Origin of the sequence: Aeribacillus pallidus, from assembly GCF_050478865.1 — a bacterium.
Classification (GTDB): Bacteria; Bacillota; Bacilli; order Bacillales; family JACDOC01; genus JACDOC01.
Genome location: NZ_JBCNBW010000022.1, coordinates 1 through 51311 on the forward strand (window position 1 = coordinate 1; position 51311 = coordinate 51311).

Sequence of the window (51311 nt, forward strand, 5' to 3'; positions counted from 1 at the left end):
ACAAAAAAGAAAATTTTCCATGACTTAGTAGAATTGGGCTTTAAGGGGTCCTATCGGACCGTTTGTTACTTTATTTCAGAGTGGGAAAACTCACATGTGGAAGGAAAAGATAAGGGCTTCGAAAGGCTTGAGCACCCACCAAGTGACGCACAAGTAGACTTTGGTGTAATGGAAGCCGTACAGGATGGGGAATTAGTAGATATACATACTTTAGTAATGTCTTTTCCTTATAGTAATGCTGGATTTGCCGTTCCTTTACCTTCCCAAAATCAAGAGTGTTTTTTATATGGTCTAAAACAATTATTTCATCAAATAGGTGGAGTACCTAGACGAATTAGAATTGATAACTTAACCCCAGCTGTTAAAAAGACCAGATCCATTGACGAAGAAGCAGAACTTACAGAAGAATTCCTACGTTTTCAAAGTCACTATGGATTCGAGGTTCAAGTATGTAATCCACATAGTGGCCATGAAAAAGGAAATGTGGAAAACAAAGTGGGGTATATTCGTTACAACTTTTTTAATAAAGCTCCGGTTATGAATAGCTATGAGGATTTAACAGATCAACTCTTTCAAAAATTAAATAAAGATAGAGACAGGTTGCATTATGAGAAACAGGTACGAATAGAAGACTTGTGGTTAGACGAAAAGAACCATTTGCTTGTTTTACCAGAAAAGGATTATCCGGTGTGGAAAACGGAGCTCGTAAGAGTAAATAAGTATAACGAAGTAAAAATCGATAATATGTTAGTACATGTACCTAAAGCATCTAACTATAGCCAATTGTATGCAACGTTAACATGGGATCAGTTGAAAATTACCTCTCCAGACGGGGATATCTTACTTGATGATTCCCGTCCTTATATGAAAAAACGGAAAGCTCTCCCTTGGCTCTCTATTATTAAGACATGGATCCATAAGCCAAGAGTTATAGAATACTCTCGTTATAGAGACTATTTACCGGGGAGGATTAAAGATTTTTTATTAGTTGATAATTTATTGATTCGTAGAAAACGTTTAGAGGGATTAGCGACACTACTAGTAACTCATGACATGAAAAAAATTAATGAAGAGTTCTACGAACTAATATCCCAAGAAAAGCTTCCAGCGGAAAATAACCCATATGAAGTCGATTGGAGTCAATATGATTCGTTAGCTCCTGATAAGGAGGTTACATCATGACAACTGACTTAAAAGAGATGTGTAAATCTTTAAGACTAGCTTATGTAGCAAATGTATACGAACAAATTGATTTTATTAATCCTGAGCAGTATTTACAAGATTTATTCCGTGAGGAAATACGTCTTAGAGAGCAGGCAAAATCCATGCGTTTGATAAAAAAGGCAAAATTCTTAGATAAAAAAAGCTTACATGACTATGAATGGACAGAACAAATACGATTTCCTGCTCAGCTAACTAGAGAAGACTTGTGTAGTTTAGCATTCATAGAAAAAAAGCAGAACGTAGTTCTGGTTGGTTCACCTGGTACAGGAAAAACCCATTTAGCAACAGGGTTAGGAAGGAAAGCTTGTGAGGAGGGCTATGAAGTACGCTTTTATCGGGTAGCTCATCTTGTAGAGGAGTTAGAAAGTGCTTTAAGGATTAACCGTGTATCAGCATTCAGAAAACGACTGGAGAAAGTGGATTTGGTTATTTTAGATGAAATGGGTTATTTACCTTTTAGTAAAGAAGGAGCAGAGCTCCTCTTTCAACTCATTTCAGAGTTTTACGAACAGAAGAGTTTAATTATCACTTCTAATTTAGAATTTAGCCAATGGAATAGAATCTTTACAGATTCGAGGTTAACAGCAGCATTAGTTGACCGCTTAATCCATCACGCTCATATACTTTCATTTCACGGAGAAAGTTACAGGTTGGCTAACGCTCTTTCTAAGAGAAAGTAGCCTATAAGGGTGGCAACACTCTGCATTTTTGATTGCATTTTTCTGCACTTTTCTATTGCAAAATACACTCTATAAACTTCCCAATCCGAAATGTCTGAACCGCCCAATCTTCCACCTAACATAAAACATGTTATGGCAAAAAAACATTCGGTTTTAAAGCTTTGTTTAACAAATTTATATAACTTATTCTGCGGTGTGGGGGAATATGATGAAAACAACCCGAATCATAGACAATATCATATGACCCTTCTTCAATGTCTAACTCAAATATATTCCTGCAAATAATATTGACCGTAACATTCTTCTTTGCTGCTCGTTCTTTTTCCCATTCGATAGCCTCTTTTGACAAATCCACAGCATCAACCTTACAACCTCTTTCAGCCATATATATGGCGTTTCTGCCAGGACCACAACCAAGCTCAAGTACTCTTCCTGGTTGTAATTGTTTTTGTTCAAAATATTGAACTAAATTTTCATCTGGTGCATTTACAAAAAAAGGGACACTTTTTCCTCGGTTAGAATAAAAAGAATCCCAATCAATATGAGATTCTTCTAAAAATGAATCTAACATTTTTAGGATATCTTCATAGTTTAAAATAGTTTCCTTTAACATTCTCCCCCCCCCTTTTAACTAAAACCCTTACGTCTTCTTTTACCAATTAATTATGATTATTTCATGAATTTACAGCTTTTAAAAAACAATTCTGTCTTATTCAACATTCCTACCCGTTAGCTAACCATGAAACGATAATTCACCGTGGATGATAGAAGTTAATTCGTTCTTCTATGGGAGTTTAATTACTACTGTAAAGGAGCGTTTCTGTTTACAAACATTTTAATGGTTTCTGCAAATAATTCCGGTTCCTCATGGTGCGGCATATGAGATGAGTTACTAAAGTATACACTCGTCAATTGAATTTGGAAGTTGACCTAAAATTATAATGGTTTGCGCATTTGACGGTAAATATCTCTCATACCCATAGCTTCATATAACTGAATAGCATGATTATTAAATGACCATACAGCTAATCCTAATTCTTCCGCATTTTGTTCCCTGGCCCATTCCTCGCAAGCTTGAAACAACTTTTTGCCAAGTCCTCTTCCACGCCAGTTTTGATGGATACAGAAGTCTGAGATAAAAGCAGTTCGCTTTTCCCGTAAATGAGGTGCGACATTTTTATTTATTAAACGGATTAATGCAAAACCTATTACATTAGAGTCGTCCTCAATCACTAAAACACAGCATGAGCTGTTTTCTATAAAGCCTTGCCAATCAGATTCCTTATACAATTTATCTATCTTTTTAAAGTAATCAGGCGATTGTTCCAGATGAAATTCATGATTTTGCATGCTTAGTGTTTGTAATGCTTCAAGATCTTGTTGAATAGCTTGACGTATTTTCACTCGGTCTCCCCCCCTTTTTTCAATATGTAAAAGCGTTGGTTAACAATAAATCAGTTATTATCAGTTTTTTGGTCCTTTTATATGTCTTCTTTAACTAAGATAAGATACCCATTAAGTTGAGTAAGATGAGAACTATTATCCCTTTAACGTCTTTGAATATATGATAGGAGCTTTGACACATTTGTTATTTTCATAAACTAACTCAATTAAAGCAATCTTATTTATCTTCCCATGTATAGTTCCATTTCTTTTTGAGCAATAACTGAATGCCTCGGTTAATTTCTCATGAGATAGCCTATTTGCAATAGTGCAATGAGGTATCCATTTGCCAGGCAAATACAACGAATTGGGATTATCATTGAACTCTTTAAAGTATTCATGGTGATTAAAATGAAATTCAATCAGTTCTGTTGTTACAGTTGGTAAGAAAAATAAGGTTCCAGAACTTAAAAATGAGCCTATTGAACTAAATGTAATATCGACATTAGTTTTATCATCATAAAATTTATCCATTAGCCTTATAAATTCGCTTTTATTTAAATCATTGTAACTGGCTATTGTAATGTGTGGTCTTCTATCCTCCACTTCCTCTGCATAAAAGGAAATTGATTTATCACTCAACTCTTTCCATATATATTTAATAATTTGTTCTGTCTTTTCATCGAATAAAGCTATAACCCCATACATACTTTTTAATCACCATCCAAAAAACAATTTCCTTCTTCCACTATCCTGCCCCTAGCCAACCATGAAACGGGCTTCACCACAGATAATGAAATTTTATTCTTCCATGGGAGACAACCATTCGGCATCTATACGGCACCATCAGAAGGATGAAAATACTTATTTTCAGGATAGCTGAGTAAGCAATAAAAACTAAAATCATGTGTCTTTGATTATGTTCTTCCAGTAGTTCCAAGCTTTTAGATAGTCCTCTAAATCATTTGGATGATGTCTAATACATGTTGCTAATCTGAGATATAACCCAATAAGCACTTCTTCATATAATAGTTGTTCACTTTTGTTCCCTTTAATTATCAAATGACTTGCTGCTGAATTTATCGTTTTTTAGTTAAATCATCTGGTGAAGAACAAAACGCATAGATTAAATCATAAAGGGGTTCTCCAAAAACAGGAGTTGGATCAATCACCCCACATAACTGTCCCTCATTAAAAATAAAATTATGTACACCACAATCCCCATGTAATAAAAATGGTTCTCTGTTAAAACTATTTCTATTTGGACTTTTCACAAGTTCAAGTACAAAATTTAAATCATCTTTTTCTAAGTGTGAATCTAAAATCTTATTTGCTTCAATAACCCTATTCAAAAGAAAACCTTGCCACGAATCTGTTGGTTCATTTGCCCATCCCCAGCCAACGGAATGAGGCACGGTCTTATAATTATTTATAAGGCGTTGCACAAGCGCCTTAAGTATTTCCTTTTTATTTTTTCTAACATAGTTTGTAGAACCAGAAATGAATGAATAAACTATGTAATTATATGATTGCCCAACATACAGAAGTTTAGGTAATAGATTTACGTCCTTATAAAAATCAAGAAAATATGCCTCTGATTCAAGAACTTGCGGTTCATTCAACTTAACGACATATTTGGCGTTATCACTGTTACCAAGAAGGTATAAATTACTTATAGTTCCTCCATTTAACTGTTTATACTCAATGGTATTTGAATGAATGATTTTTTTATTGACTAATTCTTTAATTATCTCTTGAATGTCCATAATTTCTCCGCCTTCCATCAAATAATGCCTTATTAAACTATCCTGTCCCGTTTGTTGAATAAGAAAAACGGCTTCCTATACCACCGTTAATGAATTCTCGAATATGTTAGCCACCATGCCTCGCTTCGCGGCATCATAGATGATGGAAGTTTATTCGTTCTTCCATGGTAGTTGAACCAGAGGGTGGGAAGTTTTTAAAATGCCTAAAAGCCATCTCAATTGTGTTTTTTTGTATTCCGAACTATTGGTAACGGTGGTAGTTCGTTTTCAGCAAAGAACTCAACTGCACTTGTTTCTATGCCTTCCATTGGTTTGACCACCAATTATTTCGCATTGGATAAACATTTTATAAACATGAAAAGGGGAGGGAGGATGCGGGTGACACTTATTATCAAATACAGCTAACAATTTGATAGCTTTTACATCAAACCCTGCAACAACTTTTGTAACATATATCCATAACCTATCTTACAGAATTCAACAATCTATGCTATTATCCCTTTTCTAAAAGACTCTATTATCGTTAATTGTTGGTTTCCGACCAAATAGCCACCTTATGATGATAAGGCAGCTTTTTTGCACATATTTCGTTCAATCACTCTTCGTTACTTTACCCCCGAATATATATAATGGTTCTTGTCGAAAATAAATACTTCTTTTTCCTTAGTGAAACCAATCTTCTCTGCCACACGAATGATGGATTTCTTGGATCAATAATACTTATCAGCTTATTTAAATCCAATTTATAAAATGCATATTCCTTGCACGCTTTGGCTGCTTCTGTTGCGAACCCCTTGGACTAATATTTTTTATTTATGTGGTATCCAATCTCCACTTCTATACTGTCATTTATTTTTTGTTTAACAAGACCACAATCACCAATAAATTCATTCGTTTCCTTCAAACAAACTGCCCATAATCCATAACCATCATTCCGATATCTATCTTGATTCCGTTTAATCCAGTCTTGGGTTTGCTGTATGCTAAAAGGGGCTGGATAAAACTTCATGGTTTTTGGGTCAGAAAAAATATGATGTAGAGAAGTAATATCTTCATCTTCATACTGCCTTAATATCAACCTTTGTGTTTCAAGAACAACCATTTCCCTATCCCCTTCTCCTTTTGTTTAATCTCACGTTTTAACTAATATTATTTGATTTAAGATAATGAATTCCTTGTTCCTTCAAACCTTTCTGCCCCCTTAGCCAACTATGAAGCAAACTTCACTACAGATGATGAAAGGCAATTCGTTTCTTCTATAGGAGTTAAAGGAATAAGCATATTTTTTTGATTGTTCATAAAAGGAAATGAGATTTTTTACCCATCGTTTGTGACCAAAAAACTTAAACTCTTAAGCCTGTGATAAAGATTTCCTTTTAATTGTTACGCTCAATTTCTAATTCAAAAAGACAGTGAGCTTGTTCGTTGCTCGCTGTCTTTTGTCTATAAACTAAATATTGGGTTATTGTAACTTCTTGGACGTCATCAATTTTAAAAAAAGCGTGATGGATATATCAATACCTAAACGGTTACTCAATGTATCGGAATTTGTTATGTTAACATACCACGCTTTCATTAGAAAAAACAATACAAAAAAATTGTATATCTTAAATATTTTCCTCTGCTATCCAAAACCTTTAGTATTTAGTTTAATACTTGGTAATCCTTCTGAAGCTACTGAAATCCAATCCATTGCTGAACAAATAATATTCCAATAGTTTTTTCCATTGACATTTCTATATTTTTCACGAAAAAAAGGTTCTTCATTTACCTTATTACGGAACTCATCAATTAAATCACTGTTTATATTTATTTTATCCAAGATTATCAAACCTCATTTTCGCTAATTTTCTTTATTTTACCATTTATTTTGAAACTCCGAAACTTTCTTTTAAGTTTTTTCCGGACTTGCTTAACAGCAATCCTTTAATGTTAAATAAAGAAGTTTTAATTTAATGTGTCTGAAATCCATCTTTCGTTGTTTTTGGGTTGAAAGCAAAATTAAAAAACTAAATTACAGTTAATTAAACAAAAAAACGTTCTCCACAATACTGTGAAGAACGTTGATATTCGGTACTATTCACGTTTAAATTACTGTAAAACGTACTGTAACGATGCCGATGGTGGGAGTATAACTATATCCTACAAAGCATTGATGTTTCAACGTTTAAGTAACATTAGTTTTTGTTCCGTGCAAAATTGGTGCAAAATTATTTTTGGTTCGTAAATCGGTGCAAAAACAGGCGGAGCATGATCTCCGCCTTTTTTATTTGCCATATAAGTTTATTTTGATGCCACCAGCGTACTTTGGATTTGGTTCCTGCCGTCGCTCATCTCTCGGCTTGAGTGACTGTATAAATTGCATAAACGATGTTGCTTGAAAAACTCGGAAGGGGTAACGATGATTGATAGCATACCTTGTGTCAGACAATATAAGGATATACGGAAAAATCGTTTTCCCTGCTGGTTGCCAGGATTCATCCGCGATTAATCCGCTCTCGTACAATGCTAGATAACGCTTCAGCTTCTCTTCCATCATTTTTTCGCTATATATAGACCGTTGGCATTCGAGGAAGAATGGCGTTCTCTGGTAGATGAAAAACACATCCGGTTCCGCTAACCCTTTTCGATATTTTGGCTCGACAGTAAAGTGTTCAACAGGACCGAAAGACAGAATTTCTTTGTATACCTTCACGATTTCTAAATAGTGAGGGATTTTTTGCGAATTCTTCTTAATCCCGCTCTCCGCACAAAAATACACGTATGGAACAAACGCTGTAGAACGCTGAATATGACCTTCTCGAACCAGCCGCAATAGGACGTTATTGGCGCTTTCTTGAGGGCGTTTTAATCCTTTAAAATGAATGTCTGCAATGTCATCCCTACTCATCACTCTAAACCGCTGCAAATCAGCAATAATGGCTTTATCACGTTTGGTTAGTGCCATCATCTAACACCCCCAGAATGTTATCCTCACTCATATCTTCGTCATATTGGGGACTAGGCGCCTTAAAATCGCCTGTAAAATGATTTTTCCAATCGGCGGACTTATAAGCCGCTAGAATCTTTTCGGCTTGCTTTTCATCAAGATATGGCGCTTGTAGCTCCACAATATCGCTTCGTTTAAGGAGGAAACGGCCTGGAGTCTCCTTCGCGATTTTCTCGGCACCCGGCGTTCCGATTATTTTAGCGTTGGAAAAGTCGCTGACACGGAAGCCCATGCGAACGGTTAAGCAGCTCCGAATTTTCGTGTCCAATATGTCATGGCTCGGGCGTTGCAAACTTAATACGCAAACCATGCCCAGCGCACGGCCTAACGCTACTAACTGAATCAACATCGCTTTCATGTCCTTGTCGTCCATAATCATGACAAATTCATCGATGCAGATTAAAATGTACGGTACTTTTTCAGACTCCGGCAGCTTGTTAACATGAGTCACACGATATTTGTTTAACAGTTCCCCTCTCCGTTTCATTTCATCGGTTAAGTACGTGAGCATTTTCCATAAGTCTTCCGGGTAAATACAAACGTTCTTAACGTGTTCGATGTCGTAGAAAAGGTGAAATTCGCTCATTTTGAGGTCGCCGAGGTAAATTTCTAATTCGTGAGGTTTCTTGTATTGGATTAACGTGGATATAATGCTGCGGACTTGTGAGCTTTTTCCGGCGCCTGGTTCACCCGATATAAGCAGCCCTGGCTCATTGATCGCGTCATAAACGTGCCATTGACCGTGCCGGTCCATTCCTGCTACTATCGGCAAGTTCAGCCCGTCGATTACCGGCAAAATAGCGTCGTAATTATATTTCAGTTCCTTCGGGAACGTCTTGCGGTAAACGGTAAGGGTAAACGTTTTGTGATCGCCGTCCAACTCGATATTTGCGCCGAAATGTTGCATAAAGACGTATTCCTTTTTCGTTACTTCCTTCGGATCCATTCCGTTTCGGAGTGTAAACACATATTCCGTCTGATCTTTGTCAATTTTAACACTATGGATTTTCGGAAATATCCTATACGTCTTATCACCATTTTTGTACGAAATGAATAGGCTGGCATTGAAAAACGCTTTTTTTAGGGCTATTTTCGCCTGTTGACGATCAATAATTTCAAAGACCTTCTGCATTGCGCACCTCCTTATAACGCGACGAAAAACCAAAAAATCGCACTGTAAACGATGACAGGGAAAATGAATCCACTAACTGAAGAAATAACTTCTGATATTGCATTCAATCCGGCCTTTGCCGTCATATGTTGAAGCAAGGCAGAGCCAGCAATGGTAGCACTTCCGATTAAAAACAGAGCAAAACCGGTGTCGTGAATAGGAAAAAACGAGCCGGGTGTAATTACAGGAAAAAACGCTGACATAACGGATACATTATTAGTACGAGGTGTTTCCTTTTTCGTGCGATGGTTACCAGCCATAAACTCGCGGAAAGGAATCACCTCTATTTTGTTTTTACAAAACATGTTTTTCCTCCCTCTTTTTTATTTTTTAGTTTCTTTTCTTTCGTCGCTTCGCTCCTTTTTTAACACATTTGCTTTTCCTTGTTCTGATATTATTTCTCCTTGTACGAGTGCACTAGGGATAAAGTGTAGAAACAGTGATAAAAGGAAAAATGAAAACTCTAGAAATTCTTTAGGGAAATGTGTTGCTAGGATGTCTTCTAAAGAGATTCATCACTTTTGCTACTGTTTTGCTTTCGTGTTATTAGCCTATGTGGGGAAGGCTGTCTGTATATCTTGTCCTTAAAATTTTTTTGATTTTTTATAAAAAATTTTTTAAGAGGAATCAAAACAAATTTGAAGAAATGGTACATGTAGCAAATGGAGGAGTAATATATTATGAGAAATCGAATCTCTTACTTAATTAAAGCAAGGGGGTTGAAGCAAAATCATATAGCTAAAAAGTTAGGAGTAACCGAGCAAACATTTTCAAATTGGTGTCGGAATATTACACAACCCGATTTAATCCAATCTTATGAACTATCTAAACTGTTAGATGTGCCGATGGAAGAACTAGTCGAGGAGGAACAAGAAAATGGCGAAAATTGATAAACTGGTTAAAGAAGCATCTCAATATTTAGAGCCAAATGAACCTATTGTCGCGAGTGTGTTAGGTGCTTATGAAACAAAAATCATGGGAAAAGACACACTTAGAAACGGAGTTTTCCTTGCAACAGATCGCCGTATTTTGTTTTATGGTAAAAAGATGTTTGGTTACGATTTGGAAGTGTTTCCTTACGCAAATATTAGCTCGTTTGAGATTAGTAAAGGTGTGTTAGGACGTTCTATTTCATTTTTTGCTTCTGGAAATAAAGTGAAGATGAAGTGGATAAATCATGGGGAAGTAGATAAATTTATTGAGCATGTAAAAGAAAATGTAGGAAAAAAATCTGAAGCAAAATCATCACTAAGTGCAGTTGACGAAATTAAGAAATTAGCTGAATTAAAAGAGGCAGGAATTTTAACAGAAGAAGAATTTGAAGTGAAGAAAAAACAATTGTTAGGAATTTGAGCCCTTCTCGAATGAGAAGGGCTAATTATTTTTGTAAAAAAGGATATCTGATGATCATTCTCTTGAAGGATCCATTGTCTTTTAGAGGATATTGATGTTTCGGGGATAGATAGTAGCATTTTTGATGGATGATGCCGTTAGTAATGTCGAGGAACACTTTTTCATCCATCTGGAATGGTTCACGACAAACTGGACAACGCAATTTACCTACAACTTTCCACACAATTCCACCTCCAATATTTGTTAATACTCCATAAAAATTGATATTCCTTCCAATATTAAAGATGGTTCACTGTTGAAAAGGGATATTATAATTAATGCGAATGAAGGTGATTATCCATGAGATACCACATTATGTTTACGTATTTCTTGAGTGGGCAACGATATATACAGGTGATGGATTTCAAAGCAGGTAAGATCATTCGATTTACCATAGATGAATTATCTAAGGATGAATTACCAGTGAAGTTAAAGGATTATATTAAGAAGATCAGAGCAGAGATTGAGAATGGGAGATGGGATATAAATGGATCTTTTTGATTTTCTGGATACGAAAGTTGATTTAAACAAAATAAAAGTGGAGCTTCTTGAACTGGTGTCATATTTAAAAGATGAGGAATCAACTAAAAATCAAGCACTAGAGAAAGTTATCGAAATAATAAAGATAGTTGAAGAGTGCGATGTTCCTATAACTCACTTGATGTTAAACAAAAAAGGAGCCCCTCTCTAATGAGAAGGGCAATATTATTTATTTTTTAATTTATTAAGTAAATCGTTTACGCGCTTACGTGCTTTCGCTGTTTCTTCCTTTAAAAACTTTACTTTTATTAACTTTCCTTCATTATCAAAAGTTAATAGTAAAATGTCACCCTCAACAAAAGAATCTCCTAGTTCCTCCCGTGAAATGATTTTTTCTATTGTTTCATCATCTCTTTGCAGTAATACTGCATAATCACCTTCAAAACGATCAATAGTATATTTAATTGAATTCACTTACCTTCTCACCTTCACTGTTATAAAGTTCTGCTTTATCGCCATCATTATTCCAAATGTATGAATTTGTCCATTTTAAATATATTGGTGGCTGATCTTTTGCATTTTTTCCAGAAGTAACATAAACCGTTGCTCCAGCCTTTAAAACATAGTTATCTGGGAATTGAAACGTTTGATTCCCCTCAACACTAACAAGTTTCCATCCAGTTAATTTAATATCTTTAGTATCCTCATTCTTAATTGAAACTACTTCATTTTCTAGGTCAACATTTGTAATTTTTATTTTCCCTTTTTCAGGATTTGGTTTAGTAGAAGGTATGCCGTTCCATGGTGTTGAAGAAACATTATAGGTAACACCATTTGTTGTTACTACAATTTCACCTTGTTCCATTGTTGAATAGAGTAATGAACCTACTGCTTGTAATCTTTTTATAACTTCACTTGTAGGATGACCGTATGAATTATCGCCGTAAGATAATACAGAAACTTCTGGTTGAACAGCATTAACAAATTCAAGTGAAGTTCCTGTATTAGCACCATGATGAGATACTTTTAATATTTCAGATGCAACATTGAATTTTTTTAGCATCTTTTCTTCTGCTTCAAAACCAGCATCACCTGTAAATAAAAAATCGATTTGATTATAAGAGATTTTTAGAACAACTGAAGCTTCATTGTTATCAGTAGAACCATTATCTCCACTATTTAAAACTTGAATTTTTATCTCAGGATCTAAAGCGATAACTTCTCCGGTTTTTGCAACCTTAAAAGGAATATTCTTATTATTAATTAGCGTTAGATAATCGATATAGGTTTGTGTTGTATGTTCTTTTCCGCTGTCTAATACTTGTTTAACAGGGATTTGATTTAGTACATCCAACAATCCACCGATATGATCAGCATCTGGGTGAGTTGCAACTAAAAGGTCAATTGAAGAAATACCGGCTTGTTTTAAGTAAGATACAACTTTCTCTCCAGCGGTTCTTTTTCCTCCATCTATCAATATTACTTTACTACTTGGTGTTACTATTAAGCTGCTATCACCTTGACCAACATCAATGAAATGAACTTTCATTTCTTTATCAGATGGAACATCTACTTTAAATTTATCCTCAAGAGCTCTTGCGAGAAACGCTGAAAAATCTGCTCTGGTAAGTTCAACATTAGGTCTAAACGTTCCGTCTGGATATCCTGAAGTAATTCCATTAGCTAAAATACGTTTAATATAAACTGCAGAGGACATATTTGGAGTTACATCGGAAAAAGAGTTGTTTAATTCTTCCTTTAGATTAAAAGCTCTGGCTAAGAAAATGGCCATTTGTCCTCTTGTAACTGGATCATCAGGTCTAAAAGTATTGTCAGGGAAACCTAAAATTATTCCTCTTTTTACAGCAGAATCAATATAACCCGAAGCTTTTAAATCAGATTTTACATCTTCAAATTTCGTATCCCTTTGTTTTCCGTCTAAACCTAAGGCACGTCCAATCATGATTGCTGCTTGAGCACGTGTTACTGTCGTATTTGGACGAAATGTGCCATCTGGGAATCCTGATATGATATTTTTGTCAACAAGATAGTTAATTTCCTGGTAGAAACGGTGATTTGTTTTAAGGTCTTTAAAACTCTGTGCAAATATACTCTGAATAGACAAAGAAAAAAAGAGTACTAAAGAAAAAACAATACTAAGAAATTTCTTCATTCCTATCCCTCCTTTATTTTCCAATAAAATTATAAAATAGAGATGTTGATTTTTCTAGCAATATACAAATTTGTATAATATTATCTTGTTTAATAATTTTTATTGATGTCTTTTTTAAGTAGAATCTTGTATAAGGAAAGAAAAAATCCCCTACCTAATGGCAGGGGATCCTTTACTTAAATAATCCAAGTCTTTCTAATATAACAGCTAATTGCGCTCTTGTGACAGGTTCATCCGGTTTGAATTGACCGTCAGAATAACCGTTGATAATGCCTTTTTCTTTCGCTTTTTTGATGCTCACTTCTGCCCAATGCCCTGTGATGTCATCTTTTTTCGCTATTGAAACAGTATTCAATTCACGTTCAACAGCTTTTTTGAATTCTTCCCAGCGTCCTTCTGCTAAAATACGATGAGGACAATACTTTCCACTCCAATCTTGATGTTTCTTCAAACGATCAATTCCCCAACCTTGTTCTCTCATGAGTTGAGTGATTAATTTTATTGCATTTGCTTCAGCTTTTTTATATCTTTCTCCCCCTGACTTAGAATAGCAAATTTCAACGTGAATAGATTTTCGGTTACCTGGTCCGTTTCCGCCATCACCAGCTGCCCATGCATTCCGGTTCAGTGGAATTCCTTGAACAGCTTCTATATCATCGACTGCAAAATGAAATGATACTTGATTGTCATTTCTGATCATATATGCAATTTCATTTGCTGCTGATGCATCATTTGCGGTATTGTGAACTGTGATATATTCAGGATTCATTGTGTGAGGACATTTGATAGAGTATTTGCTAGCTGGAACTAAATTTTGTTTGATTTGGACCATTATTTATCTCCTCCTTTTTCAAGTGCATATTTGACCGTCGCCACCGAACCGACGCCATATAGAGCGTATTTTAAGCCGTTCACTAACACATCAAAAGAAAAAGCGTTGTTCTCAAAAACAGAGAAAACAACGCCGAGTACAACTGCAACAATCGGGATAAAGCGATTAGGAATGTTCGTCGCCTCGCGAATGGCATAAAGTAAAACGGCTAGTGCTACGTACGCCGTAAATTCAATAGATAAGATTGCTTCCATCATTTTAACCCTCCTTGAATAATAAAAGACAGCACCGCTCCAACGATGCCGCCAATAATAAGTCGTAAAATCCATGTTGTATTGTTTTTGATTGCCGAAATATCTTCGCGCATGTCTTTGATGTTGGATTCTGCAACAGCAAGCCGCGTTTTTACGTCCGTCATATCTGCTTCGAGTTTTTCAATACGATGTTCCAATCAAATCACACCTTTCTAAACAATTTTCCCTACAATAACCCCTTTGACCAACATCACTCTGTCATTCGGCTGTGGTGTATACGACGACAAATACGGATATGCTTTGCCACTGACGGACGTTTCCCCGTCAAAAATCAAACGAGGGCGACCACTTGTGTAATCCGGATCCACCCTCGCAAACTGAATCAGTTTTTCTTTTTTCTTGTTCATGAAATTCGAAATAAAAAACTCATGGTTGATCACTAGATGTTCACCACCTTGCGGACTTCGTGTTTCATTCGAGCGCCGGCTTTCAACGGCATGGTCCAACTGGTTTCAGAATACTTGCCGCTAATTCCAAGTGGTGAATATTCAATCTGCAGTACATCTGCATAATCATGGAGTGGATTCAATGCTGTTTCAAACGTCAATTTTCCGTACACTTGGCTCGCTTCAAATGCAATGCGCTGGACATACGCATCAAGAGATTGCTGATCGGCGATATCTGTCACTTCTCGATAGTCAACGATGGTCCGGCCACGATTCACCGTGCTTGTCGGACTGTCTGGATTGCTGTTCGTATACGTAGACATCAGCGATTGTTCCGCATTTGAACAGACCACGACCCACCTGTTTGCGACGTTGAAAAGATCAAGTTCTTCTTCCATGCCGGCATAAATGATGGACAATTCATCATCTTTGTATGTGTATTCTGCCGCACGGATGGAAGGACTACGATATGTCATGCTCGTAAAATAACCGTACACATCGACATGGAGTGGAGTATAGTTTATGGCTCGCAACAAAGTGTTTATGGCTTCCAACTTTTCTGTACCTGGCGCAAATTCCATATCGACAGGTAACACTTTGTCCGTTTGCTCGATATTATGCTTTGTTATGCCAGCGCTCGCCAAGATATCAATCACCGCTTGCCGATAGTTCGTTCCTGCTGTCACCGTATAGCGAGTGTCAAATTTATCGTCACGCAATATTAAAAGCCCATCGTATGCTTCGACCTCTCGATAAACAAAATTATTTTCATCCTTCCGTGTCGGGCTAGATAAAAGAAAAATTCCGAGTGGAAACTCAATCCATGATGATGGAATAGTTTCAACCTCAATCCCATTCTTTTTCCATTTTGCACCGTGTATTATGCCATCATTTCCATTTGGTGTGCTATCTTTGGCTATCGACCCTTTACCTTCATTAAACTTCCAATGTCCTACTTTAACGCCATTATTTAAAATTTCTACTTCATCAATTAATCCATCATAAACACTACCAATTTGTAAATTTGACATATCTTCTTGGATCGTACCGGGCACATTTAAACTTCCAACTTCGACTCCATCAACAAACGCTTTAAAAACATTACCATCATATGTCATTTTCAATTTATATTTTTTATTCAATTCTAATGGACATGCAATAGAATTCCATTCTGAATTCACATTGATACTAAAACGAAAACCTCCGCTTCTGTCATAACGAATGTTATAGCAAAAATTATTATTTCCTAAAACTGTGTCATTGCCTTTGTGAACAATTCTTCCCCAATTATTAGAAGTATTATAAACCGTAACCGTCGCATTTATTTCCAAATTTTTAGATATGTTTAATTCATCAGAATGCGGAACATCGACTTTATCATCCACTCCATCAAATTCCAAAGCATAATTGTCATGCTTCCTTTTTATCTCCGGCATCTTCAATTCAACAAACGGTTGGATACGGTCAGTGAGCCAATTAATGTCGCCTTTGTCCTTCAATCTAAATTTTGCTGTTCGTTTAATAGACGAAAGGGAAGCCATGCTGACTTCCCCATCAATCACTGAATCCAACTCTTTGATTTTGTTGTCATTTTTGTCCAAAAGGTCGTAACGAAAGCGTATTTGCCGATTTCCGTGTTTTCCATGTAAAGCGTCGATGATTTCTTGCCGTGAATATGGATAGTTGGTTAGCAAAAGCATGACTACACTTCCTCCGTATATGATACTTCCTCGAATGTTAGGCTGACGGTATTTCCATATAGCTCGTCATCGACTGGCAACTGGAACACATGACAAAACATTTTTCTACCTCTAGCATCGCGATAGCAAAGAGTGTTTTTTGAATAGATCATTCTTTCGAGTGCCTCTTTGTCGCCATTGTCTTTCAACAACGTCAATTTGACGATAACCGAACGTTTTTCATTATCATCATACTCCGCAACCGGCAAGCGCCGCCCTGCAAATTGCATCATTGCTGCAGTAGGTTGCCAGTTTTCGCTGCGGTCGCTCACAAGCTTGAATTGATGCAACGTATTCAACGGGTTGTCCGCTTCGTGAAGCCATACACCCGTTAATGTAATGGATTCACTAACTATCGAACTATTAGAATATGTGCCATTGTCGCCCCATGCACGGACAAAATACTCGTATACTTGCCCACTCGCTGGCGTATAGTCAACAAAAGAAGCATCAGCCGGTATATTCGTTGCGATTCGTGTCCAAGTTGATTCACCATGCTTCCGGCGATATACATCGTTGTAAGACACATTTGGTTGCGTTACGGTCGGCGTTGGGTTATCAATCATAATCGTGATAATCCCTTCTCCTTTGGCTGTTGTCACAACTGGCACCGCTGGCGGTGTATAAGAAACATGGATGTTCGACGTTATGAAATCCGACCATAAATTGTCCGCATTTTTAATCGCCACTTGAATTTTGTAATCTGTATTGTTTGCTAGACTGTATTGTATCGTCTGCGCTTTGTTTGTGCTGTTTGCTTGCACTTCCCATAACAAATTATTATTGATATCTAGCAATTTCACATGATAGGCAGTTTGACCAACAGAACTCCATTGAACCGTTGGATTTGCGACAGGAACTGTTGCACCGTTAGTAGGGTCAGTAATCGTTGGATTTGCCGGCTTATCTCCTGCAAAAAAGGTTTGTATATCGGAATACGGACTTGATAATCCCTCCTGATCATATGTCCTTACTCGCCATTCAATTGTTCCTCGTGGAAAAGTTCCTCCTGGTGCATCCCAGTATTGATTTGTAGTCACTTCTGTAACAGTATTCCAGGTTGAATTTCCTTGCAATCGCCATTCCAAATCGAATTGTGCTTGCGGGTCACCGTCAGAATCGTTATGTTCCCATGACAATCGAATAACAGAAGCACGGTCTTTTGGTGTTCCTCCACTTGGCGAAAGATTCGTTGGCACAGTCGGCGCTTGGTTGTGTTGTATCGTGAAAACACCGTCTGATTCATCCCACGGGCCGTATGATGCACCGTCATAGGCACGGATGCGGATTTTTGCCGTTGATGTTTCCGGCTCGTTAATAAAGTCGTATGTGTAACTTGTAGCACCCGCACTTGTCAAAGATACAATGTCATACCAATTTTGTCCGTTATCTGTTGATAGTTGAATTTGATATTGTAGATTCGATGTTGTTTCAATATATACACCTAAATCATAATTAGATAAATACCATGTCACCCCGTCACTGCTGCTCCAACTTTTCCATGACGGTTTGTTAATAGACGTATCCTCAATCCATGTAGATGCCGTTCCCCCGCCCACTTTACGGAAAACAACACAGTAAGTACCGGGTTGTAAAGTAACATCTAAGTTTGTGAATTCATGCAACGTTTTACCAAATTCAATCACCGTTTTTGATGCTAAATTCTGTATAAAAACATTGGGCGATCCATCTTCTTTCGCTGTATATAAATCAACATAAAGATCGAATTGTGGTTGCCCGCTATTTCTCTGTGCGTAAAATTTCGCCGTTTTTAAAACGGACTCTCCGTAAATTGTGAAAGTTTGTGCCCATCTGTCATTTATACTGATTGCTGAAGTAGCATCACTTGTATTGTCCATTATGTTTGCGGCATCTGTTGCTGCATTCCATGTAATCGTATGTTGTGCATTCCACGTTTCCCCGCCGTTTGGACTTGTGACGGTTGGGGCAGTAGGCGGTTCATTATAGGTTACTGCCAGCTTTGGTCTTAGGGATGAATCTGTGTAGTCTGACGAGTAAAAGGATGACCTTTTCGTCTGCGTATTAGAATCGGATTGTTTAACAGCCAATCCGTAATTCGTCAATAATCCACTTACCCATGCATCAACAATAGATGTAACATCCATAATCAACCATTTACCCGGGTCGGCTGTGTAAGATGTTGACGCATATGACGTTGTAAAAGATGGCTTTTCACTCCATGTAACAGTATTTTCATCCCATGACGATGTTAAAGCAACGGCGTGAAGAAGTGGAGAACTGCCATTTCCCCCCCAACAATAAAGACTTAATGTTGATGAAGTAACCTTGCCGGGAATTGATGACAAATCAAATTCAAGTAAACTCCAAAACTCTCCCCCCTCATATCCAGCTTGAAGATACGGGCTTGTTCCATAGTTGCTTGTAGAATTACTTTGTACGATCATAGTATCTTTTCCCGCTGCTCCCTCCGGTTGCATTACAACCGTCGGGTCAATCTCAATTGGATATGTTAACCCCGTAACATCTGCAACTAAATCAATATAGGTTTTATCTCCATCTCGCCGAATAGTTTGTGAAACGTCTCTACGCTCTCCATTCGCATCCTGCAACCATGCAGGTTGGAGCTTCAAATTCCCTGCGGTTAAATCATCTTCTAACGGCCCATCCACCTCAAATGAAAAAGAAAAAGGCGCACGGTCACTTTTCAGGATGATTGTCTCTTTCACACCGTTTGGCATGACTTCAAGACAAACATCCGTATCGTTCCAGGCGTCTTGGTAGTGTATACAGTTCTTTTTGCCTTCCTCCAAATACCCTTTGGCTGGGCTGGCTGCAACAGGAATGAACCGTAGTTTGTTTTCTCCCTTTCCGACTGTATAGCCCCGTTTGAAGTTTTTCGGGATTCGACAGTCAAAAGGAACTTTTAATCCTTGATAGTCCATCATGTCACGGTCAAGGATGTTTTTCTTTTTCATGTTCAAAGACGCTGTCTTCATGATTCGAAATTCTTCAGCGCCTTCTTTCGCAACAGGGAAATCTACTTGGTCTAAATCTGCTTCGTCATACAAATCCGTGTTAATGTTGTGCCAGTTTCCATCCTCATCTTGATAATGAACGTCGCCAGCATAGATTTCTGTTGTATAGGAACCGTCAAAGTTAATCCACGTTTTACTGTTACGTGTACGCTTATTAAGCATTTCTCCGACTTTAAAAGCTTGAGTTGGCATAAAGCACCTCCCTCCTTACGTTTGTCTTACTTTCATTCCGATACGGTTAAAGAAGTCATTCACTGTTCGAATTTGTTCAAGGTCGCTTACTGGGATTGTGACATTGACATGGACATTTCCATAGCGAGAGATATTTGTAGTTTGCACCGTTCCGCCGCCAGCCACGGTCATGCCTGGAACACTTGGAACCGTCGCCTGTGCCATTCGATTGGTTGCCGATACAACCGCGTTGATGTTTCGTTCAATCCCTTCTGCAAGCCCTAGTGGAATCCATTTTCCGATTTGATCGCGCATGACACGAGATGGAGAATTAATATCGAGTGCATCACTGATTGTGTTCTTGATTAAATCGGCAATAGACTTAACCTTTTCCCAAAGTGCTTCAGCCATTGAAGATATTCCACTAATCAGACCTTCGATGATGTTTTTTCCAATCTCGTACAAATCAATACCTTCTAAAAACGCTTTTGCTTCGTTCCAAATATCGGTTATGGTCTGTTTGGCTGCCGTCATTTTTTCAAACACAGCATTTTTCATGTTTTCAAAACCGTTGCTGATTGTTGTTTTGATATTTTCAACGGTTGTAGAGAAGAAGGATTTGATTCCGTTCCAAACGGAAGATATCACACTGTTGATGGCGATAAATACTGTCGATGTCGTCGATTTGATATTCTTCCACGCAGCACTGACATATCCTTTAGCCGCCTCGACTGCACCAGAAAATACCTTCTTGATGCCTTCCCATATGTTCCAGAGCGCATTTTTCATATTTTCAAAGATAGCTTTTGCGTCGTTTTTCAGTCCTTCAAAGTCACCAGTGACAAGATCCACAATGAGAAGAACAGCCCCAAGGAAGATGTTTTTGATGAACTCCCATACGCCACTAAAATACTGTTTGAGTCCCTCGAAAATAGTTTGTAGCCCGCTTTTCATTCCATCAAATAAACTCTTCGCTGTTTCCACAAACGGTGTAATGATTCCGATAACGGCATCTTTGATTGCGTTCCATATGTCCGTTGCCGTTTGTTTGATACTCTCCCATGTAGCAGAAGTAAAGTCTTTTATACTTGTCCATGTGTTAGAGAAAAATCGCTTGATACTTTCAAGCGTTGTGCTGAACCATTCTTTGATAGCGCCCCATATTTCGATAGCTTTTGCCTTAATGGTGTCCCAGTTTTTATATAAAACGACACCAATCGCGACCAATCCAGCGATTGCTGCAACCGCAATCCCGATTGGCGCTGCTATCGCTCCAATACTCACACCAAGCGTTCCTGCTACCATTGCTATAGATGTAAAAATCGGCGCTAAAGCCATGGCTGCACCTACTAAAATACCTATCGTTGAAGCAATTGCTGCAATAGTCGCAGCTAAAGTTGGATTTTTCGAAATCCATTCTGCTATGGAAGAAACTACAGATGCGATTACACCTAAAAGAGGTTCTGATGCAGTTTTCAAGTCGGCAAAAGCTTGTTGCAATTGAACGGCTGGGGAAGCATCCATTTTTGAGACTGAATCATTCAGTTGATCTTGATTCGCGCGAAAATCAACGGTTGCTGTTTTCGCGTTCAGAAGCGTGTCGATAATGTTTTGACCTTGGTCTTCATACATTGTGCCGAAAATTTGGACGCCTAATAGGTTCTTTTTCGTTTCATCGTCAACATTATTGAGGGCTGCGGCGATTTCTTGCATTGCTTTAGACCCTTGTTCTCCACCAGCCGCAACAGCTTTTCCCCATTCCTGCATTTGCTTCGCAGAAATGCCTGTGCCAGCAAGTAATTCTTTCACGGCTTTCGGCACTTCTTGGCCAAATTCCGCAACCCGAATACGCCCTTCTTTCAACCCATCTAAGAGGTTGTCAATGTTCCATGTTCCTGTTTCAATACCAGCTGCAAAAAGAGCTTGTATTTCTTGTGCTGTATATCCAGCGCGTTGCAATTGTTGACCATATTCTGCAATAATGTCTAACTGTTCAGGAGGAAAACCGATTTTTAAAAGCGCATTGGTTAACCCAAGCGCTTCTTCATTCGTTATATTTAGCTCTCTTGATATTTCATTTACTTCTTGAATGAGTTCCGTAAAATCAATTCCGCTATAGGAAGAAGCAATCGCAGCCGCACCTTTCACAATTGCTGCATTTGCTTCGTCGCTGGCATTTTTGTTCAGTGCCCATTGTCTGCGGACACCTTCCAACGCAGCTTCCGCGTCAACCCCATACGATTCAATTGTCCGAATGGCTTCTTTTACTGCTTCCTTTGACGATTCTGGAACCTCAAATGTTACATCAATCTTTGTTTTTAGAGTAGATACATCGAGTGATTTTTCAATCGCTCCAGCAATCCCACCACCAGCAACCAAAGCCCCAGCTACATTTTCAAGTTCAACGCCAAGCTCATTTACTGATTTTTCGGCTGCTTTTGCTTCTTTCGCCAACTGTTCAAGCTCTTTTTTGACGTTTTTAAGCGAATTGCCATCATCGACAGATGATAGAGCTTTCTTCATTTTGTCTATATCAATATTTGTTCCAAGTGCTGTTCTACCGATTTTTTCAAGAGCCGCATTCAGCTGTTGAGAAGATGCAGACCCGTTTTTTATCGCGTTTGTTAATCTCCCGCCTAATGTTCCTGCAAAATCATCAACACTTTTACCTGTTGCCTGAAAAAAAGTTTCTAACTGTTTTGTAGCTGTAGCAATTCTTTGCTGTTCTTGTTCCGTTTGAGCCAATCTATTCTTCAAACTGTTCAGTGATATTTCCGTGAACTCAATTTCACGTCGGAAAGCCCTATATTGCGCTTCACCAATATCACCACGTTGAAACTGTTCTTGCACTTGCTTTTCAACATTTCTAAGAGTGTTTAACTTCTCTGCTGTCGCTTGAATTTGATCAGCTAACAATTTTTGTTTTTGAGCAAGCGCTTCGGTATTGCCTGGATTAAACTTTAAAAGTTTATCGACTTGCTTTAATTCGTTTTGAATGTTCTTACTTTTTTCCTCAACGTTTGAAAGAGCCTTACCAAGTTTCGTGGTGTCCGCTCCTATGACCACGTTGATTCCACGAACAGACTCCGCCATGTTCTCACCTCCCTATCCGAAAAAGGCGTCTATATCTGCTTGTGTGGCCATTCTGCTGCGCGTTTTCGGCTTGTTAGTGACCATGTCGACGTAGATGTTCACGTACTTAAGTAAGTCGTTGACTGTCAATTCGTTCATTTCGTCAAAAGAAAGGCCGGCGCGTTTCCCCATAACAAGCAATTCCAAGTCTGGGCGCTCCGGCTTATCACGCTCTATATCAACGTTTTGGTTTGGTTCGGCTTCTTCCACGAAAAAAGCCTTTCTGCGCTTCCTCCATGACACAGGCCGTCAATTCTTCAAGGTCTAATTCGTCTAATTCAGCTACCCATGTGGCTAAGTCTGGGAACTTTTTCCCTACACCTTCGCATGCTTTTGCCATGGCCCAAGCCATTTGTAGAAAAAGAACCCCATCCATTTTAGAAGGGTCTTTTTCGATCCCGTCCATTTTCAGCAAATCACTCACAAGGTCGCTTTTAAAAGCTTGCTTATAATAAACAAGGGCCAAAGGCGTCGCCTTTAGCCCGATTTCCTTTTCACCAATTTTTATTATTCTCATTCATTACGCTCCTCCCCCGAATGTCGGTAGATAAATAGATTCAAAGAATGAGTTGTATGCAGTTGTATTCGTATCATTCAGCTCCATAACGCCGCGAACGATGTTTCTGCCGTTTAATTCGATTGGTAAAATGCGAATATTCAATGTTTCTGTCGCTGGCTCGACCGATTCAGCGCGGGTAGCATGTTCTTTAGACGGGCGACTAGCTTTGCAACGATAATAGACAAATCGGCGGTTTTTCTTGTCACCCAGTATTTGTCCAAGTAGTGCGAATTCTTTTGGTTCGCCATCAGTTGTTTCCACTAGCATCCCATTCGAATCAATTTCCCAACCGAGTAATTCCGCGATCACGCTGTCTGGAATATTGGCCATTTCAAGTCCTGCGGTATAACCATTGTTTGAAGTATAAGTAAAATATGGACCGTTGTCCGCATAGAACGTGCTTTCCTCACCCTGCGGTTCCGGAGAGAATTTAACCGCGCCTGGAATAAGGATTGGTGTGTCCCAAGTTGGTGTTGGTGATGTTGTGTTTAGATAGGCAATATGAACTTTTTCAAGACCAAACGTTACTTTGTTTTGGCTCATAAATTTCTAACCTCCTATGATTTGAATTTCATAGAGTATTTGATACACTTTTTCTTCATCGAGATATGTCTCGAATTTGCGATACGGCAATCCTAGTTCTTTGAGCTTGTCCTGTACTTTTTTCTCGGCAGCGAGATCTTTTTTGTCCGTGTATAGTTCAACTTGAAAGTTTTCGATAGGTACGTAGTTGATGTTGTCCGCCATCATGTCGTTGGAATAGGCGAATTGATATACAATAAACGGTGGTGTGACTGGGCTGGAAAACGAGCCGTAGGCAACAGGATAGCCGATAGATTTCAATGCTTGATAAAGTTCAGCCTGCGTCATTTTAACCACCGTTTTGGATGATCTTTTTCAATTCATCCGGCAAATTTGCCCCATTTTTTTCGTATGCAGGCCGTAAATGTGGATAAGCAGGTACGCGGCCACCATTAACCTTCGCGTGGCCGAACTCAAGAAGATGGACACGGCGGTAGTGTTTCTTGTTCCAAACAATGCGCTTGGTTGTGCCGTATCCGTCCTCTTTTGTAATGCCGAACCCTTGCGCGTATTCGCCTGTCCGTTTCGGAGCGAGCACTTTGGTTTCTTGTAATACTTTCCGTGCAGTCTTGTCTACTGTTTTTCTAACACTTACCGCCACGTCATCGGTATATTCCTTGATAGCCGATACCAACTCATCAGCTAGACGGTCGATCGGGATATTAGCCATTTAAACACGCTCCTTCGCTAAAATTGTGAGCGTTTTGTTCAATTCATCATCATTGATCGGAGGCTCAATAATATCAAAAATACGTTCCTGATATGAAATCCTCATATCTGAAGTAATTCCTTTTGTATAGCGAATTATAAATCGATAAGTAATAGTTGCTCGTTCTGCGCCAGCTGCTACATATTCAGAACCTTTAACCGTTTTAATCATTGCCCAGCACGTGCGTGCTGGCTGCCAATCCTCAACTGGTTGGCCGATTTCATCCTCTGTGACAACTCTCTTCAACAGCATAATGCGGTGTCTAAACTGACCGGTATTATAATTCGGATTGTATTTAAAGGGTTGCATTTGTTTCGCCTTCTTCTAACTGTATTTCTTCCAGAGCTTTAGCGATTCGGAGATCATTGATTTGCGTTAAAAAATTAGTCTGGAAATATTCCAACGCGTCATTGTAAACATACCGAGCGCGCTCAAAAACGAGCTCCTTGAATTCTTCATCTTGGTTAATGTCGTAATCGCCACATATACGAATTAAACTTTTATTTGATGCAGAAAGGATTCGAATTAGGTTCTCATCTTCCTCATCGCCTAATTTCATTCGTTCCTTAAATTCTTTCAAAATTTCAGGAGTAATCATTTACATCACTCCTTATCATCAGGAGCTTCTTCAACTTCCTCAATATAAATTTGACCGTATTTATTTTTCGTGGTCGAAAGTTCTTCCAATCTTGCTTTAGTCGCTTTGTAGCCTTCTTTTGGGTAAATGTCTCCAACGTTATAAATATGGCCGTCATGTTTCAGCTCTTTAAAACGCCGAATCACTTTAAATGCCATTGTCAATCACCTCCGTAAAAAAAGAAGAAACTCCTTAAAAATTAAGGAGTTTCAGGCTCTAAAATATCATCAATATTTAAATCAAATAGTTTGGCTGCATTGTTATCGTGAGCTTTACCAAATGCGAATTGTTTTGCTGTAAACAAATCGCAATCTTCAATGGCAAGAGTTTGGTCAAAACGTTTAATTTTGACACCGCCGCCAATGTAAGCATCATAGCGATCTTTTACAAAGGCTAATAATTTCCCTTGTGTCATGAATTCAGACTCTACCACGCGCAAATTATATGGCAACACTGTTACATACGCACCGTTTGCGTTTAAGAATGTATATAATGCTTTGATATTCCAAGCGTCAGATGGATTAACAACTAATACTACCTTGCCATCAACTTTAACCGATTTACCATTTTCTTTAACTGATAAGCGTTTCATTACAGCAGCCAATTCTTTTACTGTTGTCTGCGAATCAGCAAATGTTAATGTGCCGCTAGAATCTTTATCTGCATATCCATTAGTTGGATCAATTGGTTTGTTCAAATCCTTAATTAAGCCAATTGGCTCATCTTTTACTGGTCCTGCTCCAAGTAAAAACCCTCGCTCTAATCCCACTGCGAACGTCTCAACAATTTGAGCACGAACAAATCGTTCTATCCATTCAGGTCCATGCTCGTCGAGATCTTTAGGAATTACAACAAATGCTGTTAGTTTAGATTGTGTTACACTTTCTTCGCTAAAAGCTGCATCTAATTGTCCTTTAATTTCACCGAAAATTTTACCCCATACAGCTGCACCACTTGTCTCCGACTTAATGATGCGTGTGATTAAACCTGTAGTTTTTAATCCGAGTTCTTGCAATAACGGATGTTCGTTTGTTAAATCTTCAAAAATACGGTCAATTGTGGATTCAGGCAAAAGAATCTCTTCTTTGTATCCTACTTCAGTGCTTAAAGAGTTGAAAAATTTACGTTCTTCAGAAGTTAAAATGTTCGATTTACCACGAGCAGCAAGAATTTGTTGATCTAGGTTTTCTTGACGTACTTGAGCTGTAATCACTTCTTTTAAATCATTCACAAGAGCCTCTTGCATGTCAGCCCAAGCTGTTGCTTGTTCTTCTTCTGTCGCACCATTCTTAACCAAATCAATGTACACTTGTTTTTTCTCATTGTAAGTTTCCATATTTCCTTTTAATTTCATAGTCATATTGTAAAACCTCCTTTTAAATTAAAAAATGAACCCTTTTCGTTTCGTCTGCACTTTAGCAGGCGGCGTAGGTTCATTTGATAGATTGTTATTTTGTTTTAAGTTGTTAGTTACAGCGTTGATAATTTGTTGCAGCTGATCATCATCTAATTTAATTGCGCTTGCTGTAGCTGGTGTTGTTGGTTCAGATTCTGATATTTTATTAGCAAAACCAATTTCTACAGCTTCGCTTGCCGTAAACCAAGTCTCTTCTTCGACTTTTTGTGTTATGTCTTCTCTTGTTGTTTTGGCTTTTGTCATGTAGATATCAACAATAGAATTATCTAGCTTAGTCAGAAGTTCAACTTCTTTTAATAGATCACCTTTCTTTCCCCAGACAATCGTTGAAGCTTCATGAATCATCATCATCGAGCCTTTGCCCATGATTAATTCATCTGCTGACATAGCAATGATTGACGCAGCTGAGCACGCCCATCCATCCACATAAATTGTCACTTTTCCGGTATGCCTTTTTAAACGGTTATAAATGCTGATGCCATCAAAAGCATCTCCTCCAGGACTATTCAAATTGATAATAATGTCATTATTTCCTGCCTCTTTTAATGCATTGTCAACATCACTTGCAGAGACTGATTCTCCCCACCACGAATCACCAATCACTCCATAAATGGTGATTTCAGTCGTATTATTTTCTTTGTTGTGAACAAAATTGAATTTATGCGGGATTTTCTTTAATTGTTCGACATATTTTTGATTCTTAAACGTTTTGAAAAAGTCCGCTTTTTTCATCCATTATCACCTCCTTCAACAGAATCTGCAGATTGATAGTTTTTCGTAATCACAAACTCATCCAATGCTGGATTATCAGAGCGTTCTGCGCCAAACAATTCTCTCACCTCATTTCGCGTAAAGGCTCCGCTGGCAACAAGCTTATCTACTGCTTCTGCGTGTTCAATGACGTCTTTTTCCATTAAGCCTTTCACTTCAATCCTGGAACCTTCTAAATATTCGTTTTTCGTTAAAATCTTTGCATTCAATTCATCTTCAATCTTTTTGACCAATGGGCCGATGCAAAACTTGATGTATGCTTTAATTGACGTTTCGTATTCAGCCATTTCTCCATGGATTAACGCATTCGGAATACCCAGTATATTGGCCACATCATCAATCAGAGATTTTTTCAATTTTGTAAGCTCGTCGATCGACTGGCCGTTGTTATCACCACTAGCGACCTCATCATACTCAAAGCCTTTGAGTTTCGGAACAATGGCGACGGAATTTTTACTGAATGCTGCGAACAACTTATCAATAAACTTTTGCAATTTTGCTCGATTTTCTTCGTTTAGTGATTGGGTCGAATCGATGCTAACGATTCCTCTGATTTGATTTTTTCTCAAACTTACTTCAATCATTCGACTAAATAGGTCCGCAAAATCATTGAACATTCCATCCATAAACTCTGTTAATTTCTCATTGTTGTAAGTGATATAAATAACCTCATCCATTCGAAACGATCGTTGAAACTTATAATCTTTAACGGTCACATCACGAAAAATATCGGGATAAACCGCAAATTCATCTCTTGTGAAATCGTCAGCTATCAATAAATCATTTGTATCCGTAAGAATGACAAGCACTTCGTTTTCATAAATCAAATTGTAAATAAAGTCTTGCCAAAAATCAGCAGCACTTTGGTCCGTGTTCGGTCTAATGTTCAACAAATAATGCCAATCGTTGTATTCCCGTTTTCCATTTTTCATAAAACGGAAATCCGATTGGCTAATCGTTCGGCCAATGAAGTTGATACACGTTTCTAAGGCCATTTTCTTTAAGTAAGCTCGGTGAGACGTTTCATAAGTTAGATCAAGGTCAAACATCCATTCCAGTTCACTATTTCTTCTCAAAATGTCACTAAGCCAACCCATTATCCATTCTCACCTCCTTAGAAGTTTAATGCGTCTAAAATATCCAGCGATTCTTCAATGTTTGTATCATTTATTTCATCAATCCGGTATAACCCATAAACAAATGCTTGGAAACCGTCTGTCTTTCGACGGATGGGCTCTTTCTTTTGGTACTCTTTGTTTCCATCCTTCTTAATCACCACAAGCACATTGTTGGTGTACCAGCGCATAAGAGGATTATCGCCAAATATAAATAACCGATTAGCAAAACCTGTTTCCACTCGAGGCGCTAACAAGCTGTGAATAGCTCTAGGATTGCGAATAACCTCAACTTCGAATCCTACTTCTTCAAGTAACGTTCTCAATATTTCCATTCGGAAATTGTCTCCAACTATTTTCTTGATATTGTAATATTTTCGCATTTCAACAAACCAATTCACGATATGTTGAGGATTTATTGTTGGTTCATCTACAACCGTAAGAAGTCCTTGTTTTTCCCATTCCCTAATTGGAGCAAATTTGCGTTTTCCAGCCATTTCAGCATCATGTTTTTTAGAATAACTGTAATATTTATCAACAAATTCTTTTCTTGCGAAAGAGTAGGTAATGAATGGATATTTGCCTTCATGTTTAAATACCAGGCCACATGCCGCGAAATCTCGAATGCTCGCAAAGTCTAAACAACCAATACACTCTCGACCTAACAAGTTCGGCATTGGTTGATTCGTAGCTTCTATTTCCTCCCATTTAGCTACAGAGCGTTCCAAATCCGTAACCGGCAAATTCATACGTTTGGTCATAAATTCTTCACGGTTACTTGGATCGTCCTCTAAATCCTCGAATTCTTCCTTGATAGTTTCAAACAAACCTTGAGCGTATTCGCCTCTTGGCTCACTTAACATCGGGTTTGCTTTTTCCCAGTTTGATGGATCTTCGACTTCACTTTCATCATCCAGCTTACAAATGAAAGGAAACAAAGCATTTGGACGAGCTTCCCCGGTCAGTACCTTCATTGCTTTTTCTTTTAACTTGTCCAGGAATCCATCACGGACATAACCGTCAGTTCCAATATAAAATTCTCGAGGATTTGGCTTTTTTCCTAAACCAGAAATATGAACACGAACATCTTTATTGCTTTCATACTGATGAATCTCATCAAATACAACAGCACCATCGCGCAAACCGTCTTTAGTTTCACCATTTGAGGTACGGAACTTCAATACGCTTCCAGTCTTTATTGATACGGTTTGAGTTAGTGTCGTTTTAAAAGCCTTCTGGAGTATTTCGTGACGTTTTATCGTTTTGTGAACTTCATCTGGAGACGTTTTTGCCTGTTCTTCACTGTTTGCAACAACAGAAATGTTATACTCTTCAATTCCGTGCAACTCACTAATAAGAAAATGAGTAATAACGGAAATTAAACCGTTTTTACCGCCTCCACGCCCTAACATCCAAAGATGTTTTCGATAAAATACGCGATTATTTTTTTTATTAAATAAAAAGACGAAAGCGATTAAGAACTTTTGGAACGGTTGCAATGGGAAATACCATTTTTCACCGAACTTAATGCAGTTCTCTATCATTTCGTCATCAAAATACAAATCATCTCGGCTTAAAACATATTTCTTGAGATATTCAATTAACAGAATTCGCTCTTTGTTAAATTTGATTTTCCCTGTCTCATAGAGACGGATGTACTCGTCTACATATTTTTGGCCAATCATACTAAATCACTAGCGCTGTAACCACCTTGATTGTCGGTAGTGCTCTTTGGTTTGTTATCTAATCCTAAATCTTTTCCAAGAGCTATTATTTGGGCGTTTATTTTATTTCTCTCACTAATAAGAGGGTGAGCCTTTGTAAATTTCTGTGAACCGTTTATGGTTGTGACTGACTCTCCCTCTTTGCTGATCGTTTTGCTGATTTTTCGAAATGACTTTACCAGGTCGATATACCGTTCCACTTTTTCTACCTGTACCAAATCATTTGTGTCTATCCGTTCCATCAACTGTTCCTTTAGTTTGGTAATACTTACCGACATAGCCCCACCCCCTTACGTGAGTATTTTTTCAAAAATTCTCGACAGTACACTGCCCACCGCCGGTGCCCAGTAAAAAATTTTTTTCAAAAACTTTTGACCCGGGGGGTCCTATTTTTCACCATTTTTCGTCATCCCATTTAGGCTTTGCCGGTTCAAAGACTCTACCATGAATTCGGTTATGACAATTAACACATAATGTTTCAAGGTTATCCATGTCTAAAGCTAATTCTGGATGATCCTTAAGTTCTTTGATATGATGAACAACCAACTGAATCTTCTTTCTTTTCGCTTTCTCGCTATACTCATTTGTATCGATGGTGACGTAACCATTCCGTTTACATTCCTGGCATTCGTAGTTGTCCCGTTTTTTTACTTCTTCTCGAAGCAGTTTCCATTCGTCGCTATCGTAGAACTTACGCTTTTGTTGTCTTGTTTTGTAGTGGTTCATTGCGATCACTCTTCATCTTCAATACTTTTTGTTGTATTGATTTGTTTAATATCCAAACACTTTTCACAATAGAATGTGGCTTGAACAAATGAATATACTACCTTGCCCTCGCTATAGATGTTCTCCACATTTGAATCCAGTATTTGATACTTATGTTCACACACTGGTTTAAAATTGTACGCTTGTCGCTTAGGTGGTCTTGGTGTTTGCGGTACAGGTTTCAAACTGTGACATTCATTATTAAAATTAATCCTAGCGTTAGGCATTTCATAAACCATGCTATCCCTCCAAATAAAAAAGCACCCTGAAGGATGCTTAATTCTTAATTAACTCTGCAATTGTTTTAGCTATAATATTTTCTAACCTTTCAAATCCTGCATCTGTAAAACGTTTAAGAATGTTTTTGGCTTTTTCTTCTCCACTCGAAACATTTTCTAATTCTAACTCCAATTTATCTTCTAAATATCTTACGGTGTGTCCGGTTAGTAAAGCATTATCTAGTCTTACACCAAGAATACCATACGGCTTACGGCCACCTTTAATATAGGTTACATTATGTATGAATCCTTCATTTTCTAATTTCAAGATAGCAATATTAAATACATCTTGATCCATACCTTTTTCTATGAACTTTCTTTTTACTTCATTAAAGTTAGGTATATCTTTTTGATACTCAATAAATAAAGCAATAAGAATTTCTCGCTTAGTATCAACTATCATATTTTATCCCTCCTTCCGCCTACTCCATTCGGCAAAAGGGGATATTTTCCTACATCATTTATTCGTCAAATTTTGACAAATAGAAGGTTTTTCCTTCCATTTAAAAGAATTTTTTATAAAGAAAGGTGGTGAATGTAAATGCAATATAAACCTGGGCAAAGGCCCGAACATTCCGGTCAATTTCAAGAAAGAGGACCTAGAGGTGGAAAAGTAAGCAATACTGAGATTACGGGAATTGAAGGAAAACCTTTACCACCTACATCAAAACCCGGAAACGTTTGGGTTCAAGTTGATAAAACAAAACATAAAAAGTAAAGCTTTATAATATATAAATATGCCTTTATTATCTTTTAAAGGCTTTCTTTTTTGTTCATCACTTCCTCCTAATCGCCCCACGCACTCTTTTGTACGTTGGTCGGCTAATACCCATGATTTCATACCAGTTAACTTTTTCTTTCTTCCTTTTAGCCTTTTTCTCTTTGGCCATGTTCTTTAGCTTCTTAACATCTTTATCTGGCAAATGGTCAATTAGCTTCATCTTCAACACTCCAAACAGAGTAAAATAAAAACGCCACCCCATAGGGTGACGCTAGGTAAAAAAAGCATTCTGTTGGGAAGTTTCGCCCTTCTTCATATCCCACGATACAATCATAGCACGTCCAAAACAAAATAATCTGTCATCTTTCTGTCATTTTTCCTTCACTTCTCCGTCAGTTTCTTGTCACTTTCGATGCTTATCTTTTATACAGTCCATTAAGCATAGGCATAAATTAGGTTTTTATATATTTCTGATTTGTAAATACGCTGTTCCTTTACATTAACTTTGGATACACTAGATACAAACAACAATCGATAACCTTGTTCCTCGTAGTATTTATTTAGCATATGAATATGAAGATCAAGAAAGGTTTTAGTTCTGGTTATCGATACCCAAAAGATTCTCCACGCTATCTTTTTGTTTGAACTGAGAATTCTTTTTAATTTTTTCTTATCGATTTCGGACAACTTATTATCCTTATTTATTTCCGCTATATATTTTGTTTTGTGCTTAGAAATGTCTCTATATGCTAGTATCGGCATAAAGAAAGTAAGTACAGTAATATTTGCAACATCTACGAAGAAATTACTTCCTTTTACTTGAAAAAAGATTCGTAGGAGCAGTCCCAAAAAGATGGAGATTACAAATACCACAACCAAAATAATAAAATGGGTATTAGTCAGCATTCAGCCTTCACCTCCCAATAATTGGTTTCGTTTGGTAACCTTTATTTCCAATTGGGGTACTCCTTATACCATGGTTGAAGACCTCAAGTCCTAACAAAATCGCAACAAACAACCAGCTAGTAAACACATACGCCTCCAAACTAAATGATCCGAATTTGCTCATTAGCATATTATTTGGATTACCAACAAGGATTAAATTAGGTATTTTTCCGGATAATGTAAAAAGATTAGAAAATGCAAGACCCTCGATTATTGCAAAACCAAGTGAGATCAGAACGCCGATAATACCTAAACCTCTCTCTATACTTCTATTGTAATATGCAACATTAGCGTAATCGATGATCAACATCAGGAAAAAAACTAACCTAGATGCAAAAAACATTTTTATTTCATTATCAGTGTTGGGGATAAAATTTAATAAAACTAAGTTCACAGAAATTAACACTGCTCGGAATAAACCTAAAAAAAATCTCATAATACCAACCTTTGCACTAATAATATATTCAACCGTATTGATATTTTTGTTAATTTATTTTCGACATCTGGAATTGGTTTCCTGCAAGTTTATTTCGTCAAATATCGACAAGTCGGCATAAGGAATACCGCAGTAATAATATTAAGCCTGTTGATTCCAGAAAACGTATTACCAAAGGTTGATTATATCTATTACTTTTTTAGAATGGTAGTAAAATAGTTCGACAAATATCAACAAAAAGACACCTACACAGGTGCCTCTTCCTTGTAAACTTCAATCCGCAGCGCGAAGGCTAGCTTGTAGAATGCCTTTTCGCGAACGCGGTAGAACCTCGATTCACTGATTCCCATTTCATTGTATATTTCGTAATCGTAAGGCTCTTCCAATGTCATATATCGTCTGATTATCAATTCCCGTTCTGTTTTGTTGAGCCGATTCACCGCGCGGCGTATTCTCTCCATGTACTCGTCACGTTCTCGTTCGAAATCTGCTCTTTGGATGGCCGCGCTTTCTGTAGATGAGTAAAACGCATTCGTGTTGCTCGGCGGCACGAGAGAGTACGTCTGTGTCACGCGTGGTAAAAATTCATCTGGAACTGTCAACATATACATGCGATATTTTTCAAGTGCTGCCTCGACTGCTTCTTTGGTTTTTTCCCCATCTGTATCACGCAAAAAAGACAATTGCTTCACCACTTGGACCCCTCCCGTGTTATACTTAATGTAGAGAGCTACTAACGCCGGGAGGAATCCTGGCTTTTTTACTGCATATTTTCTTCGTACTACGCAATATCAACGTCATCTGTAGCACAAGAAGGGCATCCCTCATAATTTTCAACAAAGATAGCTTCCCCTAGTTCGTCATAACCATCGTATCGAGGTACAATTGCTAATTCTTCTCTTAACCCCTTCCAATCGCATTGATTACATTTAACTTTTTGATTAGGAAACATCTTATTCATCATTTTTCCTCCTTCGCATTATGTGTCAACTATGAAACTCCATGCTTATTTTCCTTCATAAAATCAAGAAAATGTTCACGAATTTTCCACGCTGTCTTTTCACCGACGCCTGATATTTCTTCCAACTTTCCAAGCCACTCCAACATCAATTGCGTGTCTAATTCGTTTTGCCGTTTGGCTCCTGCTTCAAATCCACGATTCCAAGCCTTCATTACTTCTGGATGAAAGGGAGAAGTTGTTTTCTCCCTCTCACGTTTGATTTTGCGTAGTGATTTGCCCATCACATCACCAGCTTCCAGCCTTTTTTGATACGGCTATCAAGCTCGTATTTTTTCAGTGGTTCATATCGATAGACAGCTTGTCCATCTTCACGGCGAAACAACAGATACCACTTTGCTTTGCGTTTGCGTTTCTTCATCCGATCACGCACCATAGACATCTTTTTGCAGTTTTTGTAACGTATAAAGCCGTAATGCTTTCAGTTCGCGTTGAAGATCGATGCAATTGTCTGAGTATCGGTCATTTCGCTCTGTTAATTCAGATATAGCCTCTTTCAATCTCTGAACCTGATTTTCTAGCAACAAATTCTCTTTATGAAGCCGTTCCTTGTCCGCCATCGCTGTTTCGAACAGTTCTTGCAAACAAGCAATTTCATTCTCCTTCTCAGTGACTAGTTTGTGAGCATCGATGACTTCACGTTTGAGGCGTTCGATTTCTTGTTTATTAGTATTAGGAACAGAATTTGATTTTAATTCTTCTAGTTGCTTTTTCAGCTCATCACGCTCGGCTTCAACCTCCAAGTACTTGATATAGGAAATAACTCTTGGTTGGCTCATCTTCTTTTCCTCCCTCTCCTTTAGAATTTCATCTACACTTTTCCCTGCTCGTAACTGTTCTAGTTCCTCTGGCGTCAGCTGATATGTTTTAACGCTGTTATCGAATACATATTGCCTTGTTCCAAATCTTGGTGGTCCAGATCGGTATGGAGAAATTTTTGTTAAGGTTGCCATCCTACTCACCTTCTTTTATGGTTCGGGAGCAGAAAACTGCTCCCTTTTGTTTACTTCACAGCTCTAAGCTTTCTTTCTTCACGCTCAACGTCTTCCAACGACATTTGGTAATCTACTTCACGGACTGCTGCAGCAAATTTTTCGATTCCTGTATCCCATAGACCATGACGTTTGATAATATCGGAAAATTCTTCAACGTCGTGTTCACGGATGGACCAGCTATCTGCTTGGTCTGCTGGTTCGTATTTTTCAACCCAATCGCCTGTTTTCGGGTCAATATCCTTGAAACTCTTGCGGGCGAAATGACACAATTCATGATCGACGAGAGCAACACGTTGGTCATGCTTCATAGCGTTCCATGCATCGGCGCTAATGAACACAAAAAGCATTTTTCCTGTGACGTATCGTTCAAACGCTGTGCATTTTTTGGCCTTTCCCGCCCAATCGCTCGAGCCCTCGCGGAAGTAGTAGCCAATGACATCCTTAGCATCTTTTAAATGCGGATGATACTTATCGATTAATTCCTCAGCAATTTCTCTTACTTCTGTTGCTTCTTTAAAAAATACTCCGGACATATTGTTAACCTCCTAGATTGATAGATTAAGAGATTTTATTCAAAGCTTCTTGTTGAAACTTTGTTAACTCAACTTGTCCATTTAAAGCCCGAGCAATTTGGGCTAGCACAAACGCATCGCGGACGTTATCGCTGTTGTGTTCAAATCCCCAGCGCTTGTAGATCGGCAAAACCAGTTCATCTTTCTTGGCATTTCCTTTGCCTGTGGCAAATTTCTTGACTGAAGACGGCGGAACCTCATAGTAACTCAATCCAGCTTTGATTAGCTCTGATCGAAGTATCCAGCCGATGCCGTACTGGACACTAACCGCAGCGCCTCTTGAACTGTAGGAAAAGCCTTCGATGCAAATGACATCGTGGTCTGTAATGTACTTCATTACTGTTTTAGCAATATCCATAAATCTATGTGGGTCTCTTTTCTCTTTTGATGTGATTTCTACGGCTGTATGTACCTTGTTGTCTTCGAGAATGACGAGCCCCGTTTTCGTTGATGGATCAATACCTACAAATCTCATATACTGACATCCTTTCAACTGGTGACTTCGATGGGTTGGTCCTTCACTGTATGCTCCGCGCCGCATTTGTCACATACTGCAATCAGTCCGTTTTGTGTTCTCTTCACTCGGAAAAGCGTACCGTAACAAATTGTCCCTCTTTCAGAGATTCGTTTAAGACAAATCAAGAAGTCTTTTCGCCGCATCAATATCCACTCTCCTGGCGCTGGTGATTCACCGTATTCTTCTGCATATAGGCTTTCTCAATCTGCTCCCAGGTGAAGCCGAGCATTTTGCCGAGTCCGAGAAAGTAAGCAAAAACCAAATCGTATATTTCACCATTAACATCCTCATGACGATGGAAATAAAGGGAGTTGATCCAATCGTATATGGCGATAAATTGCCCTAAAATATCACCGTCACCGAAATACAACGGCTTTGGTTCATAATCTTCATACACTTCATTCATGTTGATGTCGTTTCCGATAGATAAGAGAAAATGCAAACCGTCTGCGAATTCTTCAAGGAGTGGATTTCTGATACATTCTTCGCAATATGTGAGACCACTTACGCATTCTTCACATCCAATTTGTACATACGTTCTCGGCTCTTGGTCATTACTCCAAAACTTAAATCCTCGCCATTCGTTCGCTAACTCCCCTAACTCAACCTGTAACGCAAGGATTTTCTTTGCCAGCCGATCTTCTCCCTCTTGTCTTGGGTGTTCTCGTTCAATTCGTTCATCCAACTGGCGTTGCAGCTGAAAAAGTTTAGATAAATCCATGAATTTTCACCTCGTTCAGTTATTGATTAGTTAAACGCCCATATTTGCCCTGTACAGCGTTTTTCTCACTTTCGAACACTTTCCTATTACCCTCACAAGAAAAACGCCACAGAAGTCAAAATTTGAAGATTTCGAGTGTGTTAGAGTTTTATCTTTGCTATCGCAAGCACATGACGCAACGTGTAATAATCAAGATCATAGATTGATTGATTTTGATATTCTGTGATGCCAAGGTCTAGCAGCTGTCGAATGATGATTTGCTTTTTAAGTTCCTGGCTAAATTGAACTTTTTCGTAGAGGATACCCATTGCCTTACCTCCTTTCATAAAATCCAGCCAACGCTGGAAATTTGCTATGCTCTTTCCTCATATCTCGAAATGTGAGAAATTCATTTCCACGTGACATTGGAAAATCTAACGGGTATTCGTGACAATTTTTCGGATTTCGCTTGAACTTCTTTTGGAAAAACTCAATTGCTTCTTCCTGGCTTGCAGCAAACACAAAAGCGAAAAGCTTGTCGTCATATTTGAGTGAGAAAACCTTTATGTCGCTGAATCCGAGCTGATTTTGTACAATCATCTGTGCAACTTTTTCATGATTGGCTTGCAAAAAGTCGATCTTGTCGGCATCATCGTCGAGGGACACTTGCCCTTCTTGGAGTAAATGTAGTATGTAGTGGGCTAGTGTCTTTTCCTCGTATCGGATACTCTCCTCATACAGCTCTCTGACCGTAGTCATCGACAATCTCTCCTGTATGCTCGTTGTACTTGACCCGAACCGTTCCAACCGGACCGTTTCGGTTTTTGGCGATGATAAGTTCTAGCGTGTCATCATCAGTTTCCTTGTTGTAGTACTTTTCACGGTACAGGAAGATGATAAGGTCCGCGTCTTGTTCCACACTTCCCGATTCGCGTATATCTGACATCATCGGCCGCTTGTCCGATCGTTGTTCGACTGACCGATTCAACTGCGCTAGCGTAATGACCGGACAATTGAATTCTTTCGCCATCGCCTTCAAACTTTTTGATATTTCTGTCACTTGAAGATGTGCGCTGCCACCGTAAAAATTCGCCGGACGAATCAAAGTCAAGTAATCTATGAATATCACAGGCTTTTTGTCTGAGAAACTATGAATCATCTTTCTTGTTTTCGCTCGCATTTCCGCTATTGTCTGGCCAGCACCGTCAAAAATCTGAATGTTGGTGTCAGCTACTCTTCCAATGATGGTCGGCCACATCTTTTTCTGTTCATCCGTTAGTCCTTTGTAAAGATTTCTCATCTTCATTCGGTTAAATCGTCCTGTGGAAGCAATCAGACGGTCCGTGATGCTTCTGCTCGGCATTTCAAGTGAAAACACAATCGGTAAATATCCTTGCCAGCCTGCTTGTTTTGCTAAGTGAATCATGACGTCTGTCTTACCCATGCTCGGGCGCGCTGCAATCACCGTTACTTCGCTGTTTTGAAATCCGTTTGTCATTCTATCGAGTTGAGCAAGTCCTGTCGGGACACCTCGTTTCTTTTCTTCCGGTTTCCAAGGAGCTTCATACATATCGGTAAGGATATCTGTTATGGCTGCATGGTCATCTACTTTAGCTTCATTGATAGCGTCTAAAGATGTGATGACTTTCCCGATTTCCCAACCTTCCTGAATGGCCCGGGTCAATATGTTGTTTTTCTCCCGTTCTTTCCAGGCATCAAGGACAAGACTCTCATATTCTTCGATTTTTTCAGCATCGGCAAAAGAAGCAAGTTCATTGATATATGAGATACCGCCGAGTTGTTCAAGAATAGGGACCGTCGATAAAGTAACAACATCGACGGGCTTTCCCTTTCTCACGAGCTGTAGCATTGTTTTAAAGAGTTTCTGATGACGAGTGTCTTCGAGTTGTTCCGGTTTTAGTATCGTGTCCTTTAGCAAGTAGTTATTTTTTAGAAACGTACCAAGTAAAGCCTTTTCTGCAATCATGGCCAATCCTCTCCTGCGTTAATATCGAATACAAAATCATTTGGTATGTCACGACCATGTTTTTCTGTTACCACCACTTTTGTTTTTCCTGTTCTCTGTTTTGTTTTCTGATCGAACTTCTGGTTGTACTCCTTCACGGCATCTAAGGTGAATAAGCCTAAATTGTGAAGATCTTTTAGAATCTTAGAAACATAACTTGATGGATTTCTAGGTAACTGTAATCGTGCTCTTTTGATTACCTCACAAATGATCGCTTCTGGTTCAATAAATTGACTTTTATCAATCCAATAATTAAACTCATCCATTAACGTTGGTGGTGGCAGATAACCAAACGCATTTTCAAACTCAATAAACGGATTAGGTTTGCCTATATCATCATCATTTTTATTTAAATTTTTATTTATATTTTTTATTTCTTGGGGGGTAGAATTACCCGGGGCACCCGGGGTAACTTTACCCGGGGTACCTTGGGTAGTTTTACCCGGGGTAACTTTACCCGGGGTAGAATTACCCTCTGTTTCATCTAGAATCCATTCGTCATAATTTTTGTTAAAACTGATTAGTCTAGGCTTACCAGGAGAAACTTTTTGGAAAATAATCTTTCTTTGTTCGAGCTTCTGCAACTCCCTCCTGATTTGCCTTTCATCATAATTTGTTGCTTTTCCAAAAAAGCTAAGAGAAAATTCATGTTCCTTTCGATTAAATCCATAAGTGTAGCGCCAAATGACGAAGATAAGACGATATTGGATAGGGCTGAGCTTGGTCAGCGCCATTCGTTCTAAAATCTCGTTTGCAATTTTGGTATATCCATTCTCAAGCTGTACGTCTGCCAAGCTCAACACCTCCTATTTTTGGATGCAAATAGCAAAGCCATCTTTTACGCTTTTCACTGTATATTCTGGATATCTCTGCATATACTGTAGGACAAGCTTTTTCAAATCCTCTTTATCTTTTGCCTCCTCCCATATCCATTTAGGGAGGAGGACTTTATACGGAACTGGATCGTTACTCAGCATCAAATACAATCTCCTCTTGTTGAGGGTTTTCTGGTCGTTCCTCTTCAACAGGAACCTCAAATGCCTCACCCTCGATGTACTCGACGTGCTCTGGCTCAGAAGTGATATCTTTGCGAACCACTTCGTCCTGGGCTGCTTGCTGTTGAATCTCAATGGAAATCGGCAGGTACTTCCACATATGACGGATAACCGTTTTCTTTGCCATTTCCTCATAGTCCGTCACCCACGGACCAGCGTTAGCCGCCTTACTGCGTTTGCGACGTTTTTCAATCTCCTCTTTTGGCATGAACTCGAATTGATAGCCACCGTCTTTGAAATGAGCAACCGCATAGGCACCGATAAATTCACCGCGGTCTGTCATCGCTGGCTTATGAACGAGCTTTGGATGTAAGCCGTACTCATATTCGAATGTGTCGTTTGAGTAAACCGCATGAGCATAAATGCTTTCGATGTTTCCGCTGCGTCGAGCTAGGTCAATCATGCCTTTGTAACCGATAATGAACTGAACGTCTGTCTGGCCCGTTTTTCCGTTTTTAAATGGTACTAAGTAACAATGGCCGATTAATCCTGGTTCAAGACCAAGCTGTGCTGCTTGCATAACCGCACCAAGAAGCGAAGGAACAGAGCATTCAAGTAGTTTTGGATTTGTTCGAATAGTTGTAAGAGCAATTCGTGCCATACGATCGGCATCCATATGTTTAGGAAGAGCCTTTTCAATTTCCGGTCCCATCTTTTTGAGATATGCCGCTATCGTTTGGGCTGGAGAAGGAGGTGCCGCCTCCGTATTCTTCGCTTTGTTTGCTAGTTGGTTTTTAAGCGTTTGGTTTGTTGCCATCATTATCCTCCTCAAACATTTTTAGAATTTCTTCTGCACTTTCGTTAGGAAACGGACCATAAATACGATTGCCAATTACAAATCACAAAATGTGTTTTAGTTCTTAAAAAACCTAATCCATTGACAAATGCAAAAGCTGCCATACTCATTCACCTACTTAATCGCGAATCGCCGTGATATCGATTCCTTGGCGACCTCTTGATATATTTCTGGGTACTTTGCTTTGAGTAACTTCGTATCAACACGGCTACTACGAACGTTTTTCCATGTGACGATTCGTTCACCGGCAAACCCTTTTTCATAATCCCCAAGCATAGCTTTAAGTTGATTTTCAGCTTCCTTTCGGCGTTCTGCTGCTTCAGCTTCCTCTTGTTTGGCTTGCTCATATTTTGCTATCAACTCAGTAGCATCAGTAGGAAGCTCGATTTCATCATCGAATTTGGCTGTAGGATAGATAGCCTTCAACAAATCGCTCGAAGCATCCGAACCGTCGAACATTGGAGGATTTTTCTTTAACACGTGATTGTTCCAAAATTCTGACTCAATTTGGATGAGATACTGAATAATCTCCTCATCTCGTTCGATTTTTTTGTAGATGAACTTATTTCCGCCGATGAGAACTGCAATCCACCAATAATCAAAACCAGTGACGGCCATGTAGTGCTGGCATTGAATGAGATATTCAGCCGGAACCTCATTGTCTTTCCACTCTTCCTTGAGGTATTCACTTGCCGTTTTACACTCAAGCCCTGCTTTTTCACCGACAATCAATCTATCTACGTTTGCAAACATAAAAGAATGTTTTGGATGCTGTAGGATTGCATTTCTGCGACGAACTTTTAGACCTGTACGTTTTGCGAATTCTTGAGCTACGACATCCTCAAGCATCGTGCCCCAATATGCTGCTTCGCTGTTCACCTTTTCCTCTGGGGCTTGTCCAATCTTTTCGAGATACACCCCAACAGGAGATTTCCATTTGTTCAGACCTGCAATAGCCGCAGCATCCGAACCGCCAATTCCTTTCCGACGAGCCTGCAGCCATTCTTCATGGCTCATTTCATTTGTGTTTGCGAGAACAACAGCTTCCAAGTTACTCCCCTCCGTGATTGATTTAGCGAGGTGATTCCTGTACTATGTAGGTATAACAGTTCTTCAAAAGGAATCACTTTCCCGAAACGTCTCACTCCGCCAAGTGAGGCGTTTTTCATTCTCCTGCCGTTTTTGCGAAGCCTATTTCGGCGCAATAGTCAAAAGCGCACTCTCTGCTTTCATGGATCATCTCGCCAGCAATCTCGATGATGTCATCTCCTTCGTAGATTTCCTCACCGCATCCGGTACAATAGCCAACTACTCTGAGGAAGACTGACTCTCGATCGCGAATCGGATGACGGTCAGAGATTATCGGATTTTCAACAGATGTTGTCATACTTGTCCCTCCTTTCGCATAGATTGATAGTGTAGAAGATGTGCTAGCGCACATCGTCAAAGGTGAGAACGCTGATGACCGGGGGATGGAGTCAGCGCAACGTTCCCACCCTTGACGACAGGCACTAGGCCTATCGCGCTTGATGAACGATTCAAGCAATGATACAATGGGTCTGTGAGTGTTGATTTGGGTTTTAGTTGGCTACGGCTAGTGTTGGCGCACTGGCCGTTTCTTTTTGTAAAAAGCGTTTGTACAGCTCCTCTTTTACCTTTAATTCAGTTGCCAATAACAACGCTGGATTTTCACGCATTTCCTTGCACCATCTACGAACTTCTGAAACTTTCTTGATCCGGCAAATGGTCATTGTTCATTCCCCTTTCTCACAACGAGCATGATGTCTATTCCGCGTTCCTTCATCGATGCAACCAGCTCTGCCAATTTGTCATGCTCCTCTTTCTTCCGAACCAGCTTGTCCAAATCGCGTTTGTAGCGTCGAAACTCTGTCATCCATCGCTCCGCATCATCAAAACAAGAATTTACCCATGCGACTCTTGCTCGATCCAAGTAGATGCAGCCGCAGCCCCAAAGCTTTTCCGCCAGCTCCCGATCTTGTGGAAGGACGTTCATGATACTGCCACCTCCTTTTGAAGAAGTAGACGGAATGTCTCTCTACCTTTCGGTGTAATCAGCGTTTGAACATCGGCTTTTCCGTTTCTTGTAAACTCCTTCAATTTGAATAGATCCGGAACATACTGTGCATATGGCTTCAATTTACCTTTCTGATCCCGGTAGACGAATTTGTTATCAAGGAGCCATTGAATGAAATACCGTTCTTTCACTTCCAGTTCTTTGGCCGTGTCTCTAAAGTTTGTGAGTAGGTTCCGATCAACCAGAGCATCAAAATAATCGGCTTTCGGCTTCATGGCTGCAATTTGTTCGTTCTGTCTGCGAACCGTTTCTAGAACGCCGCGGAACATCATTTTTGTTTGATCGTCTGCAAATGGTAAGTAAGTTTGAATAAACAGATCATCGTTGGATACATAGCCGCCGGTTTTGCGAATTGTCGGAAGGACTTCATCGAAGACCCATGATTCGAATTTTTCGGCTACTGGTAACTGACTTTTAACGATAAGTCTGTAAAGATTACCCTCATCAATAAATCTCTTTTGTTGTGTTCCGCCACTTGTAGGGACTGGGCGATTTACCCACCCCTTTTCCTTTGTATGTTGTTTAATTGCTTTGTGTGGATCAGCGTAACCTAATTTTTTTGCAACTTCTGTTGCAGGGAAATAAACATTTCCGTTTTCAATGAACACCTGCAGCTCACCAAACAAATCATGTTTAAAAACCTGGATATTACTCATTGTTTCCCCTCTCTTTTTGTAGGAATTTCCTCCTTCTTGTCGAATTAGGACGATGGGAGGAGGTGAGAATGTATGCGACTAAACCATGATTGTGTTAGAGATTTGTTGCTAGAACTAGAAGACAAGCTGCTATTAAACGATTGTTTTTACCTATCACAATTAAGAGAACTTGATTCGTTTAAAAAATATGGTGAAGAAACTTGCATATACGCCCTTCTAAAACTTGCCGAAGCTGGATTTATTATTGAAAATCACTTGGAAGCTGATAATGGAATTTATGAACTAAGCGTTTCTTCGATCACGTGGCATGGTCATGAATTTCTAGATAACATACGCGATCCGAAAATATGGAAGAAAGTCAAAGATGCAGCAAGCAATCTAGCTAGCACTTCCGTTACAATTTTGGCTCAATTAGGTTGGCAAGCAGTAATGAACTACTTGAAATAGTTAACTACTCAATGATTGGTTTTGAACCACTATTTTTGACATTTTCGAGCCTCGCTTTGAGCTCTTCAAGCGAGGTTTCCGCTATATACTCTTCTGACAACAACCAGCCATAAATGTGGTATTTCATCGGTCGCTTAAATTCTTGAATCCCTACTTCTTGCATCCATTTCCGTTTTTCTTCTGAAATCGTCATTTGATTTCACCTCCCTGCTTGTCCACTTTTTCGCCAAAAGGAATGCCCTAAAGGACTGGATCATATTCACGATCAATACGTTCATGCAGTTCTTTTTTGAATCGCATCAATTCATCGTGCATTTCACGGTCGCGATTTTTTGTAACTTCAGCAACTTTACGTGTGTAGAATACAATGGCTTCCGGCAACGTTTTGAAGTCGTATGCACTAGGCATTGTCATTTCCGTTCACCTCCTTTAAATGGCTTTCCGAAATATTTCAGCAAAGTGTTTTTGCAAAAATTCCTCCATGCGTGAAGCGATGAAACACCATCTTTCCCCTCGTTTTTCCGGGTAGTAAACAAATCCACCGTTTTCGATGTCGAGGATTTTTTTGTAGCGAGGCTGGAGGAGAATATTTTCCTTTAGCCAGTCCTCGCTATAGCCAGTTCTTTCTTTAAGATCCTGCATGGACCACCAGACTTTGCTCATGCCATCCCGCCTTTCAGCTAATTTTCTTGTTATTTTCCGGATCATCTTTTTCAAACAAATATTCAATTGGTAAATCCGGAAAAAAAGTTTTTTTAATTATCAAGCATTCGTCATAGTAAAACCGATATTTTCCATTCATTTTGTCGCTAATTGTTGCTCTTCGAACATTTAGTGCTTTTGCAATGTCCCCCATAGTAAGATCATTTCTAGCCATTTCTGCTTTTAGATTCCGGTACATTTTGTACACCCCCTTTTGTTATGAACGCATTTTCGTTTATTCACTTTTAATATATACGCAGTTTCGTTTAGTGTCAACAAAATTTTTATGAAAAATATGCGAAATTGAGTAAATTATAAACTTTACATACGAAATTTTGTATGGTATATTAAACATGTACGAAATATCGTACATAAAAACAAATGAAAGTGAGGTGATTAGATGAAAAGGGAAGAAATTATTTCAAGGCTTATCGATGAAAAATTTGACAGTAAGAGGCAATTTGCAGAATACATTAATATTCCTCCGACAACTTTACAATCGATTTTGAAACGTGGAATTGGAAAAGCATCAATTGATAACGTTATAAGTATTTGTAGAGGGTTAGGGATAACAGTAGACGATCTCGAAAGAATGGCAAATCAAGAATCTGATCAAGAATCATATGACCAGAAAAAAAGCAAAGAACTCATAGAGACGTTCCGGGCATATGAAACAGATAAGGTAACACTTCCTTTATACGGTGATATTGCAGCTGGTGCTCTCGCAACAATAGAAGCTGTAACAAAAGAAAACATCGATACTATCACAATTTCAAGGAAATTTTTAGGGAAGTATTCAATGAATAAAAAATTGTTTGCGATGAAGGTAAATGGAGAAAGCATGAATAAGGTTATCCCTAACCGCTCTTACGTAATTTGCAAACCAATTGAAATTGAAGAAGTAAAAGAAGATGACATTGTTATTTTCAGTTATGACGGGGATTACAGCATGAAGCGTTTTAGGAGAGATGATGACGACCGAGTACTTATCTTTAGCCCCGAATCAACAGACAAAAAATTTAGAGACTTAGTTATACCGTATGACACATTAAATGATTTAAAGATATACGCTAAAGTCATATGGTACTCAGTTGTACTAGATTAAATTTTCGGCCGGGAATTTAATCAAGGCGGGTAACTCCCGCCTATCTTTTTAGAAAGGAGATGAATAAAGTGGCCAGTATTCAAAAAATGAAAAACGGTTGGCGTTACCGAGTTTCATACAAGGAAAACGGGAAATACAAAACGAAAACAAAAGGAGGCTTCCGCACCAAGAAAGAAGCAGATCTTGCGGCTGCGGAACTGGAAAAGCAATTGCACAAAGGATATGACATTAACGCTGGGGATCAGCTTTTTTCTGAATATATGAGAAACTGGTTTGAACTATACAAAAAGGGAAAGCACAGCAAAGAGCATGACAAGAACGTGGAATTATCCGTCAAACTTGTGGAACAGTATTTTCAAGGTGTGAAATTGAAAGAACTGACCCGCGATATGTATCAAAAATTTATCAATGAAATTGCTGAAAACCGGGCGACGGAGACCGTGAAAAAACGGCATACCTATATCAAAGAATGTATAAAGGCTGCAATTGAAGAAGGGATAATAACGAGGGATCCAACATACAAAATAATTGTCAAGGGAAAGAAAAAGGGAAAAGATGAGGAATTAAAATATCTCAACTATGAGGAAGCGAAAAAACTAATAGCTGAAATCAAAAAGGATATGCGACCAAAATATATTTCAAGGTATATCATTCTCTTCGCAATCGCTACCGGCGCCCGTTTTTCAGAGATCCTCGGACTCACATGGGATTGTGTCGATTTAAAGAACAGGATGATCACTATTAACAAGACTTGGGATTATAAATATACAAATGACTTTGCGGACACAAAAACGTATTCTTCAAAAAGGACGATAAAAATTGATGTGGATACTTGCAAAATGTTAAAAGAATTGAAAAAGGCGCAAAATGAAACCGCAATTAAAACAGGATTGAGAAATGAAAAAAATCTTGTTTTCGTTAACACAAAAATGGAATTGGTATCTAATAATGCAGTGAATAAGACATTAAAAATGCTTTGCAGAAAACTTGGTTTAAAAGAGGTTACCATGCATTCCTTAAGACATACTCATGCCTCAATGCTTTTATATAGAAAAGCAAATATCAAATATATTTCAAAACGACTTGGTCATAAGGATATTGGTATTACGCTACAGACATATTCGCATATATTAGACGAATTAGAACAAGCGGAAAATACACTTCTCGATGAAGTCATGGACGACTTGTATCATGCAAAATAGCCGTGCAAAATTCGTGCAAATTTTTTTCGAATTCTATCGGATTCTTTCGGATTCCAGAAAAATAAAAAACGACTGCAAACACAGTCGTATCAAGGCTTCCACGATTTTTGTTCGTGAACTATCGGACACTAATGATGCCGATGGTGGGAGTCGAACCCACACTCCACAAGGGAACACGATTTTGAGTCGTGCGCGTCTGCCAATTCCGCCACATCGGCACGTTTTTGTTGGTATTAACAACGAATTATTCAGTTAGACGATCACTCTTCAAGGTACGTTACTACAAGTCGTGCGTGTCTGTCGACAATGAATAATATAACACGGACGCAAACGTAAGTCAATCTGTTTTTTAAACTGCACCTAAATTTTGGGCAGCGATCCTTGTTTTTATTTCAAGGGAACTTATGCATATGTTTTATTATTTTTTTGACTTGAGATGAGAACAACCTATGTTGACGGCAGAAATGTTATATTTGTTCATTTTTCAACCATTCAAGGTGAAGGATTAAATCATTAAATAGTAACATTAGTTATACTTGAGGGAAATCGTGGCCTCAAGGAAAATCTAACAAACATTGGTTACTGAACGCAATAGGTAAAATCACTTAGGTAGCATCACTTTTTATGTTAAACAGAAAGAATTAAAAATCTGAAATCACACAGTTTCGGTTTAATGAACCATTATACCTTTGATATTTCTATTTTATTTATCAATTGCAAAAGGAGACGTACTGTAAGAGATAAAAGAAAGATGGTTACATACGAGTGCATCCAGGTCCATGAATGGTATGTAATTAAATCGGTATATTTTTCACAAATGACCTCAATTATCGTTAATCCAGCGGTATACAATGCACATTGTAGAACAATGCCTAGAAATCTTGAATGTACAGTTGTTTGATAGAAGTAAACACACATAATGGGATAAAGAATATATTCAAAAAGAAGACTTGCATCGAAATATTTACTTAAAAACCTTACAGGGTATTCAACCATTTTTTCTTCTACAACAAAAACCCCAATAAATGATGAAAAATAAGCTTTCATTAAGAAAATTAAAATCGTGTCTTTCAGAAGGAGTGGTTTTCTTAAACTGAAAATAATTAATCCAAATCCAATGATTAAAAAACACCACAATAATATTCTGTCCATTGAATCATGTATTCTCCCATCGTTAAATTTTTTCTTCCAACCGTATATATGAAGGCATTTCCGAGTAAACCTCTCCAAAATACATTTTTCATCTATCTCATTGAAAAAAATCTTACAAATAGCTTCTTTAGTTTCATAAATTGGGTTAGGGCCATATCTTTATTGGTTCCTAAATATGAACATTCCACAAAGCATAGGAATAATCATTACCAATCCTACGGTTAAAGTGGGGATGGCTAGTTTCGGTGCATATATTGCACTCAACTCTCCCAGGAAACCGGCAATGATAAATGGAATAGCGGTCTTTGACTTGTCAGCATTAGGTTTTGCATAATACCAAGCATCCCATACTACATAAACATAAAATCCAGGGTAAAATAACATGAATTGAAAATTTGTCACATCTATAGCCTGTTGGTGGAATCCATTAAAATCAAGATAAATGGCATGGTTTATATGTCCAAATATATTATCAAAGTGTTCAACTATTAAAAAGAAGACACCTTTCAAGAACTGACCATTATAAATTTGTCCGAATCCGGGCATAAGAATGGAAAATAAAGCAGCAATATTTCTCATTGTCAACAACGTTTTAAAATTCCTCAATTTCAACGAAATGAAATTCCCCATTATGAACGTTTAATTTGATAAATTGGCAGGATAAATGCCTGCTTTTTTCTTTTCTTTGAGACGATAAGAATCGCCTTTGATATTAAAGGTAATGGCGTGATGCAATAAACGATCTAGAATAGCTGTAGCTAAAACTTCATCCCCAAACACTTTTCCCCATTCAAGATAGGATTTATTCGATGTGAGTATCATAGAACCTTGTTCATAACGTTTTGACACAACCTGAAAAAAGACATTCGCTGCTAGTTCATCAAAAGGAAAGTATCCAACTTCATCAACGATTAGCACATCTGGACGACTCCAACGATTAACCAATCGCTGGAGGGTCCCCTTTTCTGTTGCCTTTCGGCATTCAGCTACTAAATCATCTGCCGTTAAGAACAGAGCTGTGTATCCTTTTGTAATTGCTTCTACCGCAAAGGAAATCGCTAAATGTGTTTTTCCAACACCTGGTGGACCTAAAAGAATTCGATTTTCCCCATTGCCAATGAATCTGCAGGTAAGCGTTTCTTTCACCCTTTTTTCACTGATACTCGGTTGAAACGAGAAGTCAAAATCATGAATGGTTTTCATATATGGCAACTTGGCTCTTTTCATACGTTTTTGAAGTTGTTGCGACTCTTGATATTCAATTTCTTGTAAAACAATTGTATTTAGAAACTCAGAATATGATACATTATCTCTAGAAGCGTCTTCTAATAAGTGATCGAGTTGGTGGGCTGTGTGATACCAACCAAGCTTTTTTAAACGTTCAATCATCAATTCATTCATCATACAGTCTCACCTTCTTCCAAGGCTGCATAGGCAGCGAGAGGACGTTGTTCTACTTTAGGAGAGGGGACAGGAGAATGATGTTCGTTGGCCGCCAAACCCTGAACGTCTAATATTCTCTGTCCTTTTTCTTTTTTATGTAACTCTCCATAATGTTCCATATGAACATGAACAGTTGCTTTTCCTGTTAAAATAGGGTGTTGGGCAATACATTCATACTCATCATAAATTTCAATATGATGGTCAAGCGTTTCTTTTACCTTTACGGTTTGCCCTGCATAACGATAAGGAACGGAATATTTCTTTCCTCTGTATGATACAAAACAATCTCGACTGACTTCTCGTGTTTCCCATCGACAAGTTGGAAATAATGGTTTGACTCCCCATGCCTGCAGAAACTTCTGTTCCTTCTCCAAACGGAGTACCGGTGGTTCATTTGTTGTTTGATTTGGCTTTTGATTAGCCACTTGATCCAGCCAGACACGAATTGCCTCGTTTAATGCAACGAGAGTAGGTTCATGCTTTCTCTGAAAGAAATTATTCTTTAAGTAACTGACCACTCTTTCTACTTTTCCTTTTGTTTGCGGACGCTTCGGTCGACAAGCTTTCGGAATGATTCCATAATAAGCAAGAAAATCTTCAAATGTTCGGTTAAATCGAATTTCAGTAGGACTGTGCTTTACCACGACGGTTTTCATGTTGTCATACAGAATCTGTTGAGGAATCCCATTAAAGTAAGAAAATGCGTTCATATGACATTTCATTAATGTTTCCATATTCATATTGGTAGTAAACTCGATATATTTCATTCGGGAATACCCCAGTACCATCACAAAAGCATAAATTTCTTGATTCTGACCATCGACTAGATATTTTCCTACGTGCGCCCAATCCATTTGGGCTTGTTTGCCCGGTGGCGTTTCATACCGTAAGGTAGCTTGTTTCTTCGGCTTCTCTCGATACGGACGAACAAAGTCTCTTAATATAGTCATTTTTCCTGCATACCCCATCGCCTGAATTTCTTCCATAAGAACCACACAATTGGTGGTCCCCTCTTTTATTCTTTGCAGTAAGTAGTCTTTATAGGGATCGAGTTTCTTTTCTTTCTTTTTCCCATCGGATTTACGCTCTGGTAACTTATCCGTATTTAGATACTTGCGAATGGTTTTACGATCAAATCCTGTTTCTTTAGCGATTGCAGTTTGAGTCCAACCTTTTTGATATAATTCTCGAATCATAAAAAAATCCCCTATCTTCAGCATCGTTTCTCCACTCCATCTATGATGTTGTTTTGAAACGATTATCTGTTATTATTGGGGAATTTTAAACCGTTGTTATTGGGGATTTTATCACCGTTGTTGACA

Annotated in this window: 69 protein-coding genes, 1 tRNA gene and 3 pseudogenes; 9 read left to right on the forward strand and 64 right to left on the reverse strand. The window is 38.5% G+C overall.

Features of this window, described 5'->3' with window-relative positions:
- Positions 1-1182, forward strand: a 1182-nt coding sequence (istA, locus tag ABES52_RS05770; protein WP_429649871.1) for an IS21 family transposase, incomplete at its 5' end; no start/stop codon positions are given.
- Positions 1179-1904 (forward strand): IS21-like element helper ATPase IstB, encoded by a 726-nt coding sequence (gene istB, locus ABES52_RS05775; RefSeq protein ID WP_374723098.1) that lies wholly within the window; start codon positions 1179-1181, stop codon positions 1902-1904. The genes istA (ABES52_RS05770) and istB (ABES52_RS05775), both read left to right, overlap by 4 nt.
- 65 nt (positions 1905-1969) lie before the next feature.
- Here istB (ABES52_RS05775) and ABES52_RS05780 read toward each other — a convergent pair.
- The 9 genes and pseudogenes from ABES52_RS05780 to ABES52_RS05820 form a co-directional block, all read right to left on the reverse strand.
- Positions 1970-2517, reverse strand: a pseudogene (locus ABES52_RS05780) (class I SAM-dependent methyltransferase); the annotation flags it as partial.
- Between the two features lie 323 nt (positions 2518-2840).
- On the reverse strand, positions 2841-3308 hold the full coding sequence (locus ABES52_RS05785) for a GNAT family N-acetyltransferase (RefSeq protein WP_429649873.1): 468 nt from the start codon (positions 3306-3308) through the stop codon (positions 2841-2843).
- Between the two features lie 135 nt (positions 3309-3443).
- Positions 3444-3995: a 2'-5' RNA ligase family protein gene (locus ABES52_RS05790; protein ID WP_429649875.1), complete on the reverse strand. Its 552-nt coding sequence runs from the start codon at positions 3993-3995 to the stop codon at positions 3444-3446.
- Between the two features lie 195 nt (positions 3996-4190).
- Positions 4191-5053: pseudogene (locus ABES52_RS05795) on the reverse strand (aminoglycoside phosphotransferase family protein).
- A gap of 605 nt (positions 5054-5658) precedes the next feature.
- A pseudogene (locus ABES52_RS05800) lies at positions 5659-6155 on the reverse strand (GNAT family N-acetyltransferase).
- A 522-nt stretch (positions 6156-6677) separates the two neighbouring features.
- Positions 6678-6875: a hypothetical protein gene (locus tag ABES52_RS05805; protein WP_429649877.1), complete on the reverse strand. Its 198-nt coding sequence runs from the start codon at positions 6873-6875 to the stop codon at positions 6678-6680.
- A 444-nt stretch (positions 6876-7319) separates the two neighbouring features.
- Positions 7320-8000, reverse strand: a complete 681-nt coding sequence (locus tag ABES52_RS05810; RefSeq protein WP_429649879.1) for a hypothetical protein — start codon at positions 7998-8000, stop codon at positions 7320-7322.
- Positions 7981-9174, reverse strand: coding sequence for an FtsK/SpoIIIE domain-containing protein (locus tag ABES52_RS05815; protein ID WP_429649881.1), 1194 nt, complete (start codon positions 9172-9174; stop codon positions 7981-7983). Before ABES52_RS05815 ends, ABES52_RS05810 begins: the two co-directional genes overlap by 20 nt.
- Before the next feature lie 11 nt (positions 9175-9185).
- Complete coding sequence (locus ABES52_RS05820) at positions 9186-9518, reverse strand: hypothetical protein (RefSeq protein ID WP_429649883.1); 333 nt, start codon at positions 9516-9518, stop codon at positions 9186-9188.
- A 375-nt stretch (positions 9519-9893) separates the two neighbouring features.
- Between ABES52_RS05820 and ABES52_RS05825 the strand changes: the two genes are divergently transcribed.
- The 3 genes from ABES52_RS05825 to ABES52_RS05835 all read left to right on the forward strand — a co-directional run bounded on the left by ABES52_RS05825 (position 9894) and on the right by ABES52_RS05835 (position 11296).
- The gene (locus tag ABES52_RS05825) at positions 9894-10103 is read left to right on the forward strand and encodes a helix-turn-helix transcriptional regulator (RefSeq protein WP_429649885.1); all 210 of its coding nucleotides are present in this window, start codon (positions 9894-9896) and stop codon (positions 10101-10103) included.
- A complete protein-coding gene (locus ABES52_RS05830; protein WP_429649887.1) occupies positions 10090-10566 on the forward strand; it encodes a PH domain-containing protein in 477 nt (158 codons plus the stop codon). The genes ABES52_RS05825 and ABES52_RS05830 overlap by 14 nt, the downstream gene beginning before the upstream one ends.
- A gap of 526 nt (positions 10567-11092) precedes the next feature.
- Positions 11093-11296 (forward strand): hypothetical protein, encoded by a 204-nt coding sequence (locus tag ABES52_RS05835; protein WP_429649889.1) that lies wholly within the window; start codon positions 11093-11095, stop codon positions 11294-11296.
- Between the two features lie 14 nt (positions 11297-11310).
- Here the strand turns inward: ABES52_RS05835 and ABES52_RS05840 are convergent, their stop codons facing one another.
- The 25 genes from ABES52_RS05840 to ABES52_RS05960 all read right to left on the reverse strand — a co-directional run bounded on the left by ABES52_RS05840 (position 11311) and on the right by ABES52_RS05960 (position 31809).
- The gene (locus ABES52_RS05840; protein ID WP_429649891.1) at positions 11311-11559 is read right to left on the reverse strand and encodes a DUF3006 domain-containing protein; all 249 of its coding nucleotides are present in this window, start codon (positions 11557-11559) and stop codon (positions 11311-11313) included.
- On the reverse strand, positions 11546-13258 hold the full coding sequence (locus ABES52_RS05845; RefSeq protein WP_429649893.1) for an S-layer homology domain-containing protein: 1713 nt from the start codon (positions 13256-13258) through the stop codon (positions 11546-11548). Before ABES52_RS05845 ends, ABES52_RS05840 begins: the two co-directional genes overlap by 14 nt.
- Positions 13259-13430: 172 nt before the next feature.
- Entirely contained in the window at positions 13431-14093 is a 663-nt protein-coding gene (locus ABES52_RS05850) for an N-acetylmuramoyl-L-alanine amidase (protein ID WP_429650001.1), read from the reverse strand.
- Positions 14090-14344, reverse strand: coding sequence for a hypothetical protein (locus ABES52_RS05855; RefSeq protein ID WP_429649895.1), 255 nt, complete (start codon positions 14342-14344; stop codon positions 14090-14092). Before ABES52_RS05855 ends, ABES52_RS05850 begins: the two co-directional genes overlap by 4 nt.
- Entirely contained in the window at positions 14344-14541 is a 198-nt protein-coding gene (locus ABES52_RS05860) for a hemolysin XhlA family protein (RefSeq protein ID WP_429649897.1), read from the reverse strand. Before ABES52_RS05860 ends, ABES52_RS05855 begins: the two co-directional genes overlap by 1 nt.
- A 15-nt stretch (positions 14542-14556) precedes the next feature.
- Positions 14557-14784, reverse strand: coding sequence for a hypothetical protein (locus tag ABES52_RS05865; protein ID WP_429649899.1), 228 nt, complete (start codon positions 14782-14784; stop codon positions 14557-14559).
- Positions 14784-16490 carry a LamG-like jellyroll fold domain-containing protein gene (locus ABES52_RS05870; protein ID WP_429649901.1) on the reverse strand — a complete coding sequence of 569 codons (1707 nt, stop codon included), beginning with the start codon at positions 16488-16490 and terminating at the stop codon, positions 14784-14786. The genes ABES52_RS05865 and ABES52_RS05870 overlap by 1 nt, the downstream gene beginning before the upstream one ends.
- A 2-nt stretch (positions 16491-16492) precedes the next feature.
- A complete protein-coding gene (locus ABES52_RS05875) occupies positions 16493-19738 on the reverse strand; it encodes a DNRLRE domain-containing protein (protein WP_429649903.1) in 3246 nt (1081 codons plus the stop codon).
- A 15-nt stretch (positions 19739-19753) separates the two neighbouring features.
- Positions 19754-22810 (reverse strand): replication protein, encoded by a 3057-nt coding sequence (locus ABES52_RS05880; RefSeq protein WP_429649905.1) that lies wholly within the window; start codon positions 22808-22810, stop codon positions 19754-19756.
- Positions 22811-22822: 12 nt separating this feature from the next.
- On the reverse strand, positions 22823-22981 hold the full coding sequence (locus ABES52_RS05885) for a hypothetical protein (protein ID WP_429649907.1): 159 nt from the start codon (positions 22979-22981) through the stop codon (positions 22823-22825).
- A 46-nt stretch (positions 22982-23027) separates the two neighbouring features.
- Complete coding sequence (locus ABES52_RS05890) at positions 23028-23366, reverse strand: hypothetical protein (RefSeq protein WP_429649909.1); 339 nt, start codon at positions 23364-23366, stop codon at positions 23028-23030.
- 3 nt (positions 23367-23369) lie between these two features.
- Positions 23370-23951, reverse strand: coding sequence for a major tail protein (locus tag ABES52_RS05895; RefSeq protein WP_429649910.1), 582 nt, complete (start codon positions 23949-23951; stop codon positions 23370-23372).
- Between the two features lie 6 nt (positions 23952-23957).
- Positions 23958-24278, reverse strand: coding sequence for a hypothetical protein (locus ABES52_RS05900; RefSeq protein WP_429649912.1), 321 nt, complete (start codon positions 24276-24278; stop codon positions 23958-23960).
- A gap of 1 nt (position 24279) precedes the next feature.
- Positions 24280-24660 carry an HK97 gp10 family phage protein gene (locus tag ABES52_RS05905; protein ID WP_429649913.1) on the reverse strand — a complete coding sequence of 127 codons (381 nt, stop codon included), beginning with the start codon at positions 24658-24660 and terminating at the stop codon, positions 24280-24282.
- On the reverse strand, positions 24661-25008 hold the full coding sequence (locus ABES52_RS05910; RefSeq protein WP_429649915.1) for a phage head closure protein: 348 nt from the start codon (positions 25006-25008) through the stop codon (positions 24661-24663).
- On the reverse strand, positions 24995-25297 hold the full coding sequence (locus ABES52_RS05915) for a BTB/POZ domain-containing protein (RefSeq protein ID WP_429649917.1): 303 nt from the start codon (positions 25295-25297) through the stop codon (positions 24995-24997). The genes ABES52_RS05910 and ABES52_RS05915 overlap by 14 nt, the downstream gene beginning before the upstream one ends.
- Positions 25298-25302: 5 nt before the next feature.
- Positions 25303-25494, reverse strand: a complete 192-nt coding sequence (locus ABES52_RS05920; RefSeq protein WP_429649919.1) for a termination factor Rho — start codon at positions 25492-25494, stop codon at positions 25303-25305.
- 41 nt (positions 25495-25535) lie between these two features.
- Positions 25536-26696, reverse strand: a complete 1161-nt coding sequence (locus ABES52_RS05925; RefSeq protein WP_429649921.1) for a phage major capsid protein — start codon at positions 26694-26696, stop codon at positions 25536-25538.
- A 21-nt stretch (positions 26697-26717) separates the two neighbouring features.
- Entirely contained in the window at positions 26718-27485 is a 768-nt protein-coding gene (locus ABES52_RS05930) for a head maturation protease, ClpP-related (protein WP_429649923.1), read from the reverse strand.
- Positions 27482-28621: a phage portal protein gene (locus ABES52_RS05935; protein ID WP_429649925.1), complete on the reverse strand. Its 1140-nt coding sequence runs from the start codon at positions 28619-28621 to the stop codon at positions 27482-27484. Before ABES52_RS05935 ends, ABES52_RS05930 begins: the two co-directional genes overlap by 4 nt.
- Before the next feature lie 17 nt (positions 28622-28638).
- Entirely contained in the window at positions 28639-30324 is a 1686-nt protein-coding gene (locus ABES52_RS05940) for a terminase TerL endonuclease subunit (RefSeq protein WP_429649927.1), read from the reverse strand.
- Entirely contained in the window at positions 30321-30641 is a 321-nt protein-coding gene (locus ABES52_RS05945) for a P27 family phage terminase small subunit (protein WP_429649929.1), read from the reverse strand. The genes ABES52_RS05940 and ABES52_RS05945 overlap by 4 nt, the downstream gene beginning before the upstream one ends.
- A gap of 115 nt (positions 30642-30756) precedes the next feature.
- A complete protein-coding gene (locus ABES52_RS05950) occupies positions 30757-31089 on the reverse strand; it encodes an HNH endonuclease (RefSeq protein WP_429649931.1) in 333 nt (110 codons plus the stop codon).
- A gap of 5 nt (positions 31090-31094) precedes the next feature.
- Entirely contained in the window at positions 31095-31367 is a 273-nt protein-coding gene (locus ABES52_RS05955) for a hypothetical protein (RefSeq protein WP_429649933.1), read from the reverse strand.
- A gap of 37 nt (positions 31368-31404) precedes the next feature.
- Positions 31405-31809 carry a YjcQ family protein gene (locus ABES52_RS05960; RefSeq protein WP_429649935.1) on the reverse strand — a complete coding sequence of 135 codons (405 nt, stop codon included), beginning with the start codon at positions 31807-31809 and terminating at the stop codon, positions 31405-31407.
- A gap of 138 nt (positions 31810-31947) precedes the next feature.
- Between ABES52_RS05960 and ABES52_RS05965 the strand changes: the two genes are divergently transcribed.
- Positions 31948-32124 carry a hypothetical protein gene (locus tag ABES52_RS05965; RefSeq protein WP_429649937.1) on the forward strand — a complete coding sequence of 59 codons (177 nt, stop codon included), beginning with the start codon at positions 31948-31950 and terminating at the stop codon, positions 32122-32124.
- Between the two features lie 58 nt (positions 32125-32182).
- On the opposite strand, the gene ABES52_RS05970 is transcribed toward ABES52_RS05965, so the two are convergent.
- The 21 genes from ABES52_RS05970 to ABES52_RS06070 form a co-directional block, all read right to left on the reverse strand.
- Entirely contained in the window at positions 32183-32347 is a 165-nt protein-coding gene (locus ABES52_RS05970; protein WP_429649939.1) for a hypothetical protein, read from the reverse strand.
- 215 nt (positions 32348-32562) lie between these two features.
- A complete protein-coding gene (locus ABES52_RS05975; protein WP_429649941.1) occupies positions 32563-33033 on the reverse strand; it encodes a hypothetical protein in 471 nt (156 codons plus the stop codon).
- Positions 33034-33040: 7 nt separating this feature from the next.
- Entirely contained in the window at positions 33041-33508 is a 468-nt protein-coding gene (locus tag ABES52_RS05980) for a hypothetical protein (protein WP_429649943.1), read from the reverse strand.
- Positions 33509-33753: 245 nt separating this feature from the next.
- Positions 33754-34203, reverse strand: coding sequence for an ArpU family phage packaging/lysis transcriptional regulator (locus ABES52_RS05985; RefSeq protein WP_429649945.1), 450 nt, complete (start codon positions 34201-34203; stop codon positions 33754-33756).
- 86 nt (positions 34204-34289) lie between these two features.
- Positions 34290-34469: a hypothetical protein gene (locus ABES52_RS05990; protein WP_429649947.1), complete on the reverse strand. Its 180-nt coding sequence runs from the start codon at positions 34467-34469 to the stop codon at positions 34290-34292.
- Positions 34470-34498: 29 nt separating this feature from the next.
- Positions 34499-34750, reverse strand: coding sequence for a hypothetical protein (locus tag ABES52_RS05995; protein ID WP_429649949.1), 252 nt, complete (start codon positions 34748-34750; stop codon positions 34499-34501).
- Positions 34750-34887: a hypothetical protein gene (locus ABES52_RS06000; RefSeq protein WP_429649951.1), complete on the reverse strand. Its 138-nt coding sequence runs from the start codon at positions 34885-34887 to the stop codon at positions 34750-34752. The genes ABES52_RS05995 and ABES52_RS06000 overlap by 1 nt, the downstream gene beginning before the upstream one ends.
- A 4-nt stretch (positions 34888-34891) precedes the next feature.
- A complete protein-coding gene (locus ABES52_RS06005; protein ID WP_429649953.1) occupies positions 34892-35479 on the reverse strand; it encodes a hypothetical protein in 588 nt (195 codons plus the stop codon).
- Between the two features lie 50 nt (positions 35480-35529).
- Complete coding sequence (locus tag ABES52_RS06010) at positions 35530-36054, reverse strand: putative metallopeptidase (RefSeq protein WP_429649955.1); 525 nt, start codon at positions 36052-36054, stop codon at positions 35530-35532.
- Positions 36055-36079: 25 nt separating this feature from the next.
- On the reverse strand, positions 36080-36568 hold the full coding sequence (locus ABES52_RS06015; RefSeq protein WP_429649957.1) for a crossover junction endodeoxyribonuclease RuvC: 489 nt from the start codon (positions 36566-36568) through the stop codon (positions 36080-36082).
- A 184-nt stretch (positions 36569-36752) separates the two neighbouring features.
- Complete coding sequence (locus ABES52_RS06020) at positions 36753-37331, reverse strand: dUTP diphosphatase (RefSeq protein ID WP_429649959.1); 579 nt, start codon at positions 37329-37331, stop codon at positions 36753-36755.
- A 140-nt stretch (positions 37332-37471) separates the two neighbouring features.
- The gene (locus ABES52_RS06025; RefSeq protein ID WP_429649961.1) at positions 37472-37639 is read right to left on the reverse strand and encodes a hypothetical protein; all 168 of its coding nucleotides are present in this window, start codon (positions 37637-37639) and stop codon (positions 37472-37474) included.
- A gap of 4 nt (positions 37640-37643) precedes the next feature.
- Complete coding sequence (locus ABES52_RS06030; protein ID WP_429649963.1) at positions 37644-38069, reverse strand: hypothetical protein; 426 nt, start codon at positions 38067-38069, stop codon at positions 37644-37646.
- Positions 38044-39297 carry a replicative DNA helicase gene (locus ABES52_RS06035; RefSeq protein ID WP_429649965.1) on the reverse strand — a complete coding sequence of 418 codons (1254 nt, stop codon included), beginning with the start codon at positions 39295-39297 and terminating at the stop codon, positions 38044-38046. The genes ABES52_RS06030 and ABES52_RS06035 overlap by 26 nt, the downstream gene beginning before the upstream one ends.
- Positions 39294-40130 (reverse strand): replication protein, encoded by an 837-nt coding sequence (locus ABES52_RS06040; protein ID WP_429649967.1) that lies wholly within the window; start codon positions 40128-40130, stop codon positions 39294-39296. The genes ABES52_RS06035 and ABES52_RS06040 overlap by 4 nt, the downstream gene beginning before the upstream one ends.
- 172 nt (positions 40131-40302) lie before the next feature.
- A complete protein-coding gene (gene recT / locus ABES52_RS06045) occupies positions 40303-41148 on the reverse strand; it encodes a recombination protein RecT (RefSeq protein ID WP_429649969.1) in 846 nt (281 codons plus the stop codon).
- A gap of 153 nt (positions 41149-41301) precedes the next feature.
- The gene (locus ABES52_RS06050; RefSeq protein ID WP_429649971.1) at positions 41302-42237 is read right to left on the reverse strand and encodes a YqaJ viral recombinase family nuclease; all 936 of its coding nucleotides are present in this window, start codon (positions 42235-42237) and stop codon (positions 41302-41304) included.
- A 115-nt stretch (positions 42238-42352) separates the two neighbouring features.
- A complete protein-coding gene (locus ABES52_RS06055) occupies positions 42353-42574 on the reverse strand; it encodes a hypothetical protein (protein ID WP_429649973.1) in 222 nt (73 codons plus the stop codon).
- 193 nt (positions 42575-42767) lie between these two features.
- Positions 42768-42938, reverse strand: coding sequence for a hypothetical protein (locus ABES52_RS06060; RefSeq protein WP_429649975.1), 171 nt, complete (start codon positions 42936-42938; stop codon positions 42768-42770).
- The gene (locus tag ABES52_RS06065; protein ID WP_429649977.1) at positions 42935-43201 is read right to left on the reverse strand and encodes a hypothetical protein; all 267 of its coding nucleotides are present in this window, start codon (positions 43199-43201) and stop codon (positions 42935-42937) included. The genes ABES52_RS06060 and ABES52_RS06065 overlap by 4 nt, the downstream gene beginning before the upstream one ends.
- The gene (locus tag ABES52_RS06070) at positions 43198-43938 is read right to left on the reverse strand and encodes a phage antirepressor KilAC domain-containing protein (RefSeq protein ID WP_429649979.1); all 741 of its coding nucleotides are present in this window, start codon (positions 43936-43938) and stop codon (positions 43198-43200) included. Before ABES52_RS06070 ends, ABES52_RS06065 begins: the two co-directional genes overlap by 4 nt.
- 72 nt (positions 43939-44010) lie before the next feature.
- On the opposite strand from ABES52_RS06070, the gene ABES52_RS06075 reads away from it, so the two are divergent.
- Positions 44011-44385 (forward strand): DUF2513 domain-containing protein, encoded by a 375-nt coding sequence (locus ABES52_RS06075; protein WP_429649981.1) that lies wholly within the window; start codon positions 44011-44013, stop codon positions 44383-44385.
- Between the two features lie 4 nt (positions 44386-44389).
- Here ABES52_RS06075 and ABES52_RS06080 read toward each other — a convergent pair whose 3' ends face one another.
- Genes ABES52_RS06080 through ABES52_RS06095 form a run of 4 tightly spaced genes read right to left on the reverse strand, consistent with a single transcriptional unit; the run spans position 44390 to position 45286 of the window.
- Positions 44390-44578, reverse strand: coding sequence for a hypothetical protein (locus ABES52_RS06080; RefSeq protein ID WP_429649983.1), 189 nt, complete (start codon positions 44576-44578; stop codon positions 44390-44392).
- Between the two features lie 47 nt (positions 44579-44625).
- Positions 44626-44799: a hypothetical protein gene (locus tag ABES52_RS06085; RefSeq protein ID WP_429649985.1), complete on the reverse strand. Its 174-nt coding sequence runs from the start codon at positions 44797-44799 to the stop codon at positions 44626-44628.
- 15 nt (positions 44800-44814) lie between these two features.
- The gene (locus ABES52_RS06090; RefSeq protein ID WP_429649987.1) at positions 44815-45048 is read right to left on the reverse strand and encodes a DUF771 domain-containing protein; all 234 of its coding nucleotides are present in this window, start codon (positions 45046-45048) and stop codon (positions 44815-44817) included.
- 13 nt (positions 45049-45061) lie between these two features.
- The gene (locus ABES52_RS06095; RefSeq protein ID WP_429649989.1) at positions 45062-45286 is read right to left on the reverse strand and encodes a helix-turn-helix transcriptional regulator; all 225 of its coding nucleotides are present in this window, start codon (positions 45284-45286) and stop codon (positions 45062-45064) included.
- 201 nt (positions 45287-45487) lie between these two features.
- Between ABES52_RS06095 and ABES52_RS06100 the strand changes: the two genes are divergently transcribed.
- A complete protein-coding gene (locus ABES52_RS06100) occupies positions 45488-46192 on the forward strand; it encodes an XRE family transcriptional regulator (protein WP_429649991.1) in 705 nt (234 codons plus the stop codon).
- A gap of 68 nt (positions 46193-46260) precedes the next feature.
- Complete coding sequence (locus tag ABES52_RS06105; protein ID WP_429649993.1) at positions 46261-47394, forward strand: site-specific integrase; 1134 nt, start codon at positions 46261-46263, stop codon at positions 47392-47394.
- A gap of 135 nt (positions 47395-47529) precedes the next feature.
- On the opposite strand, the gene ABES52_RS06110 is transcribed toward ABES52_RS06105, so the two are convergent.
- The 5 genes from ABES52_RS06110 to istA (ABES52_RS06130) all read right to left on the reverse strand — a co-directional run bounded on the left by ABES52_RS06110 (position 47530) and on the right by istA (ABES52_RS06130) (position 51209).
- A tRNA-Leu gene (locus ABES52_RS06110) sits at positions 47530-47612 on the reverse strand.
- A 463-nt stretch (positions 47613-48075) separates the two neighbouring features.
- Positions 48076-48546 (reverse strand): CBO0543 family protein, encoded by a 471-nt coding sequence (locus ABES52_RS06115; protein ID WP_429649995.1) that lies wholly within the window; start codon positions 48544-48546, stop codon positions 48076-48078.
- 159 nt (positions 48547-48705) lie between these two features.
- Complete coding sequence (locus ABES52_RS06120; protein ID WP_429650003.1) at positions 48706-49125, reverse strand: hypothetical protein; 420 nt, start codon at positions 49123-49125, stop codon at positions 48706-48708.
- 60 nt (positions 49126-49185) lie between these two features.
- On the reverse strand, positions 49186-49950 hold the full coding sequence (gene istB / locus ABES52_RS06125) for an IS21-like element helper ATPase IstB (protein ID WP_429649997.1): 765 nt from the start codon (positions 49948-49950) through the stop codon (positions 49186-49188).
- Entirely contained in the window at positions 49947-51209 is a 1263-nt protein-coding gene (istA, locus tag ABES52_RS06130) for an IS21 family transposase (RefSeq protein ID WP_429649999.1), read from the reverse strand. Before istA (ABES52_RS06130) ends, istB (ABES52_RS06125) begins: the two co-directional genes overlap by 4 nt.
- Positions 51210-51311 lie beyond the last annotated feature (102 nt).

Excerpts from the sequence above, each read along its gene's own strand:
- ABES52_RS05915 (WP_429649917.1), bottom strand. The coding sequence starts at position 25,297 with ATGATTACTCCTGAAATTTTGAAAGAATTTAAGGAACGAATGAAATTA.
- ABES52_RS06080 (WP_429649983.1), bottom strand. The coding sequence starts at position 44,578 with ATGACGATTTCAGAAGAAAAACGGAAATGGATGCAAGAAGTAGGGATT.
- ABES52_RS05910 (WP_429649915.1), bottom strand. The coding sequence starts at position 25,008 with ATGCAACCCTTTAAATACAATCCGAATTATAATACCGGTCAGTTTAGA.
- ABES52_RS06120 (WP_429650003.1), bottom strand. The coding sequence starts at position 49,125 with ATGAGAAATATTGCTGCTTTATTTTCCATTCTTATGCCCGGATTCGGA.
- ABES52_RS05855 (WP_429649895.1), bottom strand. The coding sequence starts at position 14,344 with ATGGAAGCAATCTTATCTATTGAATTTACGGCGTACGTAGCACTAGCC.
- ABES52_RS06075 (WP_429649981.1), top strand. The coding sequence starts at position 44,011 with ATGCGACTAAACCATGATTGTGTTAGAGATTTGTTGCTAGAACTAGAA.
- ABES52_RS05810 (WP_429649879.1), bottom strand. The coding sequence starts at position 8,000 with ATGGCACTAACCAAACGTGATAAAGCCATTATTGCTGATTTGCAGCGG.
- ABES52_RS05875 (WP_429649903.1), bottom strand. The coding sequence starts at position 19,738 with ATGCCAACTCAAGCTTTTAAAGTCGGAGAAATGCTTAATAAGCGTACA.
- ABES52_RS05975 (WP_429649941.1), bottom strand. The coding sequence starts at position 33,033 with ATGCTGACTAATACCCATTTTATTATTTTGGTTGTGGTATTTGTAATC.
- ABES52_RS05835 (WP_429649889.1), top strand. The coding sequence starts at position 11,093 with ATGGATCTTTTTGATTTTCTGGATACGAAAGTTGATTTAAACAAAATA.
- ABES52_RS06115 (WP_429649995.1), bottom strand. The coding sequence starts at position 48,546 with ATGGACAGAATATTATTGTGGTGTTTTTTAATCATTGGATTTGGATTA.
- ABES52_RS05955 (WP_429649933.1), bottom strand. The coding sequence starts at position 31,367 with ATGGTTTATGAAATGCCTAACGCTAGGATTAATTTTAATAATGAATGT.
- ABES52_RS06005 (WP_429649953.1), bottom strand. The coding sequence starts at position 35,479 with ATGGCAACCTTAACAAAAATTTCTCCATACCGATCTGGACCACCAAGA.
- ABES52_RS06010 (WP_429649955.1), bottom strand. The coding sequence starts at position 36,054 with ATGTCCGGAGTATTTTTTAAAGAAGCAACAGAAGTAAGAGAAATTGCT.
- ABES52_RS05900 (WP_429649912.1), bottom strand. The coding sequence starts at position 24,278 with ATGACGCAGGCTGAACTTTATCAAGCATTGAAATCTATCGGCTATCCT.
- ABES52_RS05965 (WP_429649937.1), top strand. The coding sequence starts at position 31,948 with ATGCAATATAAACCTGGGCAAAGGCCCGAACATTCCGGTCAATTTCAA.
- ABES52_RS05970 (WP_429649939.1), bottom strand. The coding sequence starts at position 32,347 with ATGAAGCTAATTGACCATTTGCCAGATAAAGATGTTAAGAAGCTAAAG.
- ABES52_RS05830 (WP_429649887.1), top strand. The coding sequence starts at position 10,090 with ATGGCGAAAATTGATAAACTGGTTAAAGAAGCATCTCAATATTTAGAG.
- ABES52_RS06090 (WP_429649987.1), bottom strand. The coding sequence starts at position 45,048 with ATGAGCAAAGTCTGGTGGTCCATGCAGGATCTTAAAGAAAGAACTGGC.
- ABES52_RS05940 (WP_429649927.1), bottom strand. The coding sequence starts at position 30,324 with ATGATTGGCCAAAAATATGTAGACGAGTACATCCGTCTCTATGAGACA.
- ABES52_RS05925 (WP_429649921.1), bottom strand. The coding sequence starts at position 26,696 with ATGACTATGAAATTAAAAGGAAATATGGAAACTTACAATGAGAAAAAA.
- ABES52_RS05920 (WP_429649919.1), bottom strand. The coding sequence starts at position 25,494 with ATGGCATTTAAAGTGATTCGGCGTTTTAAAGAGCTGAAACATGACGGC.
- ABES52_RS06035 (WP_429649965.1), bottom strand. The coding sequence starts at position 39,297 with ATGATTGCAGAAAAGGCTTTACTTGGTACGTTTCTAAAAAATAACTAC.
- ABES52_RS06095 (WP_429649989.1), bottom strand. The coding sequence starts at position 45,286 with ATGTACCGGAATCTAAAAGCAGAAATGGCTAGAAATGATCTTACTATG.
- ABES52_RS05945 (WP_429649929.1), bottom strand. The coding sequence starts at position 30,641 with ATGTCGGTAAGTATTACCAAACTAAAGGAACAGTTGATGGAACGGATA.
- istB (WP_374723098.1), top strand. The coding sequence starts at position 1,179 with ATGACAACTGACTTAAAAGAGATGTGTAAATCTTTAAGACTAGCTTAT.
- ABES52_RS06060 (WP_429649975.1), bottom strand. The coding sequence starts at position 42,938 with ATGACCATTTGCCGGATCAAGAAAGTTTCAGAAGTTCGTAGATGGTGC.
- ABES52_RS06055 (WP_429649973.1), bottom strand. The coding sequence starts at position 42,574 with ATGACAACATCTGTTGAAAATCCGATAATCTCTGACCGTCATCCGATT.
- ABES52_RS05995 (WP_429649949.1), bottom strand. The coding sequence starts at position 34,750 with ATGGGCAAATCACTACGCAAAATCAAACGTGAGAGGGAGAAAACAACT.
- ABES52_RS05815 (WP_429649881.1), bottom strand. The coding sequence starts at position 9,174 with ATGCAGAAGGTCTTTGAAATTATTGATCGTCAACAGGCGAAAATAGCC.
- ABES52_RS06070 (WP_429649979.1), bottom strand. The coding sequence starts at position 43,938 with ATGAGTAATATCCAGGTTTTTAAACATGATTTGTTTGGTGAGCTGCAG.
- ABES52_RS05890 (WP_429649909.1), bottom strand. The coding sequence starts at position 23,366 with ATGAGAATAATAAAAATTGGTGAAAAGGAAATCGGGCTAAAGGCGACG.
- ABES52_RS05845 (WP_429649893.1), bottom strand. The coding sequence starts at position 13,258 with ATGAAGAAATTTCTTAGTATTGTTTTTTCTTTAGTACTCTTTTTTTCT.
- ABES52_RS05870 (WP_429649901.1), bottom strand. The coding sequence starts at position 16,490 with ATGCTTTTGCTAACCAACTATCCATATTCACGGCAAGAAATCATCGAC.
- istB (WP_429649997.1), bottom strand. The coding sequence starts at position 49,950 with ATGATGAATGAATTGATGATTGAACGTTTAAAAAAGCTTGGTTGGTAT.
- ABES52_RS05960 (WP_429649935.1), bottom strand. The coding sequence starts at position 31,809 with ATGATAGTTGATACTAAGCGAGAAATTCTTATTGCTTTATTTATTGAG.
- ABES52_RS06085 (WP_429649985.1), bottom strand. The coding sequence starts at position 44,799 with ATGACAATGCCTAGTGCATACGACTTCAAAACGTTGCCGGAAGCCATT.
- ABES52_RS06065 (WP_429649977.1), bottom strand. The coding sequence starts at position 43,201 with ATGAACGTCCTTCCACAAGATCGGGAGCTGGCGGAAAAGCTTTGGGGC.
- ABES52_RS05980 (WP_429649943.1), bottom strand. The coding sequence starts at position 33,508 with ATGAGATTTTTTTTAGGTTTATTCCGAGCAGTGTTAATTTCTGTGAAC.
- ABES52_RS05950 (WP_429649931.1), bottom strand. The coding sequence starts at position 31,089 with ATGAACCACTACAAAACAAGACAACAAAAGCGTAAGTTCTACGATAGC.
- ABES52_RS05885 (WP_429649907.1), bottom strand. The coding sequence starts at position 22,981 with ATGGGGAAACGCGCCGGCCTTTCTTTTGACGAAATGAACGAATTGACA.
- ABES52_RS06020 (WP_429649959.1), bottom strand. The coding sequence starts at position 37,331 with ATGGATTTATCTAAACTTTTTCAGCTGCAACGCCAGTTGGATGAACGA.
- ABES52_RS05905 (WP_429649913.1), bottom strand. The coding sequence starts at position 24,660 with ATGGCTAATATCCCGATCGACCGTCTAGCTGATGAGTTGGTATCGGCT.
- ABES52_RS06000 (WP_429649951.1), bottom strand. The coding sequence starts at position 34,887 with ATGAAGAAACGCAAACGCAAAGCAAAGTGGTATCTGTTGTTTCGCCGT.
- ABES52_RS05990 (WP_429649947.1), bottom strand. The coding sequence starts at position 34,469 with ATGAATAAGATGTTTCCTAATCAAAAAGTTAAATGTAATCAATGCGAT.
- ABES52_RS05935 (WP_429649925.1), bottom strand. The coding sequence starts at position 28,621 with ATGGGTTGGCTTAGTGACATTTTGAGAAGAAATAGTGAACTGGAATGG.
- ABES52_RS05895 (WP_429649910.1), bottom strand. The coding sequence starts at position 23,951 with ATGAGCCAAAACAAAGTAACGTTTGGTCTTGAAAAAGTTCATATTGCC.
- ABES52_RS05880 (WP_429649905.1), bottom strand. The coding sequence starts at position 22,810 with ATGGCGGAGTCTGTTCGTGGAATCAACGTGGTCATAGGAGCGGACACC.
- ABES52_RS05825 (WP_429649885.1), top strand. The coding sequence starts at position 9,894 with ATGAGAAATCGAATCTCTTACTTAATTAAAGCAAGGGGGTTGAAGCAA.
- ABES52_RS06015 (WP_429649957.1), bottom strand. The coding sequence starts at position 36,568 with ATGAGATTTGTAGGTATTGATCCATCAACGAAAACGGGGCTCGTCATT.
- ABES52_RS05820 (WP_429649883.1), bottom strand. The coding sequence starts at position 9,518 with ATGTTTTGTAAAAACAAAATAGAGGTGATTCCTTTCCGCGAGTTTATG.
- ABES52_RS06100 (WP_429649991.1), top strand. The coding sequence starts at position 45,488 with ATGAAAAGGGAAGAAATTATTTCAAGGCTTATCGATGAAAAATTTGAC.
- recT (WP_429649969.1), bottom strand. The coding sequence starts at position 41,148 with ATGGCAACAAACCAAACGCTTAAAAACCAACTAGCAAACAAAGCGAAG.
- ABES52_RS06030 (WP_429649963.1), bottom strand. The coding sequence starts at position 38,069 with ATGACTACGGTCAGAGAGCTGTATGAGGAGAGTATCCGATACGAGGAA.
- istA (WP_429649999.1), bottom strand. The coding sequence starts at position 51,209 with ATGCTGAAGATAGGGGATTTTTTTATGATTCGAGAATTATATCAAAAA.
- ABES52_RS05790 (WP_429649875.1), bottom strand. The coding sequence starts at position 3,995 with ATGTATGGGGTTATAGCTTTATTCGATGAAAAGACAGAACAAATTATT.
- ABES52_RS06025 (WP_429649961.1), bottom strand. The coding sequence starts at position 37,639 with ATGGGTATCCTCTACGAAAAAGTTCAATTTAGCCAGGAACTTAAAAAG.
- ABES52_RS05930 (WP_429649923.1), bottom strand. The coding sequence starts at position 27,485 with ATGAAAAAAGCGGACTTTTTCAAAACGTTTAAGAATCAAAAATATGTC.